The following is a 48207-nucleotide window of genomic DNA, read 5'->3' on the forward strand; positions in this document are numbered from 1 at the left end:
ACGGCGTCCGCGGCGTTAATGAACGGCTGAATGAGTTCCATCCTCATTGTGCTTCTCCTGTTCCGGCGGCGGCAGATGCGACGGCGACGGCGTCTTCGCCCATGACGTACTTGATGACCTCGTAGAGAACCTCGGGCTTGACGGGTTTCTGCACGAAGTGGCGCGCGCCTTTTTGCAGGGCAGCGACAATGTTCTCCTGGTAGCCAACCGACGAGACCATGACGACGCGGGCGTGCGGATGCTGCCGAACGATGCGCTCGGCGGCCTCGATGCCCTCCATCTGTGGCATGGTGATATCCATGAGCACGATGTCGGGCGTGACCCGATCGTATTCGGTGATGGCGGTGCAGCCGTCACCGGCCTCGCCAGCCACCTGGCCGCCGAAGGTCTCGATCATGCGAGTCAGGTTCTTGCGCGCGAAGACGGAGTCGTCGACGACGAGATAGCTGACCGGTTGACGGTCCCTGGTTCTAAGAAGAGCGGGAAATTGCTCCATAACCTGTGTCCTCAGTTTCAAAACTTCCCTCAGGGGCTGAAGCCTCTGAGTTACTGCCCCTTCGTGGTGTAACTAATGTCGTGCACTTACCATTCATCCCAATCCGGCACGGCTGAAGCCATGCCCTTTCAAAGCACTTAAACCTTCGTCAGCACGCGCGAACGTTCGGCGCACTGGGCTACTAATGTGTTTGCCAAAGCGTCGAGTGGAACTACGCGCACGACCGAGCCACGATCAATCGCGGCGCGCGGCATTCCGTAAACGACGCAGGATTCCTCGTCCTGGGCGATGGTCATTCCGCCCATCTTCCTGATTTCGCCGAGAGCATCGGCACCATCTTCGCCCATCCCGGTCATGATGAGGCCAACGGCATCGCGGCCGAATTCATGGGCGACGGAGCGATAGAGGACATCGACAGATGGGCGATGCCCATTGATCTTCGGTTCCTCGGAGAGAACAACGATGTTGCCTAGAGGCATGCGTTTGACGCGCATGTGCCGGTTGCCGGGACAAATGAGCGCACGTCCTGCGAGCAGGAGATCGCCGGAAGCGGCTTCCTTAACGTCAATGGCGCAGCACTCATCCAGACGGCGCGCGAAAAGTTCGGTAAAGCCCTCCGGCATGTGCTGCACGACGACGATCGCGGCAGGGAAGTCTGCCGAGAGTTGCGAAAGCACATATTGAAGGGCGTTGGGGCCGCCGGTCGAGACGCCGATGGCGACGACGCGTCGCGCAGGCAGGCGCTTTTCCGGGGATTTCTTGTTGCGCCGACTAGTCGGGACCTCGGGTTGTGCTTTGGAAATTCGCGTTTCCGCCGCGACCTTGATCTTGTTGATGAGGTCAGTCGCGATGGCATCCATGTTCGCCGAGAGGGCGTCATGCGGCTTGGCGACGAAGTCGAAGGCCCCCAGCGCGAGAGCTTTAAACGTTGCGCTGGCGCCCTGGGTGGTGTGCGCGCTGACGACGATCACCGGAGTTCGGGACTGGCGCATGATGGCGCGGAGAGTCTCCATGCCGTCCATTCGCGGCATTTCGAGGTCGAGAGTGATGACGTGGGGTTGCAGTTCCTCGATCTTCTTTAGCGCGAATGCGCCGTCCATGGCGGTGCCGACAACGTGGATGGAACTGTCGCGCTCGATGATTTGCGGGATAAGCTTGCGCATCAGGGCGGAGTCGTCGACAACGAGAACGCGAAGCATTTCTTTGCTCATGCGGACGCTCCCACGGTGTTGCGTCCGCCGGAGTTGGCGCGACCAAGGCGCTCCACGACAGCGGTAAGGTTAAGAATGAGCACTACTGTTCCATCACCCAAGATTGAAGCTCCGCTAACCATTTCGGTGTCGACGTAATCGTCGTCAAGCGCCTTGATTACCAATTCTTCTTCGCCTACGAGGCGATCCACGATCAGGCCGAACTTTCTTTGGCCAAGCGAAACGACGACGATGAAGTGCCTGCGCTTGCAATTTACTGGTGGGGTTCCGATGCTCTGCAGACGAACGAGCGTGAGCACTTCATCCCGAAGCTGCATGACTTCGTGGCGGTCGACGATATGAATGTCGGGATCGGAGACGCGCGTGATTTCGAGCACGGAGGTCAAAGGAATCGCATATAGGCGTTCGCCGACGCGGAAGAGGAGGGCCTTGATGATCGCGAGAGTCAGCGGCAGGTGGAGACGGAACGTCGTGCCTTTGCCTAGCTCGGAGTGAATGCTGACGGAGCCCTTCAGGCGCTCCATGCAAGCCTTGACAATGTCCATGCCAACGCCCCGGCCGGAGACTTCGGTGACGATGTCGGCAGTGCTAAGGCCGGCTTCGAAGATGAGTTGCTGTTTTTCGGCTTCATTGAGGCGCGCAGCTTCTTCGCCGGTGATGACGCCGGTCTGGATGGCCTTGTTGACGACGCGCTGGGTATCGATGCCACGACCGTCATCGGAGATTTCGATGACGACCTGGTTGGCCTGGTGATAGGCGTCGAGCTTGATCTTGCCTTGCGGCGGCTTACCCTTGGCGCGACGCTCGCCCGGCGGTTCTATGCCATGATCGACTGCGTTGCGGACCAGGTGCGTCATGGGTTCGGCAAGAGCATCGAGAATGCTCTTGTCGAGATCCGTCGACTCGCCTTCGAGTATGAGTTCGACATCCTTCCCTTGAGTTTTTGCGACGTCGCGGACGACGCGCGGAAAGCGCCGGAAAAGCTGCTCAACTGGCACCATACGAATCTTCATGACCGAGCGCTGGAGCTTGTTCAGCACCTGCTGCTGGAAGGCCATGGCATCGACAAAACGGTTGCGCAGGGGGTCTTTGGGAAATCGGCGGGTGAACTCACCGAGCGTCTGCAGCAGCATGGATTTGCCAATGATAAGTTCGCCGACGAGGTCGAGAACGCTGTCGATGCGTTCGGCGTCGACGCGAAGAATATTTTCGGAAGGAGAGGTCAGTGATGTGGCTTTCGCCATTCGCTGAACCTGCGGAACTGGCTCGTCGGTATCGATGCCGAGGAGGTCGGCTTCGGCTTCAGGAACGATGACGGCCGGAGCCGGCGCTTTCTGTTTAGCCGGGGCGACCGGGGCCTGTAGTGTAGTGTTCGCCTCGGGTTCGGCGTCGACCTTAGCGACGTGAATTCGTGTGACGACGGCCGGGATCTTGCACTTCTTCTCGATCCATTCTTTCTCGTGATGGCTGCAGATGGCCGCTTCGATGGTTTCGACATTGGCGTTGGAGGCATTCTCGTCGGGACGCATGACGAGGATGTTGCCAACTTCCTGCATCACATTGCGCACAAGCTGGACGGCGGCGGCGCGCATCGGGTTCTGCGGATCGAGTGCAAGGGCGACATTGTATACGTGCTGGCCGCGAACGGCGCTCTTGGTGATCAGGAGCTGCTCGTACTCGCTCCAGTCGAACTTAGGTACGAGCGGCGCGGCGACGGCAGCCTTCTCTGGCGACGAGACGCCCTGAATCATTTCACGCAGCGAATCGCCGGCTGGGGGTTGAAGGTTGTTGCGATAGGCCGCGAGCATGGCGTCGAAAGTGTCGGCCGCGCTCAAGACCAGATCGGCTAATTGCGCGCCGGACTGTTTCGCCATCTCCGGTGTGAGGACATCTTCGAGAGCGTGTGACAGTTCACTCAACTCGCGGTAACCGCAGGCGGCGGAGTCTCCCTTGAGGGTGTGAACGGTACGGCGAACGTTGCGAACGATCTCGGGGTCGGACGGGTTCTTCTCCAGGGACAAGCCTTCCTCGTTGAGCGCCTGCAGAAGTTCCTGCGCGCTCTCGAAGAAGAGATTCCGGAGTTCGTTGATCCGTTCGTCGGCGAAGAAGTCCATGGTTTTGCCCTTACTGCCCGTTCGTCTCCAGTCGTTGATATGCGGTGCCGTTGTCCTTGTGAATCATTCGGAACTTGTCGGTCAGGCCGAAGAGACTCTCGGCGTGGCCGACGAAGAGATAACCCTCGGGGTTTAAGCAGCGATAGAACTTGTCGACGAGGCGCTTCTGCTCGGCTTCGTCGAAATAGATCATGACATTGCGGCAGAAAATGATGTCGTTGCGCTGCGGCAAGAACTCGGTCTTCAGGTTGTGGAAGTCGAAGTGGACGAGCTCCTTAACATTCTTCTTGATCGCGTACTTGTCCCCAACCTTGTCGAAATAGCGAAGGCGCGAGGTGTATTCCACGCCGTCCATGTGATGTTCCAGGTAAATGCCTTCCTGGGCTGCGCGCAAAACCGAATAATTGATGTCGGACGCGAGGATCTCCACCTTCCATGGCGGCGGGATGAGCGGCTTTGGGAAGGGCATTTCGAACGGAAGCGGATTGCGCAGGTAGTAGTATGCGAGTTCGTCGGCGATCATCATCGCCACGGTGTAGGGTTCCTGCCCGGTAGAGCAACCGGCGCTCCAAACCCGGATATTCCAATCGCGGCGTTCCTGCTTCTTGTGGAGTAGCTCTTCGAGAATCGTTTTCTGAAAGAGATCGAGTTGCGGCTTATTGCGATAGAAACTGGTTTCGTTGACGGTGAGATTTTCGAGCAGGGAACTCAGTTCAGCTTTGCCTTCACGACTGGTCAGAAGGCGATAGTAGCTGTAGAAGGAGTCGAGCGCGGTGGCCTTGAGGCGACGCTGAAGACGATCCTGCAAAAAATGCGCGCGGCGTTCGTCGAAGTACATGCCGCATTCCTGGTAGATCAGGGTCTGCAGCAGCTTCAGTTCGGCCTCGGTCAGGTTTACGGAAACAGGTTGTGTACCCATTGACTCTCGCTAGTTAAGACGCCATTGCGCCCGACTTCTAGTGCTTCATCGCTACCCACCGTCTCGCGACTTGTCGCGGGAAGAGTAGGTCACCTACGCCGCGCCAGTGTTATCGGCCACATCACCGAGTCGGCGAAGTTCGCCACGCTGCATGATCTTGCTGAGTTCCACCAGAATGACGAGGCGTCCGTTGAGTTTGCCGACGCCGGTGACATAATTCAGTTCGCCGTCTTCGAAAACATTCGGTGGCGGATCGACATCGGATGGCGGCAGCTTGAGTACCTCGCTGGCAGCATCGACGACCAGGCCAACCATCTTGGCTCCAATTTCGGCGACAAGAATGCGGTTCTTCTTGCTGGCCTTGATTTCCTTTTCGCCGAAACGCTTACGGAGATCGATGACCGGGATGATCTTGCCGCGTAGATTAATGACGCCTTCAATGTAGATGGGCGCGTCGGGAACATTGGTGATATCCATCATGCGCACAATCTCGTGCACGGACTGGATGGGCACACCGAAGGTCTCATTGCCGACGCGGAACCCGACGATTTGCATATCCTTGGCCATAGCGGACCTCGTTAGCTGCGTCCTGCGAGAGCGTACTTGCCAGAGGCGACTTTTGTTCCGTTACCGTTGCTGCCCTCGGTCAGAGCACGCTCAACGTCGAGATTGAAGCGGTCCATCGACTCGAGCATATTGCGCGCCATCTTCGACATCTGTTCGGACGAAGCGGCGAGTTCAGTCGAACCGGAAGTTTGCGCCTGAACCATTTCGCGCATGCGCTCCATGGCCTTGACGACGGCCTGGGCGCCGCTGGCCTGCTCTTCGACCGCAGAGTTGATCTCGTGCGTGATCTCGTTGAGACGACCGGTGGCTTTCGCGATCTGCGAAGAGCCGTGCGACTGCTCGTTGGTGGCGGCGCCAATCTCCTGCGCAAATTTGTAGACCTCGGTAACGACGTTGGAGATCTTCTTCAGAGCCACCGAGAGATCGTTGCCGAGCGTAAGGCCTTCGTTGACGATCGACGTGCTCTTCTCCATGTTCTCAACGGCCTTGCGGGCTTCCTTCTGAATACTCTGGATGAGTTCACTGATCTCTTTCGTGGACTGGGCGGATTTCTCGGCGAGCTTTCGAACTTCGTCGGCAACCACGGCGAAGCCGAGTCCGTGCTCTCCGGCGCGGGCAGCTTCGATCGCTGCGTTAAGAGCGAGCAGGTTCGTCTGTTCGGAGATGTCGTCGATAACCTCGATGATTTTGCCGATGTCGTCGGCACGGGTTCCGAGCGCGGCAATGATCTGGGACGAGGAACCGATGGAAGTGTTGATGCGCGAGAGGCCGTCGGTGGCCTTCTGCATGGTTCCGATGCCGGACTGAACTTCTTCGCGCGAGCGATTGGATATGTCGAGCAGGACCTTGGCAGTGTCGGCGACGCGCTGAATGCTGGCGACCATCTGGTCGATCGACGCCGAGGTTTCACTGACGCTCGACGCCTGCATCTGCGTGTTCTTCACCATGTTCTGCACATTGATTGACATCTCGTGCATGGTGCTGGTGACTTCGTCGATTGCGGAAGATGACTGTACGCTGATCTTGGCCGATTCTTCGGAGGCGTCGGCGACCTGGTTGGAGCCGGCGGCGACTTGGGCGGCGGCGTCGCGAACGGAGCGGACGATGCTGCGCAGGCCGTCGAGCATCTTGCTGAAGGCGCTTCCGAGGGTATCGCGCTTGGAACGAGGCTCGACTTCGACGGTCAGGTCGCCACGGGCAATGGCTTCGCTGACGCTGGCCATTTCCTTGAGGTAGGCAACCATTTTGGCGAAGGAGCGAGCAAGTTCTCCGACTTCATCCTTGCCGGCAACGTCAATCGTGTGCTCGAGATCGCCGGACTCGCCGATCTCGCGGGCTACGCCCATCAACTGCGATAGAGGTTGGGTAATTGACTGCGAGGTGCGGAACGCGATGAAGCCGCCCAGGCCAATGGCAAGGACGAGGAAAACGAAGGAGAAAATGCTGGTGACGAGAGTGGCAGCTTCGTCAGCTTTTTGCCGATCTTCCTGGACCTGCACCATCACATCGTTGGAATTTTTCAGCCAGGTGACCGGGTCCGCCTGGAGATAGGCGATCTGCAGGTCGGCGACGGTGGCATTGCCGGCATCAACATCCTTGCGCTTCTCGATCATCTTGGCGGCGAACTGGGAATTCCAGTCGGTTTCCATGTTGTCGAGCTTGGTGAGCGCCGCGAGTTGTTCTTTGTCAGAAGTCCTGGCTTCGGCTTGTCGAACCAGGTCACTGAGTTTGATGGTTCCGTCATGCAGCTTGTCCAACTCGCGCGTGTCACCGCTCAGGAGGTAATTCGCCAGGGTGAGGCGGTTTTGCATCATCTGGAACCGGAGTTGCTCGGTGGCGGCGGCTGCGGCCTTGGCATTGCGCTCGCGACGAATGCCGTACATGCTCACGAGAAACAAGCCGATCATGATGCAAATGATGGCGGTGAAGTTCAGGTAAAGCTTTTTCTTGATCGTCATTCCTGTTGCCTCCGGGCCGCAACTACCGGGCCCTTCTCCCTGGGTCTAATGCTTCAGGTGGCCGCGCAGTGCCGCCTGGAATCCGTAACTGCTATTGACCGGACACAAACTTGATTTCCACGATCTCGGTTGAACTCTCTTTTGCGGGTTCGTATTTCCATTTCCTGACAGCATCTTCGGCAGCGGGGATCAGAAGCGGGTGGCCGCCCAGGACCTTCATGGTTTTGACCTCGCCACCCGGCGTAACTTCGACCGACAACTTCACGATGCCTGTGGCGTTGAACTGACGGGCTAAGGGGGGATACTGAGGCGCAACCTGCTGTCTCACTTTCCGTCCGGCGTCGGCCGCCGAGACTGTATGTCCCAATAAGAGTGCGGTGCCCAATATGAATGCACAGAGCCAGAAGCTCCATTTGCGGGAAGATGACAAATTCGCCATTTCTTGCTCCTTGGTTCGTCCGTAACTGCAGAGACACAAAGAACCTACCCGTTCTCATTGCAATGGCCGTGCCAGTAAAACGGGTGGGATTACTTTCGTCACGAAGCAGAAGCTGCTCGCGTTTTCAGCAACTTAGAGGCGATTCACAGAGAGCATGGTGACGAAAGGTCATGGACGCGACCGTAGTGGCGTCTCACGGGCTGCGATTCCCCGCGAATTTCGTTTCAACTTGAGATTACTAAGGTGAAACCGATCAGGTTCCACCGGGGTTTTGTACTTGACTCATTTTGAGAATCAGCAATACTGAAACGTACTTACCTGAAACGTGCGGTTCGAGGGACCATGGCTAGTGCTTTGGGTCCGGGGACAACCCAGCCCGCTGTGTCTTCCGACGATTCATTTCAGACAGTTCTCCTGGAACTGTCGGGTGCTGCCTCGCAAGGACTGCAATTTACCGAGTTAGTTCAGCTGTTTTGCCGGTTGGTCCGGGAGAATTTTGGGGCTAGTTCCGTCTTTTGTTGGGTAGTTAAAGGCAAGGAGCTGTATGGCTTAGACGGTCATGGGGGGGATGTGGAGTTTTACCGGGGCAAACGGATGCCGCTGGAGGCAAACACTTACTCCGGTCGGGCGGTGCGGGACAAGGTGACAGTTCTGGTCAATGATGTTCCCAGCCAACCGGATGAGATCGCCCGAAAGCGGCCCGTGGGTTCGATCATGGCTGTCCCGCTTGTCCTGGGCGGACCCGTGATTGGTGTGATTGTTTTCTCTCATAAAACGAAAAAGGAATTCTTCACCGACGAACTGGCCGCTAAAGGCCAGATATTGGCCACGATCCTTGGCACGCTAATTGAGACTGCGCGGCTGAACCGGGTATCGCGCGAGGAGCGCCGGAGGGCCGAGGCGCTGACGAAATGTGCGCAGGCACTGCATTCGCGAACCGACTTGGAGAGTGTTGGGGAAGAACTTGTTAAAGATATTTGCGACCTGGTCGGAGCCCGGGCGACGGCGTTATTTCTCCGAGTGGGGAATTCGTTCCGGTTAACGTCGGTTTATTCGCACGACGAGAAATGCGCGAATGCTATACGGGAACACCACGGGAGAGGGATCTGCGCTGTTGGTGGCGGCCTTGCGAGTCGCGCTGTTGCGGCGCAGAAGCCGATGAGCGCGCAGTCGGAAAATGTGGTCGATAAGACGGCACACGCCGATGAGCTTCAGATGCTTGCGGTGCCGCTGGTTTCCGCAAGCAGTACAGGGGCGTTGCTGGTGTATCCGCATGAAGGTCACGAGTTCGAGGAGCAGGAGTTGGGCCTACTGCGGACAGTTGCCGGGTTCGGATCGATGGCAGTCAGTAATGCCGAATTGCTGCAGAAATCAGAGGCACAGGCGCGCGAGCTTCAGCAACTGGTAAGTATCACTTCAGAGTTGAGCGGGTCGGATGATCTGGACAAGTTCCTGGAGCGGTTCGTCTTGCGCGCGGCGGAGTTCCTCGGCTTTGCGCGTTCATGTATTGCGCTGCTGGAGAGCGATGGCAAGTGCCAGATGCGGTGGGCAGCGGAGAACGGCGAAGCCAGGCCGCTGCTGATTCCTATTCCGCAGCGAATCCAGAAACACGTGATCGAGGAGCGGAAAGTTTTCTGGACGGATGACGCGGAAAAACTGCCGAATCTCGACGTGGAATTTGCGACGCAGTTCAACCTGAAGCAGGGACTTGTGGCTCCATTGCTCAGTACAGCCGGGCAGTCTCTCGGAATGCTCGCGGTGCTGGACCGGAAGGATGGCGGCGGGATCCAGGAAGAAGATATTCGGCGTGCCGAGGCGTTGGCTGCAGCCGTGTCATCGGTCCTGGAGCGGATTCGGAATTTACACGTTGGGGTACAGCATCAACAGCGCAGTGAAGAATTGGTGCGGCTGGCACTGGAGGTCGGATCGAGCATTCGGCTGCCGCAATTGGCGCAGTCGCTGACGGAGCATGCCGCGCGACTTCTGGAGGCCGGCAGTGCGGCGTTGTTGCTGGCGCGCGGGAATACGCTGGAAACGATCTATATATACAAAGCGCCAGCGCTGGAAGACAAGTCGCTAGTTCATCGACTGAACATCTGCCTGACGGAGATGATGGCGCGCTCGAAAGAGGCGATTCGGACAGGCGAAGCAGCAGAGTTGCTGGGTCCAGGGATCGCCGAAAACACTGGCTGGAAGCGGGTGTCCCTCGTACGGCTTGCGAGTGCACAGGACGAGATGATTGGCGTGCTGTGCCTGGCGAATGTGGCGCGCGAGGTTACGGCGGAAGATCGCAGCCTGTTGCAGGCGATTGCGGCGCACGCATCGGTGGCACTGGATAATTCGAGGCTGTTTACGCGGATTGCGCAGAGCAACAGCCAATGGGTGGAGATTTTCGACGCGATCACGGATTTTATCGTCGTTCATGACCAGACGGATCAAGTGCTTCGGGTCAATCGCGGCATGGCGGAATTTATTGGCGTACGCCCCGCGGAGTTGGTGGGCGTGAGCATGCGTGCCCTGATGGCATTGGCGCAAGAGGTGAGCACGGAATCGTGCCCGTTCTGCCGCAGCCGAAGCGAGATTACGGACGAGTACCTGCATCCGATCCTCGATCGCACGTACCTGGTCTCGACTTCCCGCATTCACGGTGGGATGGAAGAGGGTGTCCAGACCATTCATGTGCTAAAGGACATCACCGACCGTCGCGAGGCCGAACGACGATATCGCGAACTGTTCGACAACATTCAGGAAGGATTGTTCTTCACGACGCCCGACGGGCGGTTCATTGAAGTGAACGACGCCCTAGTGCGGATGCTTGGATACGACAGCCGGGAAGACCTGCTGCAGGCAGATATTCATCGCGATCTCTATCCGACCACAGAAGACCGCAAGAGATTCACCGATGCGCTGGAGGAAAAGGGGACTCTGCGGAATTTCCAGGAAACCCTGCGGCGCAAGGATGGCTCGGTAATCTACACCTTGCAGAACGCGTTTGCAGTGCGTGACACGCAGGGTAGGGTGACGCAGTATCGCGGGCTGACGCTAGACATCACGGAGTTGAAAACCTTCCAGGCGGAATTGCAGCGGCAGCGTGACTTCAACGTCAGCATTCTGAATAACACGCAGAGTCTGATCATCGTTGCCGATACCGCGGGGCTGATCACGTTTGCCAACCGACGATGCTACGAACTGGGCGGATTTGCCGCCGGAGAACTGGTTGGCCGGCCGCTGATTGAACTGGTCGCGGTCGATAAGCGCGATGAGTTGCGCGGAGCGCTGGAGCGCGCAATTGCGGGTGAACACATCTCCAACATGGAATTGCCACTGATCCTGGCGCAGTACGGAAACGGCCAGTTCTCGCTCAACCTGAGCCCGATGCGGGATGACAGGGGCGAAGTCAGCTCGATCGTCGCCGTGATGACCGACATCACCGATGCCGCGATTTTGCAGGCGAAGTTGATGCATACGGAAAAGATGGCGGCGGTTGGACAGCTCGTGTCCGGCGTGGCACACGAGGTCAATAATCCGCTTACGGCGATTCTCGGTTTCGCGGATCTGCTTTCCGAGCAGGAGAACGTTCCGGAAGATGCGCGGCGGGATCTGCAGGTCATTATCCAGGAGGCTCAGCGGACGAAGCAGATAGTGCAGAACCTGCTGAGCTTCGCGCGGCAAATGCCGGCGCAACGGCAGCCGCTGCAACTCAATGCCATCCTGCGGCGCACGTTGCAGTTGCGGGCCTACGACTTCGCGAACCATGGCATCAAGCTCGTGGAAGAGTTGCACGAGCCAATACCGGACGTTGTCGGCGATCCACACCAGTTGCAGCAGGTGTTCCTCAATATCCTGAACAATGCGTATGACGCGGTTCGGGAAACGGGAAAACCGGGGACGATCGGAGTTCGCTCGGGGGTTCGTGATGGCGGCGTTGAGGTGATTTTCGAAGATACCGGAACGGGGATCACAGCGCCCGAGCGCATTTTCGACCCGTTCTACACGACGAAGGAAGTCGGAAAGGGGACGGGCTTGGGGCTGAGCATCTGTTATGGAATTGTGCACGAACACGGCGGAGAGATCGTGGCAGCGAATCGCAGCGATATGACAGGCGCGAGTTTCACGGTGCGATTTCCGGGAGTTGCGATGGCGCAGGCTGTCGGAGAGGGGGCCTAGATGAGCGTGGTTCCCATTACAGCGGCGCTGCCGATACTGGTGATCGAGGACGAAAAGGCGGTCATGTCCTACATCAAGATTGCGCTGGAACGGCACGGTTATAAGGTTCTGTCGATTGAGACTGGGATCGAGGCGCTGGAGCGGCTGAAGTCGGACCGGTTTCTTGGCGTTGTTTCGGACATGCGTACGCCGGGCGGAGTGGACGGCGCAGATGTGCACACGTGGATCGCGAAGAATCGGCCGGAACTGGCGACCCGGATGTTGTTTATCACCGGTGACACGGTAAACGAAGAGACCGCGGCAACATTGCGGCGAACAGGAGTTCCGTATATCGAGAAGCCGTTTCGGGTGCAGCAGTTGATCGCGGCGATCGAAAAGATCATGGGGAAATAGTTGGGGATGCCCACGCTTGCTCACTGCGGCAGACGCGAGGCACGGAGAGAACTGGGTGGGGCCAAATGACTGAGGATTTTCGAGTTCAATTCTTAATTGTTGATGACCAGCAGAGCATTCGTAAGTTATGCGTGACCATTGGTGCAAGCTTGGGGTTTTCGTGCGAGGAGGCGGAAAGCGCGGAGGCGGCGCTGCAGCTGCTGGAGACGAGCGCGCCTGACATCATTCTGGTGGATTTGCGCATGGCCGAGATGTCAGGGTTGGAGTTCCTCGCGACAGTGAAGAAGCTGTTGCCCCGGACGGAAGTCGCGATCATGACCGGGTACGGATCCATCGAGAGCGCCGTTCAGGCGATGAAACTCGGGGCCTACGACTACATCACCAAGCCGTTCCGGGTGGAAGAATTGAAGATCAGTTTGCAGCGAATGGCCGAGAAAGTGCGCCTGGTCGCGGAGAACGAATTTCTAAGGGAACGGTTTAAGGCTGAGACGGAACTGCATGGAATTGTTGGGACTCATGCCAAGATCCAGGACATCCTGCGAATCATCGCGCGGCTCAAGGACACGCGGACGCCAGTGCTGATTTCGGGCGAGAGCGGGACGGGCAAGGAATTGGTCGCGCGCGCAATTCACTTCCACGGCGCGTTCAACAAGCGGCCTTTCGTGGCGGTCGATTGCGGGTCGCTGGTACCGACGCTGATCGAGAGCGAACTCTTTGGGCATGAGAAGGGCGCATTCACCGGGGCAATCCGGGCGAAGGATGGGCTCTTTCAAGCAGCGAATGGGGGAACAATCTTCCTTGATGAGATTGGGGAGTTGCCGCTTGATATGCAGGCGAAGCTGCTGCGAGTGCTGCAGGAGAAAGAGGTTCGGCCGGTGGGCAGCAATAATAAGATGAAGGTCGATGTGCGGGTGATTGCCGCTACGAACCGGGATCTCGAAGCGGAGTACAAGGAAGGGCGTTTTCGTAAGGACCTCTATTTCCGGCTAAATGTTGTGACGGTGCACATCCCGGCGTTGCGCGAGAGGCGCTCGGATGTCCCTATGCTGGTCCAGTGGTTTCTGGACAAATACGCGGCGGAGATGAAGATAGAAGTTTCGCCCGATGCCATGAACTGCATGCTGCAGTACGACTGGCCAGGGAACGTGCGCGAGCTGGAGAATTGTGTCGAGCGGGCCGTCGCACTAGGGAACCGCGAGATTATCACCCTGCAGGATCTGCCGCCTGCCATTCGGGCGTACGAGAACCAGTTGAACCTTGGGACGGCGACGGTGACCGCTACGGATCTCGAGGAGATTGAGCGCGACACGATCCAGCGCGTTTTCGACCAGGTGAATGGTGATAAAGAAATGGCGGGAAGGCTGCTTGGGATCAGCCGCGCTACACTGTACCGCAAGATCAAGCGCTACAACATTGCGATTGAGAAAGTACGGAGCGTGGCCGCGAGGGCGTGAGACAACCGTCTCATTCTTGAGACGCGGAGTAAGTTACCAACCGGTTCATTCGCTGTAAGTCACTGAAAAATAGTGATCGGTCGTGGGCCGAGGATTTGGCCGGGTTCGTGCATCTCTGATCAGGTCGACTTGTGTCTCCGTGTGTCCCTCCGCGGGTATGCAAGCCAAAGGAGTCGATCTTGTCCAGGGACGCCTTGGCCTCAAAGCAAACCGAAACGTGTATTTCGCGGCTGGCAAAGTTCTTTCCGGACGCGACGCCGGTGCGTATCCCGGTGCGTGTAACCGGAGTGGAAGACAGCGGAGAGCGGGAGTCGGAGCAGACGGTAATTGAGTACGGTACGCCGCGCGAGGTGCTGTTTATGTCGCGGCTGCCGGTTGAGTTCGCCGGACGGTTACGGCTGGAGAACTCGGATGGTTCGTTGCGTGCCGAAGCAGCCGTCGTCGCCGTACAGGTTCACGAGGGCCGGACAGCAGTGGCGGCCCGTTTTTCAGAAGAAGTCAGCAACTGGATTGTGAAGCCGGGAGCGTAAGAAATGACAGAAAGCCCCCAGACATCCCGACTGAAAGAGATTGCGGCGGCGTGGCGTGAGGCGCGCCGTATTTATCCCATCTACACGGCGGTGATCTCGCGGTTCGAACTGCCGTTGAAATCGTGCCACCACCTCGATTCGCCGGTCGACCGGGCCGACGATGACGCGACGAAGCAGGTTCGCGAATGGCTGGAGAGCGTCGACGAGAAGATTGAAGCCGCCCAACTGCGGCAGGTGCTGCAAACGACCACGCTCGCGACCGAAGAATCGATGCAAAGCCTGGCCCAGCGATACCTGGCGAAGAACGACGCGGCGGAAGCGTATCGCGACCGGATTGAATTTCTGCTATCGCAGTATTTCTCGCAGAAGGCGACGGCGGGAGCGGCTCGGGGAATCGTCAGTCATGACGAGATTGCTAAGTCACTGGAGCCGGTAATCGGGTCAAAAAAGGATGGATCGCCGGCGTGGGTCAAGGAATTGGATGTACTACTCGCTCGGCTGGAAAAGTTCAGGTCACTGCGGGACTTCCTGACGGGCGGCGTTCTGGAGCAGGGACGGGTTCTAAAATCACGGAACTCGAGCGAGTTTGTTCAGGCGTCGGTGCTTGCGTCGATCACACGCTACAACTTCCTCGTTCGACTGAATTTCATTCGCTTACTGCACAACGACCTGGAGCGCATTCAGCGGGTAACGCGCGACCTGGTTTCGCGCGGAGTGAAGGGAATCGACTGCTCGGCGGCGGGGTTGAGCAACAACGCCTCTCCGGATGAAGTTCTGAAATTCGCGGCGAACTGGAAGGCAATTTTCCGAAAAGATTACAGCGAGCGGCAAGTCGCAACGGCGGTGGTGAAGGTTCTGGACGCGTGCGAGAAGAAACTGCGCGAAACCCCGGAGTCGGTAAAGGTCGCGCCTCTCGAGCCGCCGGAAACAAAGGAACAGGCAAGGCCGAACGAAGTCTTGGCAGCTGCGGCCGCGCCCGAGGTTCCCGAGTTCGACATATCGAAGCCACTGCCAGCAATCGCGATGCCTCCGAAGGCGGTCGGTGCCGTGGCATCGGCGAAGGCTCCCGTAGCCGCCACGGTGACTCCGGCAGCGATTCGCAATGCCGAACAACAAATCTCAAAACAACAAGCACCTGCGCCGGCCAAACCCCGCTTTGCGATGTACGAAGTACAGGAAATGATCGCGAATCAGTTGGCAGCAGCAAACCTGCAGAAAACTCACCTTGCGGTTGCGGCAGCCCAGGTAGGCGAATGCAAAGTGACGCTCTCGTCATGGGAGGTCACGGCGTTCATTAAAGAAGGAAGCGACTCGTCCGAGCTGTTGCAGCAGGCGGTCGTGGCGCGGGCGATCGTATCCGAGGTTGTGGGGCGCAAGAAGAGCGGTGCAGCTGTGCCCGACCTAAAGTCAGCGACGGTGCTGGGCCGCGCCGAAGCGGCTCGATTGCAGGAAGCGATCGCACAGGCGCGCGACGCAAAGAACATTGACGCAGCGGTGAACCTGGCGGCCACGCAGAAGCGGCTGCTGCAAATTCTGGAAGAGGCCAACAAGCTTCAGGAGAGTTAGACGTGAATGCTCCGAACGTACTGATCATTGCCGACGAACCCGATTTTGCAAAGAACCTGATGGCACGGTGGAAAGCCGAACGCTCCGAGCCCGCGTTCACGCTGATGAGTAGCGACCTGTGGAATGGCTCCAATGATGCGCAATACGAGGTAACCATCGTCGGCCCGGTGCGTAGCGGACGCCTGACGCCGGTGCTGAAATCGCTGGATACGCCGACGCGCCCAACCGTGTGCGTGGTGGACGATGCGAACCAGTTCCGAACCATTCACGAGCAGCATCCGCGGGTTCTGCTGATCCGGCAGATGGAGGGCTGGCTCGATGCGGTAGTCGCCGTCATTACCGAGGCGATTCGTCGCGTGGAAGCCCAAGGGCGTATGCGCAAAGCAGAGCAGAGCGCGGCCCAGAACCAGCGCAATGCCACGCTAGGCAAGTACATGCTCGACATGCGCCACAACCTGAACAACGCGCTGACGTCGGTGCTGGGGAATGCCGAACTATTACTGATGCAACCGGAGATACTGCCGGCACAGATCAAAGACCAGTTGCAGACGATCCACTCGATGTCGATGCGGATGCACGAGGTTCTGCAGCGGTTCTCGTCGCTGGAGACGGAGATGAATTTCGCCGAACGACATTCTCTGAATGAGACAAAGCACGCCGCGCAGAGCTTCGTGCAGGGTACGTAAGTAACCATTGGATTGGCAATAAGTGTTCAGGTTGCAGTGAGTTGCACGGATAATCGCAAGTTGAGCAGTAGTACACAAGGAATTAGCCCTGGGTGCCTGAGGTTAGTCAGAGAGTGAACGGATTGAAAAAGGTATTGATCGTCGACGATTCGCCGGCCGAGACCAAGTTGATGACGGCCTACCTGCAAGATGCGGGGTACTGGCCGGTGTCGATTCAGGATCCGACGCGATTGGAACAGGCCATCGACATTGAGCACCCGAGTTTGATCTTGCTCGACGTGGTGATGCCGCAGCGTAACGGTTTCCAGGCGTGCCGCGAACTGAAGGCTCACGCGGAGTACGGTCACATTCCGGTTGTGATGGTGACGTCGAAGTCGACGGAGAGCGACAAGTTCTGGGCTCGCCAGCAGGGCGCGGACGGATACGTTGCGAAGCCATTTACGGCGGCCGATCTGGTGGGCGAGGTAAGACGGTTTATCGGATGAGCGAAGCGCAAGACAAGTCGATGGAGAACGTACCGGTGGATCAGGAGGTCGTGAATGCGGCCGCGGTCGAGGAGCAACTGCCGGAGAAGCAGTACTGCGTCTTCCGCACTGGACGCGAACGCTTCTGCCTGGGGGTTCTAGACGTCGAAGAGGTCGTCGAGTGGCCGAAGCTGACGAAATTGCCGCTGGGTCCAGCGTTCCTGATGGGGATTTTCAATTTGCGCGGCTCGATTGTGCCAGTGATCGACATTGCGTTTACCGAGATGCGGCGTGCGGACTTGCCGCCGAAGCACGTTGTGGTCGCATGCATGAAGGGCGTTCGCGACCAGGAAGATTTGCGGCTGGGTATCGCGGCCGATGAGGTTATTGGGACGTACTCGACGAGCGAGCCTCTGCTGGTGGATGAGGCTCCGCGAGACGTTCCGCACTGCAGCGGCATGCTGCGGCACGAGGATCGCCTGGCACTGGCGCTGGACTTGAAGCGACTGACCGAGGCGTTTCCAGTGGGAGTGATCTGAAATGTGTTCTTCATTGTTCGTTCCTGGTTCTTCGTTGAACAAGAGTGGCGACGAGGGTGAACGACGAACGAACGAGGAACGAAGAACCAAGCTTTCGTGCGCAGTGCGAACTGCGTGGAGGTCGTTATGAAAGGTCGTCTTAACTCGACCGTCGCGATGCTGGCGGGCGTGAATCTTGTGGCGCTGTTCGCCGTGCTCTACCTGGCGTTCGCGGCAGGGAAGAGTTCGACAGAAGGATTTGACCTGTCGAACCCGAAGCTGCTCGGAGCAGCGGTGCTTGCGTTTGTCGTTGGCATCGTCATCTGGTACATGCTGAGCGCGAAAGTGGCTTCGCCTGTGAAGGAACTGGCCGACTACTCGGAGAAGGTTGCCGCGGGGGACTACAAGTCGCGCGTGGGAATTGACTCGGCGGACGATTTTGGTTTTATCGCCGACAACCTGAACCGTGCTTCGGAGCGCGCCAGCCGTGCCGTCTTCAACCAGGAGGCGCAGGAGAACCTGCAGCGCAGCGTGACCGACTTCCTGACCATCGTGAGCCAGATTGCTCGCGGCGACCTGACGCTTCGCGGTAAGGTGACGAACGACGCGCTCGGCAACGTGGTCGACTCGGTCAACTACATGCTCGACAACTTTACGAAGGTGCTCGAGCGCGTGCGCAAGGCCGCCATCGACGTGTCGAGCAGCGCGAACGACATCCTTGTTTCGTCGGAACAGATGGCCAACGGCGCCACGCAGCAGGATCAGGAGATCACGAACACCTCGTCCGCGGTGGAAGAGCTGACCGTCTCGATGAAGCAGGTGTCGAACAACGCCGAGGCCAGCGCGGAAGCCGCGCGCCGTGCGCTCGATGCCGCCGAGCAGGGCAACCGTGCCGTGCGCGACACGCTGGAAGGCATGCAGCGTATCCGCGCTTCGGTGCAGGCGACGGCGAAGAAGATCAAGTCGCTGGGTGACCGGTCGCTGGAAATCAGCGAAATCATCAACGTGATCAATGACATCACCGAGCAGACGAACCTGCTGGCGTTGAACGCCGCCATCGAAGCGGCGCGCGCCGGTGAGGCTGGGCGTGGCTTCGCAGTGGTGGCCGATGAGGTACGCAAACTGGCCGAGCACTCGCGCACCGCAACAAAGGACATTGCTGCGCTGATCAAGGCCATCCAGGCGGAAACGAACGAAGCCGTCGTCGTGATGGAAGAGGGAACTCGCGAAGTAGAAGTTGGAGCGCGGCTCGCCGATCAGGCCGGGAAGGCCCTGGAAGCCATTTCGAGCGTCGTGCGTCAGTCGGCCGAACTTGTGCAGGAAATCTCGCTGGCTTCGAAGCAGCAGGTGCGCGGTACGGAAGGCGTTGCGAACGCCATGCAGATCATCTCGAACATCACGCGACAGACCTCACAGGGAGCGCGGCAGACGGCGCGCACGGTCGAGAACATGGTGCACCTGAGCGAGCAGCTGAACGAAGCGCTATCGCAGTTCCGCGTGAATGCCGCGGCCGGGCCGAGAGAAGTTGCGCCGGTGAATGCGACGACTGCAGCGGCGGTAAACCGATAGCCGCGGAAAGCCCGCGCCCTCTCGCTTTGCGAGAAAGGCAGGGAACAGAGTTTGGGCTCATGGCGGAGAGAGGCTCCAATCCGGTGGTGACCGAGCACGAGTTGAGTGAGATCCGTGTGCTGATTGAGCAGCGCTCCGGAATCCACTTCGACGAGTCTCGCGAACGCTTTTTCTCAACCCGTGTGCGCGAGCACATGGAGTTGAAGAGGCATTCGTTTGGGGCGGAGCTGCTCCGGACTATTCGCAGTTCGAACGTCGAATACGATGCGCTGCTGGAGCGATTGCTGACGCAGGAGACGCGCTTCAGGCGCTACCCGGAAGCGTTCGACGCGCTGGAGCGGAAGGTTCTTCCCGAGATGCACATGAAGAAGTTCTGGGAGAATCCGCGGGCGCTGCGAGTTTGGAGCGCGGGGTGTTCGACCGGCGAGGAGCCATATTCGATCGCCATCAGCATCTGTGACACCGTCGAGTTCGCGGAAGCGTGGAATATCAAGATCCTGGCGACCGATATCAGTAAACAGGCGCTGACGATCGCCGAGCGTGGTGTTTACAACAAGCGCGTGCTGGAGCATTTATCTCCGCAACAGATTGAGACGTATTTCCAGAAGATCGGCGACCAGCACATGGTGAAGCCTAGAGTGCGCGCGATGGTGAATTTTGCGCCGATGAATCTCGCGCAGGCGGTCTATGTCGGGCGTTTCGACTGTATTTTTTGCATGAATGTGCTGATCTATTTCAGCGAAGAGAAGCGGTCGCAGTTGATACAGCGATTCTTCGAATACCTCGAGCCCGGTGGGTACCTATTCCTCGGGCATGCGGAGAGCGCAGCCGGGCTTCCGGTGAAGTTCAACCAGATCGTGCATAACGGAGCGCGCCTGCTGCAGAAGCCCGCGGGCGGTTCGGTGCTGACAGTGGCAAAGGAGGAGACGCGATGAACGGCCCAGGCCAGGAATTCGTCGAACTCTTCCTGCAGGAAGCATCGGAGCATTTGCAGTTCCTGCGCGAATACTCGGGGATTCTGCTCGATCCATATCCGATGCCCGATGACATCGAGCGACTTTACATTTCCGCGCATGGAATCGCAGGCACGGCGGGAACGTACGGATATCCGCAATTCTCGGAAATCGCGGGGAAGCTGGCGCACATCTTCCAGTACGCGATGAATGCGAGCATTAGCCCAGATGCCGCGGGACCTTTGGTTGAGTTCATAACAGAAGGCATTGCGGTGCTCGAGTCAGATCTGATTGCGATCAGCGAGAACGGCAACGAAGCCGCAGACGACATCGCGGCGTTCAAGGAGAAGTATCCGTTCGCGTTCCAGGCGCCTGCGCAGCAAGTCGAGCCTGAGCCGGCACCGATCGTTGAAGAGGCTAAACGGTCCGAAGCTCCGATCGTCGCGAACGAACCGGAACTAATCAGCGATGAGGCGCCGCTCGGCGACTTGAGCGGCGAACAGGAAGCCCTGATCGAAGAGCCACCAGTATTAAAGGCCGCTCCGGTTGTCGCGCTCTCGACCACACCCATTCCAGATATTCCGGCGGATGGCGATGTTCCGGCCGAGGTCATGGAGTTCTTCGTTCCAGAGGTCGAGGAGCATCTGCAGGTCGTTACCGAGTGCCTGCTTTCCCTTGAAGCTGCACCGAATCCGGAAGAGATCAACCGGTTGTTCCGGGCGATGCACACCATCAAGGGTTCGGCGGCACAGGTTGGACTGCACCGGATCTCGACCGTGGCGCACCGGGCGGAGGACTTGGTTGGACGCCTTCGCGATGGGGAACTGCGGCCCAGCGCGCAGATCGTAGACATCTGTCTCGAATCTGTCGATACCCTGAAAAAACTACTCTATCGGCAGTGGCCCGATGAGGCCGCGTTCCAGGCTGCGGCGAAATCGCTGCTGGCGCAGATCGCGCGGCTGGCGCCCCTCGAACAAGAAAAGTCGGAAGTGGTTGGCGAGGCGGCTCCGGTTGCGGAAGCACAAGCTCAGATAACATCAGTGCAAGCGCTCCCTTCGCAACGAGCAGCCGAGGCGCCTGCACAAGAAGCCGTCTCCCAAAAGGAAAAAGAAGAAGAACTGGTCGCACTGGCTGGCAAGAAGGAGCCGGCAGCGATGCCGCAATCGAAGTCGGTGCGCATCGCGCTCGAACGACTCGACCGCATGATGAACGCGGTTGGGGAACTCGTCATTAACCGTACTCGGATGTTGGGACGCCTGGCGGAACTGGAAAGCCTTGCGGATGTGCTGAACTTCTCCAAAGCGCGCATGAGCGACAAGATTGCGGAGTTCCAGGAGAAGTACGAGTTCAGCCGGATTACCTCCACCAACCATGTACCCGAGATGCGAGCGGTTGCGGCAGGCAGGAACGGCGGCGCACTCGTGGGCGGCGACTTTCCATACCGTGGAGGCTACTCGAGTTATTCGCACTCTTATGATCAGTCACTGGCCGAGTTCAGCGAACTGGAGATGGATCGCTACGACGACTTCGGAATCCTCTCGCGGTCTTTGACGGAAATTTCAGCGGACATCACGGAGGTTCTGACGCAATTGGATGGCTTCGTGCGGCGCGTCGATTCCGACATCGACGAGTTCACGAAGCTGGCACATCGCCTGCAGGACGAGATCACGCAGGCGCGCATGGTGCCGATCGGGAATCTCTACACGCGGATCTCGCGCACTGTCCGCGATGCTGCCAAGGCCGCGAACAAGCAGGTTGAACTCACGCTGGCTGGCGCCGAGACCGAACTCGACAACAACATCATTCAGCAGATTGCCGACCCGCTGCTCCACCTGGTGCGGAATTCGGTAGCGCACGGTATCGAGCGCAGCGAAGAACGCTATAACGCCGGCAAGGCCGATCAGGGCAGCATTTCGGTGCGCGCGTATCACCGCGGGAACCATATTTACATCGAGGTTGAAGACGACGGACGGGGCATCGATTACCGGAAGATTCGCGCAACAGCCGTCGAATCGGGTCTTCTGACGAGCGAACAGGCGGACCAGATGGAAGACCGCGATTTGCTCGAACTGCTCTTCCATCCGGGATTCTCGACGGCGCCGCGTAAGACCGAACTCGCAGGCCGCGGCGTAGGACTCGATGTCGTCCGCTCGAACCTGAACCAGCTTAATGGTGAGATCGAGATCGAAACGGCGCTCGGAGTGGGCACCCGCTTCACGCTGAAGGTTCCGCTGACGCTCATAATCTCGCAGGCGCTGTTCGTGCGCTGCGGACAGTACACGTTCGCGTTCCCGTTGGCGTTCGTGGAAGAGATTCGACGGATCAAGGACGCTGAGATCGAAGAGGTTGGCGGCAAATTGCTGACGAAGGTGCGCGACGTCGTGACCGAAGTCGTGCGACTGGATCAGCAGCTTGGTCTCGATCCGATTGAGCCCGTGAATGGTTGGTACCGGCTCGTGCTGGTCAACGTGGCTGGGCGGCAAGTCGGCATCGTCGTGGAGGAGGTCCTGCGCAAGGACGAAATCGTCATCAAGAACATTGGCGAATATCTCCGCAACGTAAAGATGTTCCCCGGTGCGACGATTGCTCCCGACGGTACGCTGATCCTCCTCGTCGATGTAAACCGCCTGATCGTCGGCGAGTCGATTGAGCGGCGTCCGCTGATGACGCCGGCGAACGCAGCGAGGCTGTTTGCGCCGGGGGCGATCGCTGTGGCCGAGGGTGAGATTCCGCCGGCCGCGATGGACATCGTGGAGCGCGAGAAGGTGATTGTGCTCGCTGACGACTCCATCAGCGTGCGCAAGTTCGTAGGCCGGATGCTGGAAAAGGCCGGCTATCGTGTGAAGCTTGCGTCCGACGGCCTGGAGGCGCTGGAGATCGTGAGCCAGGGGGGCTGCGACCTGGTGATCACGGACCTCGAAATGCCAAGAACCAATGGATACGAGTTAATGATGCATCTGCGACAAAACGCGGAGACTGCGCACATCCCGATCATGGTGGTGACGTCGCGCGCCGGCGCGAAGCATCGTGACCGGGCGCTTAAGGAGGGCGGCTCGGCGTTCATGGTGAAACCGGTTCAGGAAGACCAGTTTGTGGCAGAGGTGCAGCAGTTGATCGGCACGTCGGGGAAGAGCCACCCCGCGGGTACGGTCCTGGAGCAATAGATTTCGATGAATCCAGGGGGCAGAATTCGGGTGCTGATCGTCGACGACTCGGCGTTCATGCGTAAGGTATTGCAGTCGATCATCACATCAGACCCGCAACTGGACGTTGTGGGCGAGGCGCGTGACGGTCGGGAAGCAGTGTCGATGAACGAATCTGTGGGGCCGGACGTGATCACGATGGACATCAACATGCCGCACATGGACGGCCTGCAGGCGACCGAACTGATCATGTCGTCGAACCCGAAGCCGATCCTGGTGGTGAGTTCGGAGTCGAAAGAAGGAGCCGACATCACGCTGAAAGCTCTGGAACTCGGAGCGATTGATTTCGTGGCGAAGCCGTCGGGCGGTATCGATCTCGACATGAATACGGTTCGTGAAGAACTGTTGCGAAAGTTGAAGATGGTTTCGAAGGTGCGGGTTGTGCGAAATGCAACGCGCTCGAAGCTACAGCACGAGATCGCGAACTCCGCGCCGAGGACGGAGCCGGTGTCGCCCCTGCTCAGTAAATTGCGCGAAGAGACGATAGCTGCGAAATCGGAACCCGCCGCATCTCCTGCGCCGTTCGGGACCGGCAAACCGAACGGAAAATTTCCCGTTGTCGTGATCGCGTGCTCAACCGGCGGACCGGCGACATTGATGAACTTCGTACCAACGTTTCCCAAAACTTTCCCGGGTGCGGTCCTGCTGGTCCAGCACATGCCGGGGACTTTCACAGGACAGTTCAGCAAGCAGCTTGCCGACGTTTGCCAGATTCGCGTGAAGGAAGCGGAGGCGGGAGAGATCCTGCAACAGAGCACGTTTTATGTTTGTCCGGGCTCACACCATTTGCGGATCACTCCGACGGGACGAATCACGCTGGACGACGGGCCGCGTATTGCGGGATATCGGCCGTGCGCGGATGTCACGCTGGAGACCGTGGCGCAGTACGCCGGGCCGATGGGCATTGCGGCGGTTCTGACAGGCATGGGCAACGACGGCTCTCGCGGTGTTCAGGCCATCAAGGCCGCAGGCGGACACGTGATCGCGCAGGATGAAGCAACAGCGGTCATCTTCGGAATGCCGTCGGAGGCGATCAAGACGGGAGCCGTAGATCAAATTCTGCCGATCGAGCAGGTGTACCACGGGATTGAAAAGCGCGTGTTGTACGTGTTCGGTGCAGCGCGGGTGGGGGCACTGTGAAGATCTCCCGTCAGTCACGCAAGCACGCTCCACGACGCGGCGAGGCGGCGATCCTGTTTGCTGTCGGCGGGTTTACATTCGCCGCGCCGGCGACGGAAGTAGATGAGATCCGTGACCTGCACGGAACGGAGTCTATGGAGAGTGCGACGGAGCAAAGCAGTGTTGCGAAGGTTGTGGGAACGCTCGAGCGTTCGGGACGAACCCACTACGTGGTGGACGGGGCGCGGCATTTCCGCGTGAGTGGCTCGAACCCGTCGCGGCTGATGATCCTGCGTAGTCAGCCCATCGCGGTGAGGGTGGAGAGTATCGATCGGATGGCGGAAATCGGAAAGACACTGCCGCTCCCCAAGGCGTTTCGCGGAGACGAGCGGCGCTGGTATCGCGGACTGGTTCTGATCGGAGAGCAGGTTGTTCCGGTGGTGCATATGGCGAGCTTTCTTACACCGGCAGAACAGGTGATCGCGAAGGCGACTCTGGCGCGTGCCAAGGGGGTTCCGGCATGAGTTTGCATCCGGAGTCACAGTTCGTCCTGTTTCCGCTCGGAGAGAAGCGGTTTGCGCTGCCGGCGGAGCAGGTTGCGGAACTGGCGCGACCGGATCGCGAGCAGTCGTTTCCTCATATGACGCCGCTGCTCACCGGAGTTCTGGTGCGGCGCGGGGCGATCGTTCCGGTGTGCGATGTCGCGCAGGTGCTGGTGTCAAACGCCCCGGCGCGGAAGTTTTACTTGATTGCGACGCGGAAGTTCGGAGCGACGGCAGAACTTACGGCGATACCGGTGACGGGTGAATGTGAACTGGCAAGCGCGCAACTTCTACCGCCCACAAGCGGCCTACCGGAGCATGTTGTGGGTCTGCTTTCGTTAAAGGACGAGATTCTGCAAGTGATCGACCTGTCGAGGATCGGAGGCGCGGAAAGCGAAGCATGAGCACGCTGCCAATCCAAGCCGCGGCCAAGGTACTGGTAATCGACAGCAACGTCTTCTTCGCCAAGCGCCTGCTCGACGCCCTCAAGCAAGAGGGCTTTGAGACCGTTCACAGCACGGCCGCGAGTTACGCACTGACGATGCTGGAGTGGAATCCTCCGGCGGCGATCATTTGCTCGACGAACATGCGCGAGATGAGCGCGTTCGACCTGCCGAAAATTCTGCACGCTGACCTGAAGACCGCTCACATACCAATCGTCGCAATGGGTGATGGCGGCGACCAGGCATTGATGGAGGCGTTCCGCGCGGGATGCGATGACTATATTGACCGTCGATTGGGTCCGGAAAACATCGCGCAACATCTGCGGGCCTTCCTGAGGAGCCACGAAGAGGGTTTCCAGCCGACGCAGATGCTGGACAGCTCGCAGGCGGCGCTGGAAGGGAATCTTTCGCAGGTGGATCTGCCGGGAATCATTCAGATGCTTGGTCATTCGCGGCAATCGGGTGCACTGCATGTAAATGCAGGCGACGTGGATGGGATCATTTTTCTCGACGGTGGTGACGTGCTGCACGCTGAGGTCGGCGACGTGGTGGGCGATGAGGCCGTGGTTCACATTGTGAAGGCCTGCAACAATGCGGAAAAGGGTGTCTACAAATTCGTACCCGGGGACACGGCAACGACGCGCACGGTGTTGAAGTCTGCGACGGAACTGATGCTGGATGCGCTGCGCGAAGTCGATGAGGAACACCACGAGGGAGGTTTCGAATGAGCGCGAACCCTGTCGTTTATTTCATCGACGACAGCGCAACCATGCGCGAGGTCATCAAGATCGCCTTCCGGCGCGAGAACATCAACGTGGTCGCCTGCCACGACGCATTATCGGCGATCGGCCTGATGGAGCAGAACGTCCCCGACGTCGTCATCAGCGATGTCATCATGCCGGAGAAGGACGGCTACGAAGTCTGCCAGTACATCAAGCAGCATCCGACGCTGGGGAGGACGCCGGTCATCCTGATGTCAGGCGTGGTGAATAAGCAGGTTGCGGAAAAGGCGTTTGCAGTAAAGGCCGATGAACTCATTCGCAAGCCGTTCCAGCCGCAGGATCTCATCACGCGCGTGCGGCATCTGTTGAATCCAAAAGCTCCTGCCGAAGCACAGCCCGCAGTTGCGGCGCCGGCAGCAGCAGCGGCGTTGAGCAGCATTTTCGCCGCTCCGGCGACACGGCCCATGGCAACGAGACCCGCCGCGCAGGTTCCCCCGGCAATCCGTCAACCGGTTGCGATGCCGGTACCGGCGGCGGCGGTGACGCCACGCCCGATCGCCACACCACAATTTGCCGCCCCGGTTGCCCAGGTAGCGCCTGTACCGGTGGCGACCTCTCAAGCAGTGGCTCCCACGAGCCGCGTTCCCGCACCACCGAGTTCGATGGATGCGTCCAAGATGCGATTGGAGATCATGCGGTTGATGTCGCAAATCAAGAAGCTGGAGAGCGAACTGGAAGCAGAGCGTGAATACGCACGCGCCCTGGAAGAACACATTAAGACGCTGCAGGAAAGCGAATAGTCATCAAGTCCTTCTAAAACTTGTCTTTACCCGAAGATGAATTCTTTGGTCCGCAGGTCGCGGATCTGGTCGCGCATCCTGGCGGCTTTTTCGAACTCGAAGCGCTTGGCCGACTCGCGCATTTCCTCTTCCATCCGTGCGATGAAGTTATCGAGATCCTCCTGTGATTTGAATTCGGGCAGGGTGTCGGCTTGTTCGGAGATGTCGGCGTAGTCGGCTTCGACAATCTTGGCGAGCGACATATCGAGACGGCTGACGATGCTTTGAGGGGTGATGCCGTGTTCCTCGTTGTAGGCCATTTGCACCGCTCGGCGCCGCTCGGTTTCGTCCATGGCCTTCTGCATCGACTCAGTCATCCGATCGGCATAGAGGATGGCGCGGCCTTCAAGGTGTCGCGCACAGCGGCCGATGGTCTGGATGAGCGAACCCTGTGAGCGCAGGAAGCCTTCCTTGTCGGCGTCGAGGATGGCGACAAGCGAGACTTCAGGGAGGTCGAGGCCTTCGCGCAGCAAGTTAATTCCGATAAGGACATCGAACTCTCCCTTGCGAAGATCGCGAATGATCTTGATGCGCTCGAGCGTTTCGACTTCAGAGTGCATGTATCGGCAGCGAACGCCAACTTCGGTGTAATACTCGGCGAGATCCTCTGCCATGCGCTTGGTTAGCGTTGTTACAAGGACGCGCTCACCACGATCGACACGCTTCCGAATCTCGCCCAGCAAATCGTCGATCTGGCCCTTCACAGGTCGAACTTCGACTTCGGGATCGACGAGGCCGGTGGGACGGATGATCTGCTCGACAACGACTCCGGCCGACTTAGTGAGCTCATACGGACCGGGTGTTGCCGAAACATAGACTGCCTGGTTCACCCGGTTTTCGAATTCCTCGAACTGTAATGGCCGGTTGTCCAGGGCGCTGGGCAAGCGGAACCCGTATTCGATGAGGTTCTGCTTACGCGAGCGGTCACCGTGCCACATACCATGGAGTTGCGGGACCGTCTGGTGCGACTCGTCGATGAAGAGCAGGTAATCGCGCGGTACGTAATCGAGCAGCGTCGGTGGCGGTTCGCCAGGGAGTCGTCCCGTGAAATGACGCGAATAGTTTTCGATCCCATGGCAGTAACCCATTGACTGGATCATTTCGAGGTCGAAGCGCGTGCGCTGGTGAATGCGCTGCGACTCGACGAGACGTCCCTGCGACTCCAGCTCTTTTTCCCACCACGCCAGCTCTTCGAGGATTGATTGCACGGCGTGCTTTTTCGTCTCGGGCTTCATGACGTAGTGCGTCTTGGGGTAGATAGGCAGGCGGGTGTACTTCTGCTTCACAGTGCCGAAGAGCGGATCGATCTGCGCGAGAGTTTCGACTTCATCGCCAAAGAGCTCGATGCGATAGGCGTTGTCGTCGTAGGTGGGGAAGATTTCGATGACATCGCCGCGCACTCGGAAGGTTCCGCGGCGGAAATCGTCGTTGGTGCGCTCGTAGAGGATCTCAACGAGTTTACGCACGATGTCTTCGCGCTTGATGCGCTGTCCTTTTTCGAGGAAGAGCAACATGCCGTAGTAGGCTTCCGGCGAGCCCAGGCCGTAAATGCAGCTGACGGAAGCGACAATGATGCAGTCGCGGCGCTCGAAGAGTGACTTGGTGGCCGAGAGGCGGAGCTTGTCGAGCTCGTCATTGATCGTCGCTTCCTTCTCAATGTAGACATCAGATGCCGGAATATAGGCCTCAGGCTGGTAGTAGTCGTAGTAGGAGACGAAGTACTCCACGGCATTGTTCGGGAAGAACGACTTGAACTCATGGTAGAGCTGCGCGGCCAGGGTCTTGTTGTGGGCGAGGATGAGCCCCGGGCGGTTCACGTGTTCAATAATCTTCGCCATTGTGAACGTCTTGCCGGAGCCGGTGACGCCCAGCAGTACCTGGTGCTTTTCGCCGTCGTAGATACCGCGCACGAGCTGTTCGATCGCGCGTCCCTGGTCGCCGCGCGGCTTGTAGTCGCTATGAAGTTTGAAGTCCATAAAATGGCCGGAAGCCCCTCTAGTCCGAATTTCGAGCCGTGGGCATCTCTTTAGTATAAACCAGCTCGTTCGCAGTGAATTGCTCTGCGGTGACTCACATCACCGCAATCTGCCGCACGAAGAGCTATGCTTCGCGACAAGTGAGGGCCAGTCTGTTCGGCGCATCTCGCGCCTGGTGGTGTTCCATGTCCACTGGATCAGTGCAGACGACAGTCTTAATTGGGCGTCAACTCGGCCACTACACAATTCTTGAACTCGTCGGTACGGGCGGCATGGGCGACGTGTATCGTGCGCATGACGATCACCTCGATCGTGATGTCGCCGTAAAGGTCCTCCGGACGGGAATCTTCGCTGATGCCGAGGCTCGTCAGCGGCTGAGAAATGAAGCCCTGATGCTCTCGCGCTTGAACCACCCCAACGTCGCAACGGTCCACGACTTCGACACCTACAACGGAATCGATTTCCTGGTGACGGAGTACCTCACCGGAGCGTCGCTCAGCGAGAGGTTGACAGAGGGGCCGTTGCCGGAGAGCGAGGTACTCGAACTGGGTGTGCAACTCGCGGAGGGTCTCGGTGCTGCGCACGACCAGGGACTACTCCATCGCGACGTGAAACCGGCGAACGTCAGGGTCCTTTCGGGGAATCACATCAAGATCCTCGATTTCGGAATTGCGGCAGAAGGCGGCGGGGCTGAAACCGCCACCGCAACCACCGTCGACATTGAACCGGGTGTCGGTGGGACACTGGCATACATGGCGCCGGAAGTCCTGCAGGGGACACTGCCCGATACGCGCAGCGATATCTACTCAGCCGGCGTGGTGCTGTACGAAATGGCGACGGGGCACCTTCCGTTCCAGCAGACGCTTGCCCCGGCTCTCGTCGAGGCAATCTTCCACCAGGCTCCGCCGCGTCCGAGCATGTGGAATCCGCAGGTTTCGACGAAGGTGGAGGAGTTAATACTTCGCTGTATGGAGAGGAACCCGGCGCACCGGTATCAATCGGCGCGCGATCTTGCGGCGGACTTGCGGCGAACGCAAATCCTGGGAACGGGGCTGGAAAAATCCATTGCCATACTTTACTTCGAGAACCTGAGCCGCAGTTCGGAGGACGAGTATTTCCGCGACGGGATCACGGAAGATATTACGACGGAACTCTCCAATATCAAGGAATTCCGTGTCTTTTCACGTTCAGCAGTACTTCCGTTCCGCGACAAACCGATGACCCCGACGTATGCCGGCGAGCAGTTGAATGCGTCGTACGTGCTGGAAGGGAGTGTCCGGCGCGCGGGAGATCAATTGCGGATCACGGCGAAACTGGTGGACACCAAGAAGGGCCACACCGTCTGGGCAGAACGTTATGATCGGAAGTTGGAAGATGTATTCGCCATCCAGGATGAGGTCGCAAAGAGCATCGCGGGTGCCCTGCGTGTCGCCTTGACGGAGAAAGAGAAGCGCGAGATTGAAAAGGTTCCCACGAGAGATGTTCGTGCCTACGATTTTTATCTCCGCGGACGCCAGTTCTTTCACCAGTTCCGGGAGAAAGGTTTTGGGCTCGCGAGGGAGATGTTCGAGAAGGCAATCGAGGTCGATCCTTTATATGCGCGCGCCTATGCGGGCATTGCGGATTGTTCCGCGTTTATCTACTTCTATTGGCGGTCGACGGACGAGAACCTTGAAAAGGCAGACATTGCAAGTCGGAGGGCGCTGGAGTTAGACCCGGATCTGGCCGAAGCGCATGCCAGTCGCGGGATGATCTACTCGTTCCGAAAACAATTTGCCGATGCCGAGAGGGAGTTTCAACTCTCATTGCGGTTGAGTCCGAGGCTGTTCGAGGCGTACTACTTCAACGCCCGCAATCTCTACTCGCAGGGGCGTCTGGAGGAGGCGGCGCGCTGGTTTGAGCAGGCCAGCCGAGTCGACCCGGAGGACTACCAGGCACCGATGCTGCGTGCCAGCGCGTTGCATGGACTGGGAAAGAAGTACGAATCGGATGCGTGCTATCGGCAGGGATTACTCGCCGCGGAGAAACATTTGGAGATTCATCCCGATGATGCCCGGGCTCTTTATTTTGGTGCCAACGCTCTTACGCAATTGAACGAGCGCGAGCGGGCGATTCGCTGGGCAGAGCGGGCCCTGGAAATGGAACCAGATGAGCACCAGGTGCTCTACAACGTAGCCTGCGTATATGCGCTACTCGGCGAACAAGAGCGCGCCATTGATTGCCTCCAAAAATCCGTGACGCAAGGCTGGGGGCAGAAACAGTGGATGATGAACGACCCCGATCTCGCCAGCCTGCGCGGAAATTCGCGGTTTCAGAAGTTGATTGAATCATAGCAACTGAGCTACTGGTTTAGTGGCCCGCCACTGTGTGACGGTGACAATCGGCAGCAATCGCTCGCCGCCCGGCTGAAGCAGCCACTGAAGAAATTGCTCGAATGAAGCGACATCTCTGTCGAGATCTAGTGACGTCGGGCCCCCAGCGTGCCAGCCTCGTAACAGCGGGCGTCCACCCTTGAGAGATGTTTGGCCTGTTTAGGCGTGATGAGCCGGATGTGCGGCACCTCGAGCAACAACTCGGGGACGGCCCACACCGGCTTTTCCGTCGTCATCCAGTCGATGGTGTCGAAGCGGCTGAGATCGACTGGCCGGCAGTAGCCGCGGAGAGTGCGCTCGCCCCGATAGTTGAAGTAGTCGTCAAAGTAGCTCATAGCGAGTTCGCGAATGGAGCGGTAAACCGGCTCGCGGTAACGCAGGCCAGAGAAGTTCGACTTCGCGATGGTCCCCCAGTAGCCGTCGACGTGGTAGACCGCGAGGACATGATCGGTGTCCTGTATGGCCTCGAGGTCCATGATTAGTGGAGGAAACCCGTTCACGCGCAATGCCGCGGCAGCGAAGAGCGCACCTTCGAGGCAATGGGCGGTACGCTGGCGCAGCACGCGACGAGGCGACCATGCGGTATTGGCGACGTGGTACGGAAGTTCGTTGAGGAAGTGCTGGATTTTGTGCGGAGTTTTGAGCGACCGGAGCTTGCGAAGCTCGGCGGACGTGAAGCCGAAGGTTGGAGCGCTGTTGTGCATGTTCGTCAATAGAAGTTAAAAGGGCAGAGGGCAAAAGAGAAAACGAAAAACTCTCAAATCAAATGTTTTGCGCTTTACCCCATTTACTTTGACCTCAGCCTGAGAAGCCCTCACTGGCTGGGACTTCGCTGCTGGAGCGCTTGGGCTGTAGTCCCAGCGCCTCGACAAGCTCGTATGGTGCGTCGATAAAGACGTCCGGTGGTGCAGATTCAAGGCTGTGCGGCGAGAGTCCGTAGGTGCAGCCGACAGACCACATGCCGGTGTTCCGGGCGGTGAGCGTGTCATTGTGCGAGTCGCCGATCATGACGGTTTCTTCCGGGGAAGCGTTCGCCAATTCCATGAGCTTTCGCGCGCCTTCCGGGTCGGGCTTCTTCGTCCCGAAGCTATTGCCGCCAAAGACCTCGAAGAAGTAGCAGGCCAGTCCAAGCCCTTCAACGATTCCCTGCGAGGGCTTCACCGGCTTGTTGCTCAGGACGGCCATTCTCATTTTGCCGTCGCTGGCTTCACGGATTGCTTCTAAAGCCTCTTTCATTCCAGCGTAGACGTAGGTGTTGTCAAGCTTGTGCTCGCGGTAATAACGGACGAAGAAGTGGAGAGAGTCGGCGAAGAGCCTACCGTCTTCAGGGTCGTTAAGTGCGCGGCGGATAAGCATGGGCGCGCCATCGCCGATGTAGGTAGCGATGACGTCAACCGGTAGCTCGGGGCGGCCAAGGTTCCGCAGGAGAGCGTTCACCGAGTGGGCTATATCGAGCTCGCTGTCAACGAGCGTGCCGTCGAGATCGAAAATGAGGAGCTTGATGCGGTCTTTGGGAAGAGGACGGAGAATACGAATCATTGCATTCTCAGTATACCGGGCATTTGTCGTCAGCCGCCCGGTGCTAATAACCCGTGAACTGGGAACTGACTTGCAGCATCATTTACAATAGAATGTTTGCCCCGGCTAGGGAAACGTGGGGTTCTCGCTAGCCTTCAGATCCGACTCGGAGACCAAATGGCACCCAAGACAGCTACGCGAAATGGCGCGACCGCGACTGCCGAAAAGACCTACGAAGGCTTGAGCAGGCAACAGCTTATCGATATTTACCGGCTGATGTTCCTCTCGCGACGGATCGACGATCGCGAAATCCTGCTCAAACGCCAGCAGAAGATCTTCTTCCAGATATCAGGCGCCGGGCATGAGGCGATGCTGGTTGCCGCCGGGCTACAGCTCCGGTCGGGCTATGACTGGTTCTATCCTTATTATCGCGACCGCGCCCTTTGCCTTGCGCTGGGTATGACTCCGCTGGAGATGCTGCTGGGCGCGGTAGGTGCCGCCGATGATCCCAATTCTGGTGGGCGCCAGATGCCTTCTCACTGGGGCCACAAGAAGCTGAATATCGTAACTCAATCCTCGCCGACGGGCACGCAGATGCTGCAGGCGGTCGGTTGCGCCGAAGCCGGGCGCTTCTTTGCGAAGCATCCCGAGGCGGCCGAGAAGGCCGAAGGCGATTATCGCGCATTCAAGGATGTCGAGTTCCATGGGGATGAGGTCGTTTACGCTTCGTGCGGCGATGGCACGACGTCGGAAGGCGAGTTCTGGGAGTCGCTGAACACGGCGGCCAACAAGAAGCTGCCGATCTTGGTCGTGGTAGAGGACAACGAGTACGCCATTTCAGTACCGGTAGAGGTGAATACCGCGGGTGGTAACATCTCACGGCTCGTCACTGGCTTTCCAAATTTTCATTTTGAAGAGTGCGATGGCACTGATCCGATTGCCAGCTACGCGGCTTTCAAGCGGGCCATTGATCACATTCGTGCGGGGAACGGTCCGGCATTTGTGCACGGTCACGTGACCCGTCCGTATTCGCACTCGCTTTCGGATGACGAGAAGCTTTATCGCCCGGAGATGGAGCGATTGCAGGAATCGGAGCGCGATCCCATCCGGCGGTTCAAGACGTTCCTGCTTAGCGAGGGCATTCTCGACGAAGCTGGCATTGAGCAAATCGAAAAGGGCGTGGATGCCGAGTTGCAGGATGCTACCGACGATGCTCTGAAAGCGGCGTTCCCGGCATTGGATAGCTATAGCCATAACATCTACTCGCCAGACCTTGATCCTACTTCGAACGCTTTCGATACGCGTCCTCACTGGGAATTTGAGGATGAGGGCGGCCACAAAGCTGGCGTGCAGAAGACGATGGCGGACCTGATCAACTCCACACTGCGCGACGAGATGAAGCGCGATCCCCGCATCGTGATGTTCGGCGAGGACGTGGCCGACTGCTCGCGCGAAGAATATCTCTCTGCCAAGCAGGTGAAAGGGAAGGGCGGCGTCTTTAAACTCACGTCCGGGCTGCAGTGCGATTTCGGCAGCGACAGAGTATTCAATTCGCCACTCGCAGAAGCAAATATCGTCGGGCGGGCAGTGGGCATGGCGACTCGCGGACTCAAACCCGTCGTTGAGATCCAGTTCTTCGACTATATCTGGCCTGCCATGCAGCAGCTTCGCAACGAGTTGCCGCTCATTCGCTGGCGCTCCAGTGGTGCGTTCAGCTCTCCTGCTGTGGTGCGTGTCGCGATTGGCGGATACCTGACCGGCGGTTCTATCTATCACTCCCAGTCGGGTGAGGTGTTTTTCACGCACACGCCGGGGATGCGAGTCGTCTTTCCATCGAATGCCCTCGATGCAGCGGGACTGCTCCGGACCTCGATTCGGTGCGACGATCCCGTGATGTTCCTTGAACACAAGCGCCTCTATCGCGAAGCGTACGGGCGCTCGCCTTATCCGGGACCGGACTACATGGTCCCCTTCGGCAAAGCGAAAGTCGTCAAGGAGGGTAAAGACCTGACGGTGATTACCTACGGCGCAACTGTCCCGCGATCGCTACAAGCGGCGCAGAAGATCGAGCGAGATCACAACGTCAGCGTCGAAATTATCGACCTGCGCACGCTCAGCCCCTACGACTGGGAAGCAATCGCGACTTCAGTGAAGAAGACCAGTCGGGCACTCGTCGTCCATGAAGACATGCTGAGCTGGGGCTATGGTGCGGAGATTGCCGCACGAATCGCCGATGAACTCTTCTTCGATCTCGACGCGCCTGTGCGGCGGGTCGCGGCGAAAGATACGTTCGTTGCTTACCAGCCATTGCTCGAAGACGTCATCCTGCCTCAACCGGACGATATTCTCAGGGCAATGCTGGAGTTGAGCAAGGTCTAGAAAATAAAATACGGGTGCCAGGTTCCGGATACCAGGTACCTGGAACCCAATCCGTAGGGTCAAATCTCGCGTTCTGCACACTCTCACACCAATTCACAGCACTGAATTCATCCTCTCCAGCGTAAGATAATTAGTCATCTTCTCGGGCCATCATGACCGAACGCCGGAACCTGCAGTTCGTTCTCGACGCCGCGCAGTCGGGCGCCTGCGTGATCAGTCCCAACACGCGAGCGGCGCGTAATCTCAAGCGCACTTTTGCGGACCGACAGCGCGCCAACAACCACGCGGCATGGCGAAGCCCGGAGGTTCTACCCTGGTCGGCTTGGCTCAAGCGACTTTGGCAGGAGCAGCTCCTCCACTCTTCCGGACATTTCAGTGCGCTGCTTGATGAGCGCCAGGAACGGTATCTGTGGGAGCGAATCATTGCCGCCGACCAACCGAATCTTGATCCCGGATCGCTCGCCCTGGAATGCAGTCGAGCCTGGCGAACCGTTCATGCTTACCGCATTCCGCGGGAGAAGGGCGCATTCCGCCGGAAGCCCGACACGGCGGCTTTCTTCCGCTGGTCCAGCTCATATGCATCTGTGTGCGAGAGGAATGGATGGCTCGACGAAGCGCGGTTACCCGATCAGTTGCACGCGATGGCGGTTACGGCTATCGAAGGTCGGGAGATCATCTTCTGGGGGTTCGATTTCTTTACCCCGCAGCAGCAAGCTCTTGTATCGGTGCTCGAAGCAGCGTGTGTGGTACGCACGATTGGCGAGCCGGATAGCGAATCTGCAGCGGCATCACGAATTGCTTCGGAAGACAGCCACGCGGAATTGCGAGCCGCTGCGCTGTGGGCGCGTGAGATTCTGGAAGAAGAGCCGAAGGCTACCGTCGGCGTTGTTGTCCATAATCTCGACGATCTGCGCGGAGCCGCAGAGCGAATCTTTCTGGAGGTCCTGCATCCCGGAGCCTTGACAGTTTCGGGAACCGCAGCGCCTCGTGCCTTTGAGATCTCCCTGGGAGTGCCGATATCAAAGGCACCGATCATTGCCACTGCGCTCGCAGTTTTGGAACTCGCGAGCAGGTCCCAATCGAGTGAATTCGTCGGCCGGCTATTGCGGTCGCCATTTCTGGGTGATCCCGATGAAATGAGTGCACGGGCGGTTCTGGACACCGAGATTCGCTCGCGAGGCCTCAGCGAACTGTCTCTCGACAGTCTGAGAGATGCTGCGGATCGCCGGACGGCGTGCCGGGGATTTGCGATTGATTTGCGGAACTTCCAAACTGCGGTAGCGCGGTTGGCAGGACCGCGTTCGCCGAGCGCCTGGAGCCGCGAAATTCTGCCGTTGCTGAGCAAGGCAGGTTGGCCGGGTTCACGAGGCGTGAATAGCAGGGAATACCAGGCGCAGCGCGCGTTTGTTCAGCTGCTCAGCGAATTTGCGCGCCTCGATCTTGTCGCCGAGCCGATGGAGTTTGCGGCGATGGTTCGCCGATTGGTGCGAGCCGCCGAGGAGAAGATCTTCCAACCGGAGAATCTCGGCGCACCAGTTCAGCTCGTAGGTCTACTGGAGGCATCGGGTTCGCGGTTTGACTATCTCTGGGTCATGGGATTGCATGCGGCGGCGTGGCCTCCGGAGGCGCATCCGTCTCCCTTTATTCCGATCGATCTCCAGCGATTGCACAACGTGAAGGGAGCTTTTCCGGCTGAGCGGCTGGACTACGCGCGCGAGACCATGAAGCGGCTGCTGCATTCTGCCGGAAATGTAATTGTCAGTTGGCCGATGCGAGAACAGGATGTCGAGCTGACAATGAGCCCGCTCATAGCGGAATTTCCTGAGATCGCGCGAGCGGCAACTCCCGTTACATTATTGAGCTTCGGACACAAGCTCTTTGCTTCGGCGGCTGGCGATAATTCGCTCGACGATCGTGGGCCGATCGTGACCGAACCGATCAGCTCCGGTGGTACCAAGGCATTTAAACTTCAGGCTGCATGCCCATTCCGCGCTTTTGCGGAGCTTCGCCTGGACGCCAGCGAACTCACGGTTCCGGAGCCCGGTGTTGACCGCAAGCTCCGGGGGCATCTGCTGCATAAATCACTTGAGATCATTTGGAGTGAACTCCAGTCACAAGCGGAGTTACAAGTACAAAATAAAGTAAAACTTGAAGAGCTTGTAACCAATAGCATTGAGCGCGCGGTGAAACAGAGTGACCATGCGATGCCGGCCCAGTGGGAGCAACAGGTCGTGGCGATCGAGCGCGACCGGCTAAAGAATCTGATTCTCCGGTTGCTCGAATTGGAGAGCGGGCGGCCAACGCCGTTCCGTGTGATTGAACTGGAGAAGAAGAGAGAAGTGACACACGGCGGCATAACAGTGGACGTGAAGGTGGATCGGATCGACGAACTCGAGGGCGGCGGATTGGTACTGCTTGACTACAAGAGCGGCAAGCCGACCCTCAGCCAGTGGGATGGCGACCGGCCTGAGGACCCGCAGGTGCCCGTCTATGCGACGGAACTAGGTTCGCGACTCGCAGCGGCGGGATTTGTGCAAATTAACTCGGAAGAAATTACGTTCAAGGGATATGCCAAGCATTCCGGAGTTCTGCCTGGATCGGTGGAAAACTTCGAGTCGATGTCGGGGAAGAAACGGCCGGCGCCGTCTTTCGAGGAAATGCTGCAGAACTGGCGCGACACGCTGGACAAACTGGGCAGCCAATTCCGTGCAGGTCATGCGGCAGTCGATCCCAAGAACAGGAAGAAAACCTGCAATGAATGTCATCTGGGGATGCTCTGCCGCGTGAATGAAGTTCGCCCCGGACAAGAAGAGGACGAGTATGCAGGATAATCTCAGCCTCTTCGCCGTTCCCGAGATTGATAGAGACGCGTTCGAGCGCGAACGGGCGCTCGACACCGGTACATCGTTCATTGTGCAGGCGCCCGCGGGCTCCGGCAAAACCGAACTGCTGGTACAGCGGTTCCTGGCGTTACTTGCGATCGTTAAAGAGCCGGAAAACATCGTCGCAATTACGTTCACCCGCAAAGCTGCAGGCGAGATGCGCGCCCGGGTGACAAAAGCACTACGCGAAGCTGTTGACACGGTGCCGCCGGAGGAGGAACACAAGCGCCAGCGCTGGAAACTCGCACATCGCGTGTTAGCGCGCGACGAGAAGCGTGGCTGGAAGCTGCTGGAGAGCCCAGGGCGGTTGCGCATCGTCACCATCGATTCGCTTTGCCACAGCATCACCAGAATGATGCCACTGACGTCGAAATTGGGCGCGATGCGAAACGTCACCGATAAGCCAGGTGACCTTTATGCGGCGGCAGCGCACCGAACCATCCAGCTCCTGGGAACTTCGAACCCGATTGCGCTGGACGTGCGGCGAGCGCTCGAGCACCTCGACAACAACGTAGCCGAACTCGAGAAGCAGTTGTCGGATATGCTCGGCCCGCGCGACCAGTGGTTGCGGCACGTCGATCTCGGCAACGCCGCACAATTGCGCGCCAAAATGGAAGCAACGCTGCGGCGAATCGTCTGCGACCGGCTTGAAGCGGTGCAGAGAATGATTCCCGACGATTTGCGCCGGGAACTGGTGAGGCTGAGCCAGATCGCCGCGACGAACAAGAAACTCGATGATCCTCAGCACGTCATTGTCTCCTGCGAACACCTGGACGGATTTCCGGACTGTACCCCAGAAGCGCTGGACAGTTGGAGAGGATTGGTCGAGTTTGTGCTGACCAAGACAAAAAATCACTGGCGAGGACGACCGGACAAAACGATTGGATTGCCAAGACATGAGAAAGAAGAGAAGGAGAACTATGAAGCTTTAATGTCAGCACTGAGCCAGATCCCAGGTCTTGAAGAGTCTTTAGCATCCATTCGTGGACTTCCGCCGGCACGCTACTCCGAGTCACAGTGGGCGGCGCTGGAATGTTTCGCGCGGCTGCTGCCGCGTGCCGCGGAACAACTGAAAGAAGCGTTCGTCGAGCAGCAGACCTGTGATTACGCTGCGATCTCAGAAGCCGCATTGCAGGCGCTGAAAAGCTATGGAGCGCCCACTGACCTCGCGATGGCTCTGGGAGAGGGAATCGAGCACCTCCTGGTGGATGAGTTCCAGGATACGTCCGTCAGCCAGGTAAAACTTTTGGAAGCGCTCACAGCGGGTTGGAAGCACGGCGACGGGCGGACTCTGTTTCTTGTCGGAGACCCGATGCAGTCGATCTACCGCTTCCGTGAGGCCGAAGTCGCATCGTTCATTCGCGTTTCGGAGACGAAGTCGTTCGGCGCGATCAGCCTGGAACTGCTGCAACTGGAAAAGAACTTCCGCTCGCGACAGGTCATTGTCGATTGGGTCAACCGTGTCTTTCCCACGGTTTTTCCGAAAGAGGAGGATCTCGGGACCGGCGCGGTGAAATTCTCTGCGTGCCGTGCGGCAGCGCGGAATAAAGAGGGTGAGGCAAAGGTTCAACTGCATACGCAGTTCGGAACCAACGACGAGACGAGACAGAAAGAGGCTGAGCAGGTCGTACAGGTTGTGCGCGACTTACGCGCGCGGCATGAAAAAACCGCGGTGCTCGTGCGCTCGCGAACGCACCTGTACAACATCGTCTCCTCGTTGCGTGAAGCGGCAGGATCGGAACCGGCTCTTCGCTTCCAGGCAGTGGAGATCGATGCTCTTGCAGAGCAAGTAGTGATCTCTGACTTGCGAGCGCTCACACACGCGTTACTGCACCTCGGAAATCGAGTTGCGTGGTTGGCGATTTTGCGAGCGCCCTGGTGTGGCCTCTCGCTTCGCGACCTTCACGCGCTGGTCGAAGGACAGAAATACGCGACGGTGCTGGAGTTGATTCGAGAGCGCCGGGAGCGGTTAAGCGAAGATGGGCAGGCACGACTTGGACGTGTGCTGCCAGTCATGGATGCGGCATTGGCACAACGCGGAAGATTGCCCTTGCGCCAGTGGGTGGAGTCGACTTGGCTCAGCCTGAACGGTCCGGCATGCCTGCGCGAGAGCCGCGAAATGGAAGACGCGGCCGCGTTCTTCGATTTACTGGATGAACTCGACTTTGGAAGCGACGTTGAAAGCCTCTCTGCTTTCGATAATGCTGTCGCGAAGCTCTTCTCCCAGCCCGACCCGGACGCCACCGATGCCATCCAGGTAATGACTATCCACAAGGCGAAAGGTCTTGAGTTCGACGCCGTGCTGCTGCCCGGTCTCGGACGTCACACCCGGGGGAACGACCACAACTTGCTACTGTGGAGCGAGCGGGAAGTTGAAGGCGTCCCTGAACTGCTGATGGCCGCGACGAAGGCGAAGGGCGCAGAGGATGATCCGATATACGGCTTTCTGAAATGCACGGAATGCGAATGCGAAGATAACGAGTTGCGGCGCCTGCTTTATGTGGCGACCACGCGTGCGAAGCATGAACTGCACTTGTTCGCGAGCCTCGCTTGTGATGCGCAAGACTATTTGGCGGGTAATAAGCAACCACAGCGGCGGAGCATGTTGGGCCTGCTCTGGCCGGCCATCGAATGCAGTTTCCGGGAGCAAGCCAACGTGCGGGCGGCGAACCTGCAGGCTGAAGAACCGCTGCGGATTGCGGCTGCGGCAGAAGTCGAGGCACCCCCTATGCTGCGACGCTTGCCGCTCGCATGGCCTCTGCCGGAGATACCGGATGGTGTTCAGTGGCAGCCGGGACGCGAGCCGGAGGCAATAGATCCCGATGACAATGTGACTTACGACTGGGCGGGAGAGCGCGCACGGCGCGTCGGCGTCGTAGTTCATGCAATGCTTCAGCGGATAGGGGAAGAGGGCCTGGCGAAATGGAACGAAGAGCGCGTCAGAAACCTGCGCCCGATGCTTGGATCAGCATTGGGAAATGAGGGCGTTGCGCCGTCAGACCTGCCCGACGCAGTCGGCCGTGCGGAAAAAGCGCTGCTGGCGGCGATCAGCGAAGAGCGAGGTCGATGGATTTTGCAACCTCGTGCGGGTGCTCAGAACGAATTCGCGCTGACGGGTTTCTTTGGGAGCAATCTAAACAGCTTCGTCATCGACCGGACGTTCGTTGCTGATGGCGTGCGCTGGATCGTCGATTACAAGACAGGCCTGCGCGAAGGCGGCGACCGCGAAGCGTTCCTCGATAATGAAGTGGAGCGCTATCGCGAGAAGATGGAGCGGTACGCGGAGATTTTTCGCCGGTTCGACTCGACCGTACCTGTCCGTCTGGCCTTGTATTATCCACTCATGAGTGGGTGGCGCGAGTGGGAGCCGCGATCGTCAGGGCAGCCGGCGAGTTCGGCTCAAGTGGGGAAATCCTGAAGATTAAAGGACCCACGCCGGCTGGCTGCGGCAGACGTGGGTCACAGATTCAACACCCGACGTTCTATCTTGCTGCTGCGGTGCTTGCGGCTCCTTCGAGCGTGTAAACCAGCTCAACGCCGCGGGCGGCCATTTCGCTCAGGAACTGTTTCGCCGGAACATCGCGTTCCTGCAGTACGGCGCCTCGCTTGGTGATTTCACCGTTTACCATCATTTGCAGGACAACGCTCGCGGGCCACGCGGTCGTGCGCATCATTGAGGTCAGCTTCGTCGCGGGATCGTACTTGTCGATCATCGTGAAGGCTGCTACGTGGCCGTCGCGGTGGGCCTCGACACGCATGACAGTCACATCTGGTTTATCGCCGCTGAACTTCTCAACCATCAGGTCGGACATCACAGCGCGTGGTGCAATCTCCATTTTCCCGATCTTGCGTTTCTTGCTGGAGAAAAGCCCGAGGTCATAGAGCGATCGGATCATCTGCACATGGCCGGGATAGCGCAAAGTCTTCTCGAAGCACTCGCCGATGTTCTTCCCGTAAGTTTCGGGCATCGTCGAGGTTCCGCCCGAGGTGTGGAAGGCCTCGAGTTCGGGAAAATCCGGAATCTTGAACAACTCGATTTCGGTCAGAGGCTCGACCATTACCAGTTTGCCGTTACGCAGAATGCGCGCCGGTTCGCAGTATTCGTTGATCAGCCCCTCGACGGAGAAGACGAGTTGGTAGTTGAACGGTGGCTTGGGGTCCTGCGGAAGGCCGCCGACATAGATTTTGAGCGCATCGGCTTTGCCGCCGATCCGCCGCATGAGTTCGCCGCCAAGAATGGACGCCATGCCGGGCGAAAGGCCGCAGTCGGGGGCAATCCCAACACCTTTCTTCGCAGCCTTCTTGTCGAGTGCGAGTTCCTTGCGAACAACAACGTTGTTTCCACCGAGGTCGGCAAAATGAGACTTGGCATCGATCGCTGCTTCTGCGAGCCCAAGATTGTAGAAGTAGGGAACTGCGGACAAGGTTCCGTCGTGTCCCCGCATTTTCTTTACCGCGTCGCGGCGGCTGGAGGCATCGATGCCCGTGGCTTCGACTTTCTTGCCGGGAACCATCTTGTTGATACGCTTGGCAGCCTCGTTCGAGCGCCGCGTGTCGGCGTCAGCGAGCGTGACACTCTCAACGCGAGCGCAGCGAGCCATGTCATAGGCCGCCGACGAACCCATCATTCCTGCACCAATCACCAGAAGCTTCATTGCGATCTTCTCCCTGTGACTGCAAACTCTTCAGAATACCCGATCCTGTAGCGAACCAGGAAACGTTTTGAGCGGCACCTTACCCGTGCGCCAGGTCGTCAGCGGATTCCAAGGGCGTCCCGCAGACACGACAGATGACGGCACAACAATCGCCGCAGGTGAGGGGGTCATCCACCTCACGCGCACAGACGGGACAGTACAGAGGCGTCGAGGCTGACTGCGGCGTCGTGGGCTGGTTTTCGAGCATGGATAAACGGTAGCATAGATACAAGCAGAAGTTTGTGATGGACCACCTTCTAAAAACCGTCGACAAACAGGCAAGTGGTGAGTAACTGAGAATTGAGAACTGTCTTTATGAAACCTGACGCGGACGAAATACTACGGCGGGAGTTTAACGCTTGGGCGGCTGCGGGCCGTGGCGAGGAGATGGAGCAGCACCACATCAGCATTGCCGAGCAGACGATTCGCCGGATGAATTTGAAGCCCGGCGAAAGGGTGCTCGATCTTGGCTGCGGCGTTGGTTGGGCAACACGGATCCTGGCGCGGCTTGTTGGCGACGGGCCGGATAGTGGCGGGCAGGTGGTCGGGCTCGATGTCGCCGACGAAATGATCTCGCGTGCGCGCGCTGCCTCGAAGGATTTCGAAAACGTGATGTTCATCTGGGGCTCCGCGCAGAAGATTCCCTGGCAGGAAAATTACTTCAACAAGGTTCTCTCCATTGAGTCGTTCTACTACTACGCCGACCAGGATCTCGCGCTGGCGGAACTGTTCCGCGTGATGGCTCCCAAAGCTCATCTCTACATCCTGATAAACCTTTATCGCGATAATCACTATTCGCTGCGATGGGCGGACGAGCTGAAGGTTCCGGTGCAGATCCGTTCCGAGCAGGAATATGTCGACTTGCTGCGCAAACACACATTCGAGAACGCCGAGGCACATCGAATTCCAGACGAAACGCCAACGCCGGAGACTTATTCGGGAAAGTGGTTCAAGAACGCCGCCGAGCTACGCGACTTCAAAAGAATCGGGGCCTTACTTTTGACCGCACAGAAGCCGGATGTGAATTCACCCCCGCGCGCCATGGAGCTTATGTAGTGCCCGAACCTCGCAGACAATGACGAGGGGTCCCGCCCCCGCCCAAAGAGGTGGCGGGAGATCGTAGATTCTTGCAACTTGTGCCTTGAACCTTGTACCTTGTCTCCAAATGCAGAAGCCGCCGGTTCGGGCAGAAGCCGGCGGCCTCCCGACCTCTTGCGAGGTCCTGTCTTCGGCGTCACACGGGCGTGTGGCGCCGAACGTGTCTTCCGGAAAACCGGAAGACCGGACGTCATCCTCAGTAATAGCGACCCTTGTCCTCGGGCAGAAGGTTGGTCACTTTGCCGAGAGGTTTGCCGTCCGGAGCTCTCTGTATCTCGATCCCGCCGTTCACGGTCGAGAGTTTCATGCGTGTTTCGCCCTTGCCGAGCCGCGCGCGCAACTCGCTGCCAGGTGCGAAATGTCCATGATTCACGGGGATATTGAAGTCGTTCGAGATGTTGCCGTGTACGGTGCTGGCATTAATTTCCGCCGAAGCGTCGGAAGGGATTTTGAGCGCGACCTGGCCGTTTACGGTGCCAAGTTCAACCGAGCGTGCCGGAGCTCTCATATCGGCGAGCACTCGGCCGTTGACCGACTGCAAATTCATATCACCGGCGACTTCTCGTGCTTCGACCTCACCGTTGACGGACGAAGCGCGGATCCCGCCTTGCACGCCCTGGATACTGACGCGGCCGTTTACCAATTCGATTTTGTCGAGCCTGCCGCGCCTGGGCACATGCAGGGTATAGTCGACTGTTGCCGCGTGGTAATTGTGCCGGTCCTCGGGATAGTGCGTCCGAACGTCAATCGCGGATGAACCCGCTGTCACCTCGATCTTCGCCTCGTCTACCAGTTCCTTTGTGTCTCCGGTCTTCATGGCATCAATCTGGACTTCGTTCTTATCCCAGGCTACGACCGTTACCGCGCCGTTCAGGTTCTTAACACTAATACGTCCGTCAGGGCTGATGGGATAGGTCTTGTGGAATTCTTCGGTGACGCCAGCGTGCGCCGGAAGACTTGCGAGCGCGACCGCCAGGGTGACGCCTAAGAGGACTCCCCATAAAGTAGCTTTGCGACTGGTCGGCATAACCCTCTCTCCTCCGTTGCCGTGTTAGACGAAGCAGTAGCTGAATGGTTAGTGATACGGAAATGGCGCCATAAAGGTTCCGGTGAGGCGGTTCGGGGTAGGCTCGGTTAGGGCGGAACTCTCGACCGGATCGAAGCGGGTTGCCTGAACTGGCACAAATCCTCGCGAGTTCCCGGAAAAGCCTGTCAGACGAGACCTTCCAGCAAACTATCGTATAATTGCTACCCACTTCGCAGAGACACTCCTGATTCGGACCATTGTTTATCAGAGGTTTGCGGATTGCGATGTTGGCAATATCTTTGCAACAGAAGACTTGGGTGCGGCGCAAAATTATAAAGGTCGACGATCGCACCCGGATCAAAGCTGCTGCGGTTTCCTACTTTTGAACCTCATTCTGGGGATGTGGAATGCCGTATCGTTATGGTTATGAGGCAAGTTCTCATGAGGAGAGTACGTCCTCTCCCGTATCGCTGTCGCGCCGTGAGAAGCGCGCCGAGCGACTGCACAAGCAGATTGCTGCGGCGCAGATAGCGCACGAACTCGCGCACGAGATCAACAACCCGCTCGAAGCCCTCATAAATCTGCTCTATCTATTGAAAACCTCGGCTGAAACCCCGGAGGAACTTGCGCATCACGAAGAAGCGGAACGCCAGTTGGCGAGGATCGCCACGCTGGTTCGCAGCATTCTCGCGATCGAGCACGACGATAATCAGGACCATTTCGAATTCGCCACGCGCCTTCTTGATCCCGCGATCATGAGTGAATACAAGAAGCGGTATGACGAAGCTCTGCACCTCGCTGCAATTGTGGAGAGCGCCCAGGACGCGATCTATTCGAAGAAACTCGACGGAACCATCATGGCGTGGAACGCAGGCGCAGAACGGCTCTTCGGCTACTCTGCCGCGGAAGCGCTCGGCCGCAGTATTCGTATCCTGGTTCCGCGGGATAGCGCCGATGACGAACGCACGATCATGGAGAAATTGCGGAAAGGTGTGCGCGTTGAGAGCTATGAGACCGTACGACAGACAAAGGAAGGGCAGTTGGTGCGCGTCTCGGTTACCGTTTCGCCGATCTTCAACCCTTCGGGCCGGGTTGTGGGAGCATCAACAATCGCGCGAAAACTCCGGGGTTGAGCTAGTTGTTTTGACGAACGAAGGCCGGCGCTGGCCGGCCTCTTGGGTTCCCCCTTCTTGATTGAGAACACCGCCGCGCCTTTCTGCTCCTCAGGCGAATCTCACCTTAACTTCTTGCCTCTTGTCCAGGTGAATGCTCTCAATGAAGCGCACGCGCCCCGTATCGAGTGTCACGACGATCGATGATGTTCGCACGCCCTCGCCGAAGAAGCGAACTCCCTTCAGCAAGTCGCCTTCGGTCACGCCGGTCGCGGCAAAGATGATCTGCTTACCAGGCGCGAGATCTTCAGCCGAGTAAACCTTTTTCACGTCGCTGATGCCCATCTGGGCCATGCGTTCTTTCTGTTCGGGTGTGTAACCGGTCAGTCGTCCCTGCATGTAGCCGTTCAGGCAACGGATAGCGGCGGCGGTGATTACGCCTTCAGGCGCCCCGCCAGTGCCCATGACGGCGTGAACGCCGGTACCGAGAATGGCGGCCGCGATTCCCGCCGACAAGTCGCCATCGCCGATGAGCTTGATTCGCGCCCCGGCCTTGCGAATGTCACTAATGAGCTTCTCGTGCCGCGCGCGGTCGAGGACGATAACAACGAGGTCTTCGACGTCACGGTTGAGGCCTTTCGCGATCTGCTTCAGGTTATGCGCTACGGGAGCATCGAGATCGACCAGGCCCTTACACGATGGGCCGACCACGATCTTCTCCATGTAACAGTCGGGCGCGTGCAGCAGACCACCGTGTTCGCTCGCGGCCAGCACGGTGATTGCGCCCGGTGCGCCGGTAGCACAGAGATTCGTTCCCTCAAGCGGGTCGACAGCGATGTCGATCTTCGGTACAGGCGTGCCGTCGGGGAAGTGCGCTCCAACTTTTTCGCCGATGTAGAGCATCGGTGCTTCGTCGCGTTCGCCTTCACCGATGACGATCGTGCCCTCCATGGGAACACTATCCATCGTCTCGCGCATCGCTTCTGTGGCTACTTCGTCGGCACGCTTGCGGTCACCGAAGCCCATGGTTTTTGCCGACGCGATCGCCGCGTTCTCGACCACTCGAAGAAGTTCAAGTGCGAGATCGGATTCGATGTTTACGCCGAAGCTCTTGGCGACGGATTCGTGCTTGTTATTCGCGGTGATGGACATGTTTCCTCGTGTTCTTTGAGGTACAAGGTGTAAGGTATGAGTCCAAGAAAAATGTGTCTTGGCACCTTGTACCTTGAACCTCGGGCCTCTTGAAGAGTTGCCCCACTTTGCACTCTGAGTCGAGCGGCAAGCATTCTCTATCGTCTGTCAGAATGCGTCAATTCCCGTAATCGAATTTCCAATAATCAGCGCGTGAACGTCGTGCGTGCCCTCGTAGGTCTTTACCGATTCGAGGTTCATCATGTGGCGCATGATCGGGTAGTCGTCGGCGATACCGTTGGCGCCCAGAATGTCGCGGGCCATGCGCGCGCACTCCAGCGCCATCCACACGTTGTTCCGCTTCGCCATCGAGATGTGCTGGTGCTGTACCTTTCCTGCATCCTTCAGGCGGCCTACCTGCAAGACGAGCAACTGCGCTTTGGTGATCTCGCTGATCATCCAGACCAATTTCTCTTGAATAAGTTGGTGGCTGGCGATCGGCTGATCGCGGAACTGTTTGCGCATTTTCGAATATTGCAGCGCTGTGTCGTAGCAGGCCATGGCAGCGCCCACAGCTCCCCATGCGATTCCGTAGCGCGCCTGGTTCAGGCACATGAGCGCGTTCTTGAGCCCTTCGGTCTTAGGCAGGACATTGGACGCGGGAATGCGTACGTCCTGCATGGATAGGCCGCTCGTCACGGAGGCTCGAAGGGACCATTTGCCGTGGACGTCGTCAGCCTTAAATCCGGGCCGATCGGTTTCGACGAGGAAGCCACGAACGCGATCGCCCTCGTCGGCGACCTTGGCCCAGACTACGGCAACATCCGCGATCGAGCCCGAGGTGATCCACATCTTTTCGCCGTTCAGGACGTAATCATTACCGTCTTTCCGGGCGCGAGTACGCATGCCGCCGGGATTGGAGCCGAAGTCGGGTTCGGTCAGACCAAAGCAGCCGAGTTTCTCGCCCTTTTGCATTCCGGGGAGCCATTTCTCCCTCTGCTCGTCGCTGCCAAACGCCCAAATGGGATACATGACAAGCGCCGACTGCACGCTGACGAACGAGCGCACGCCGCTGTCGCCGCGCTCGAGTTCCTGCATGACCAACCCGTATTCGACGTTGGACATCTCGGCGCAGCCGTAGCCCTT

36 protein-coding genes are annotated in these 48207 nt (G+C 58.5%); 22 read left to right on the plus strand and 14 right to left on the minus strand.

The window, feature by feature from the left end; genetic code table 11:
- Positions 1-43 precede the first annotated feature (43 nt).
- The 7 genes from ROO76_20910 to ROO76_20940 form a co-directional block, all read right to left on the minus strand.
- A complete protein-coding gene (locus ROO76_20910; GenBank protein ID MDT8070629.1) occupies positions 44-496 on the minus strand; it encodes a response regulator in 453 nt (150 codons plus the stop codon).
- Between the two features lie 137 nt (positions 497-633).
- Positions 634-1707 carry a chemotaxis response regulator protein-glutamate methylesterase gene (locus ROO76_20915; GenBank protein MDT8070630.1) on the minus strand — a complete coding sequence of 358 codons (1074 nt, stop codon included), beginning with the start codon at positions 1705-1707 and terminating at the stop codon, positions 634-636.
- Positions 1704-3821, minus strand: a complete 2118-nt coding sequence (locus ROO76_20920) for a chemotaxis protein CheA (GenBank protein ID MDT8070631.1) — start codon at positions 3819-3821, stop codon at positions 1704-1706. Before ROO76_20920 ends, ROO76_20915 begins: the two co-directional genes overlap by 4 nt.
- 10 nt (positions 3822-3831) lie before the next feature.
- Positions 3832-4740 (minus strand): CheR family methyltransferase, encoded by a 909-nt coding sequence (locus tag ROO76_20925; protein MDT8070632.1) that lies wholly within the window; start codon positions 4738-4740, stop codon positions 3832-3834.
- A gap of 93 nt (positions 4741-4833) precedes the next feature.
- Positions 4834-5307 (minus strand): chemotaxis protein CheW, encoded by a 474-nt coding sequence (locus ROO76_20930; protein MDT8070633.1) that lies wholly within the window; start codon positions 5305-5307, stop codon positions 4834-4836.
- Between the two features lie 11 nt (positions 5308-5318).
- Positions 5319-7265: a methyl-accepting chemotaxis protein gene (locus tag ROO76_20935; GenBank protein ID MDT8070634.1), complete on the minus strand. Its 1947-nt coding sequence runs from the start codon at positions 7263-7265 to the stop codon at positions 5319-5321.
- Between the two features lie 91 nt (positions 7266-7356).
- Positions 7357-7704, minus strand: a complete 348-nt coding sequence (locus ROO76_20940; GenBank protein ID MDT8070635.1) for an energy transducer TonB — start codon at positions 7702-7704, stop codon at positions 7357-7359.
- A 342-nt stretch (positions 7705-8046) separates the two neighbouring features.
- Here ROO76_20940 and ROO76_20945 point away from each other — a divergent pair, with 342 nt between their 5' ends.
- The 16 genes from ROO76_20945 to ROO76_21020 all read left to right on the plus strand — a co-directional run bounded on the left by ROO76_20945 (position 8047) and on the right by ROO76_21020 (position 26833).
- Positions 8047-11871: a PAS domain S-box protein gene (locus ROO76_20945; protein MDT8070636.1), complete on the plus strand. Its 3825-nt coding sequence runs from the start codon at positions 8047-8049 to the stop codon at positions 11869-11871.
- Complete coding sequence (locus ROO76_20950) at positions 11872-12264, plus strand: response regulator (GenBank protein MDT8070637.1); 393 nt, start codon at positions 11872-11874, stop codon at positions 12262-12264.
- Between the two features lie 65 nt (positions 12265-12329).
- Entirely contained in the window at positions 12330-13718 is a 1389-nt protein-coding gene (locus ROO76_20955) for a sigma-54 dependent transcriptional regulator (protein ID MDT8070638.1), read from the plus strand.
- Between the two features lie 179 nt (positions 13719-13897).
- Positions 13898-14248: a hypothetical protein gene (locus ROO76_20960; GenBank protein ID MDT8070639.1), complete on the plus strand. Its 351-nt coding sequence runs from the start codon at positions 13898-13900 to the stop codon at positions 14246-14248.
- Positions 14249-14251: 3 nt separating this feature from the next.
- Positions 14252-15814 carry a hypothetical protein gene (locus ROO76_20965; GenBank protein MDT8070640.1) on the plus strand — a complete coding sequence of 521 codons (1563 nt, stop codon included), beginning with the start codon at positions 14252-14254 and terminating at the stop codon, positions 15812-15814.
- Positions 15815-15816: 2 nt separating this feature from the next.
- Positions 15817-16500: a histidine kinase dimerization/phospho-acceptor domain-containing protein gene (locus tag ROO76_20970; protein ID MDT8070641.1), complete on the plus strand. Its 684-nt coding sequence runs from the start codon at positions 15817-15819 to the stop codon at positions 16498-16500.
- Between the two features lie 122 nt (positions 16501-16622).
- The gene (locus ROO76_20975; protein ID MDT8070642.1) at positions 16623-16985 is read left to right on the plus strand and encodes a response regulator; all 363 of its coding nucleotides are present in this window, start codon (positions 16623-16625) and stop codon (positions 16983-16985) included.
- Positions 16982-17503 (plus strand): chemotaxis protein CheW, encoded by a 522-nt coding sequence (locus tag ROO76_20980; GenBank protein MDT8070643.1) that lies wholly within the window; start codon positions 16982-16984, stop codon positions 17501-17503. The genes ROO76_20975 and ROO76_20980 overlap by 4 nt, the downstream gene beginning before the upstream one ends.
- Positions 17504-17629: 126 nt before the next feature.
- Positions 17630-19051, plus strand: coding sequence for a methyl-accepting chemotaxis protein (locus ROO76_20985; GenBank protein ID MDT8070644.1), 1422 nt, complete (start codon positions 17630-17632; stop codon positions 19049-19051).
- 59 nt (positions 19052-19110) lie between these two features.
- The gene (locus ROO76_20990) at positions 19111-19986 is read left to right on the plus strand and encodes a protein-glutamate O-methyltransferase CheR (protein ID MDT8070645.1); all 876 of its coding nucleotides are present in this window, start codon (positions 19111-19113) and stop codon (positions 19984-19986) included.
- Positions 19983-23168, plus strand: coding sequence for an Hpt domain-containing protein (locus ROO76_20995; GenBank protein ID MDT8070646.1), 3186 nt, complete (start codon positions 19983-19985; stop codon positions 23166-23168). Before ROO76_20990 ends, ROO76_20995 begins: the two co-directional genes overlap by 4 nt.
- A gap of 6 nt (positions 23169-23174) precedes the next feature.
- Positions 23175-24347, plus strand: a complete 1173-nt coding sequence (locus ROO76_21000) for a chemotaxis response regulator protein-glutamate methylesterase (GenBank protein ID MDT8070647.1) — start codon at positions 23175-23177, stop codon at positions 24345-24347.
- On the plus strand, positions 24344-24850 hold the full coding sequence (locus tag ROO76_21005; protein ID MDT8070648.1) for a chemotaxis protein CheW: 507 nt from the start codon (positions 24344-24346) through the stop codon (positions 24848-24850). The genes ROO76_21000 and ROO76_21005 overlap by 4 nt, the downstream gene beginning before the upstream one ends.
- Positions 24847-25272 (plus strand): chemotaxis protein CheW, encoded by a 426-nt coding sequence (locus tag ROO76_21010; GenBank protein ID MDT8070649.1) that lies wholly within the window; start codon positions 24847-24849, stop codon positions 25270-25272. Before ROO76_21005 ends, ROO76_21010 begins: the two co-directional genes overlap by 4 nt.
- On the plus strand, positions 25269-26039 hold the full coding sequence (locus tag ROO76_21015; GenBank protein ID MDT8070650.1) for a DUF4388 domain-containing protein: 771 nt from the start codon (positions 25269-25271) through the stop codon (positions 26037-26039). The genes ROO76_21010 and ROO76_21015 overlap by 4 nt, the downstream gene beginning before the upstream one ends.
- On the plus strand, positions 26036-26833 hold the full coding sequence (locus tag ROO76_21020; protein ID MDT8070651.1) for a response regulator: 798 nt from the start codon (positions 26036-26038) through the stop codon (positions 26831-26833). Before ROO76_21015 ends, ROO76_21020 begins: the two co-directional genes overlap by 4 nt.
- Positions 26834-26859: 26 nt before the next feature.
- Here ROO76_21020 and uvrB read toward each other — a convergent pair whose 3' ends face one another.
- Complete coding sequence (gene uvrB, locus ROO76_21025) at positions 26860-28848, minus strand: excinuclease ABC subunit UvrB (protein MDT8070652.1); 1989 nt, start codon at positions 28846-28848, stop codon at positions 26860-26862.
- A gap of 185 nt (positions 28849-29033) precedes the next feature.
- Between uvrB and ROO76_21030 the strand changes: the two genes are divergently transcribed.
- Entirely contained in the window at positions 29034-31181 is a 2148-nt protein-coding gene (locus tag ROO76_21030; GenBank protein MDT8070653.1) for a protein kinase, read from the plus strand.
- 125 nt (positions 31182-31306) lie between these two features.
- Here ROO76_21030 and ROO76_21035 read toward each other — a convergent pair whose 3' ends face one another.
- Positions 31307-31924 (minus strand): hypothetical protein, encoded by a 618-nt coding sequence (locus tag ROO76_21035; protein MDT8070654.1) that lies wholly within the window; start codon positions 31922-31924, stop codon positions 31307-31309.
- Between the two features lie 94 nt (positions 31925-32018).
- Positions 32019-32759: an HAD-IA family hydrolase gene (locus tag ROO76_21040; GenBank protein ID MDT8070655.1), complete on the minus strand. Its 741-nt coding sequence runs from the start codon at positions 32757-32759 to the stop codon at positions 32019-32021.
- A gap of 156 nt (positions 32760-32915) precedes the next feature.
- Here ROO76_21040 and ROO76_21045 point away from each other — a divergent pair, with 156 nt between their 5' ends.
- From ROO76_21045 to ROO76_21055, 3 genes are all read left to right on the plus strand, one after another.
- Positions 32916-35117 (plus strand): dehydrogenase E1 component subunit alpha/beta, encoded by a 2202-nt coding sequence (locus ROO76_21045; protein ID MDT8070656.1) that lies wholly within the window; start codon positions 32916-32918, stop codon positions 35115-35117.
- A 152-nt stretch (positions 35118-35269) separates the two neighbouring features.
- A complete protein-coding gene (locus ROO76_21050) occupies positions 35270-37948 on the plus strand; it encodes a PD-(D/E)XK nuclease family protein (GenBank protein ID MDT8070657.1) in 2679 nt (892 codons plus the stop codon).
- A complete protein-coding gene (locus ROO76_21055) occupies positions 37938-41417 on the plus strand; it encodes a UvrD-helicase domain-containing protein (GenBank protein ID MDT8070658.1) in 3480 nt (1159 codons plus the stop codon). The genes ROO76_21050 and ROO76_21055 overlap by 11 nt, the downstream gene beginning before the upstream one ends.
- Before the next feature lie 64 nt (positions 41418-41481).
- Here the strand turns inward: ROO76_21055 and ROO76_21060 are convergent, their stop codons facing one another.
- A complete protein-coding gene (locus ROO76_21060; protein MDT8070659.1) occupies positions 41482-42654 on the minus strand; it encodes a saccharopine dehydrogenase C-terminal domain-containing protein in 1173 nt (390 codons plus the stop codon).
- Between the two features lie 354 nt (positions 42655-43008).
- Between ROO76_21060 and ROO76_21065 the strand changes: the two genes are divergently transcribed.
- Entirely contained in the window at positions 43009-43749 is a 741-nt protein-coding gene (locus ROO76_21065) for a methyltransferase domain-containing protein (protein MDT8070660.1), read from the plus strand.
- 238 nt (positions 43750-43987) lie between these two features.
- On the opposite strand, the gene ROO76_21070 is transcribed toward ROO76_21065, so the two are convergent.
- Entirely contained in the window at positions 43988-44818 is an 831-nt protein-coding gene (locus tag ROO76_21070; GenBank protein MDT8070661.1) for a DUF4097 family beta strand repeat-containing protein, read from the minus strand.
- Between the two features lie 407 nt (positions 44819-45225).
- Here ROO76_21070 and ROO76_21075 point away from each other — a divergent pair, with 407 nt between their 5' ends.
- Complete coding sequence (locus tag ROO76_21075) at positions 45226-45951, plus strand: PAS domain S-box protein (GenBank protein ID MDT8070662.1); 726 nt, start codon at positions 45226-45228, stop codon at positions 45949-45951.
- A 90-nt stretch (positions 45952-46041) separates the two neighbouring features.
- Here the strand turns inward: ROO76_21075 and glpX are convergent, their stop codons facing one another.
- A complete protein-coding gene (glpX, locus tag ROO76_21080; protein MDT8070663.1) occupies positions 46042-47082 on the minus strand; it encodes a class II fructose-bisphosphatase in 1041 nt (346 codons plus the stop codon).
- A 147-nt stretch (positions 47083-47229) separates the two neighbouring features.
- On the minus strand, positions 47230-48207 hold a 978-nt coding region (locus ROO76_21085), incomplete at its 5' end, for an acyl-CoA dehydrogenase family protein (GenBank protein MDT8070664.1).

The sequence above is a fragment of the Terriglobia bacterium genome (assembly GCA_032252755.1).
Classification (GTDB): Bacteria; Acidobacteriota; Terriglobia; order Terriglobales; family Acidobacteriaceae; genus JAVUPY01.

Coding starts and splice junctions, on each gene's coding strand:
- ROO76_20910 (MDT8070629.1), bottom strand. CDS start 496: ATGGAGCAATTTCCCGCTCTTCTTAGAACCAGGGACCGTCAACCGGTC.
- ROO76_20915 (MDT8070630.1), bottom strand. CDS start 1,707: ATGAGCAAAGAAATGCTTCGCGTTCTCGTTGTCGACGACTCCGCCCTG.
- ROO76_20920 (MDT8070631.1), bottom strand. CDS start 3,821: ATGGACTTCTTCGCCGACGAACGGATCAACGAACTCCGGAATCTCTTC.
- ROO76_20925 (MDT8070632.1), bottom strand. CDS start 4,740: ATGGGTACACAACCTGTTTCCGTAAACCTGACCGAGGCCGAACTGAAG.
- ROO76_20930 (MDT8070633.1), bottom strand. CDS start 5,307: ATGGCCAAGGATATGCAAATCGTCGGGTTCCGCGTCGGCAATGAGACC.
- ROO76_20935 (MDT8070634.1), bottom strand. CDS start 7,265: ATGACGATCAAGAAAAAGCTTTACCTGAACTTCACCGCCATCATTTGC.
- ROO76_20940 (MDT8070635.1), bottom strand. CDS start 7,704: ATGGCGAATTTGTCATCTTCCCGCAAATGGAGCTTCTGGCTCTGTGCA.
- ROO76_20945 (MDT8070636.1), top strand. CDS start 8,047: ATGGCTAGTGCTTTGGGTCCGGGGACAACCCAGCCCGCTGTGTCTTCC.
- ROO76_20950 (MDT8070637.1), top strand. CDS start 11,872: ATGAGCGTGGTTCCCATTACAGCGGCGCTGCCGATACTGGTGATCGAG.
- ROO76_20955 (MDT8070638.1), top strand. CDS start 12,330: ATGACTGAGGATTTTCGAGTTCAATTCTTAATTGTTGATGACCAGCAG.
- ROO76_20965 (MDT8070640.1), top strand. CDS start 14,252: ATGACAGAAAGCCCCCAGACATCCCGACTGAAAGAGATTGCGGCGGCG.
- ROO76_20980 (MDT8070643.1), top strand. CDS start 16,982: ATGAGCGAAGCGCAAGACAAGTCGATGGAGAACGTACCGGTGGATCAG.
- ROO76_20985 (MDT8070644.1), top strand. CDS start 17,630: ATGAAAGGTCGTCTTAACTCGACCGTCGCGATGCTGGCGGGCGTGAAT.
- ROO76_20990 (MDT8070645.1), top strand. CDS start 19,111: ATGGCGGAGAGAGGCTCCAATCCGGTGGTGACCGAGCACGAGTTGAGT.
- ROO76_20995 (MDT8070646.1), top strand. CDS start 19,983: ATGAACGGCCCAGGCCAGGAATTCGTCGAACTCTTCCTGCAGGAAGCA.
- ROO76_21000 (MDT8070647.1), top strand. CDS start 23,175: ATGAATCCAGGGGGCAGAATTCGGGTGCTGATCGTCGACGACTCGGCG.
- ROO76_21010 (MDT8070649.1), top strand. CDS start 24,847: ATGAGTTTGCATCCGGAGTCACAGTTCGTCCTGTTTCCGCTCGGAGAG.
- ROO76_21015 (MDT8070650.1), top strand. CDS start 25,269: ATGAGCACGCTGCCAATCCAAGCCGCGGCCAAGGTACTGGTAATCGAC.
- ROO76_21020 (MDT8070651.1), top strand. CDS start 26,036: ATGAGCGCGAACCCTGTCGTTTATTTCATCGACGACAGCGCAACCATG.
- uvrB (MDT8070652.1), bottom strand. CDS start 28,848: ATGGACTTCAAACTTCATAGCGACTACAAGCCGCGCGGCGACCAGGGA.
- ROO76_21030 (MDT8070653.1), top strand. CDS start 29,034: ATGTCCACTGGATCAGTGCAGACGACAGTCTTAATTGGGCGTCAACTC.
- ROO76_21035 (MDT8070654.1), bottom strand. CDS start 31,924: ATGCACAACAGCGCTCCAACCTTCGGCTTCACGTCCGCCGAGCTTCGC.
- ROO76_21040 (MDT8070655.1), bottom strand. CDS start 32,759: ATGATTCGTATTCTCCGTCCTCTTCCCAAAGACCGCATCAAGCTCCTC.
- ROO76_21045 (MDT8070656.1), top strand. CDS start 32,916: ATGGCACCCAAGACAGCTACGCGAAATGGCGCGACCGCGACTGCCGAA.
- ROO76_21050 (MDT8070657.1), top strand. CDS start 35,270: ATGACCGAACGCCGGAACCTGCAGTTCGTTCTCGACGCCGCGCAGTCG.
- ROO76_21055 (MDT8070658.1), top strand. CDS start 37,938: ATGCAGGATAATCTCAGCCTCTTCGCCGTTCCCGAGATTGATAGAGAC.
- ROO76_21060 (MDT8070659.1), bottom strand. CDS start 42,654: ATGAAGCTTCTGGTGATTGGTGCAGGAATGATGGGTTCGTCGGCGGCC.
- ROO76_21065 (MDT8070660.1), top strand. CDS start 43,009: ATGAAACCTGACGCGGACGAAATACTACGGCGGGAGTTTAACGCTTGG.
- ROO76_21070 (MDT8070661.1), bottom strand. CDS start 44,818: ATGCCGACCAGTCGCAAAGCTACTTTATGGGGAGTCCTCTTAGGCGTC.
- ROO76_21075 (MDT8070662.1), top strand. CDS start 45,226: ATGCCGTATCGTTATGGTTATGAGGCAAGTTCTCATGAGGAGAGTACG.
- glpX (MDT8070663.1), bottom strand. CDS start 47,082: ATGTCCATCACCGCGAATAACAAGCACGAATCCGTCGCCAAGAGCTTC.